Origin of the sequence: Polynucleobacter sphagniphilus, from assembly GCF_029892205.1 — a bacterium.
Classification (GTDB): Bacteria; Pseudomonadota; Gammaproteobacteria; order Burkholderiales; family Burkholderiaceae; genus Polynucleobacter; species Polynucleobacter sphagniphilus.
In genome coordinates this window covers 1-55641 of the sequence record NZ_JARXVX010000002.1, presented here as the reverse complement: position 1 = coordinate 55641, position 55641 = coordinate 1, and the positions used below count along the sequence as shown (strand labels likewise).

Here is a 55641-nt window from a genome sequence, read left to right as displayed (position 1 = left end):
GGTAGTCGTGAATAACCTAAACTGGAAAAAGACTTATGTTCCCTGAATATCGCGAATTAATTACCAAATTAAAAACATCTGATCGCCATTTTTCGCATTTGTTCGATAAGCATAATGCGCTCGATGGAAAAATTATCAAGATGGAGGATCACAAAGAACCCAGTACTCCGGAAGAAATCGAGAACCTTAAAAAAGAGAAGTTACTACTTAAAGATCGGATTTATGCAATCTTAAAAAAGGCGAGCGCTTAAGCTTTTTTTAGGAAGCAGGCTTTAAGCAGCATATTTCCAGCTTCTGTTTTGCAATCCACCTCATGATCGCCAGAAACAAGGCGAATACCTTTGATTTTTGTTCCCACCTTCAGGGTGGTCGAGGAACCCTTTACCTTCAGGTCCTTAATTAAGATAACGGTATCTCCGTCAGCTAGTAAATTGCCATTAGCATCTTTTACGATCAAACCAGTTTCCATCTCCTCAGCTTCAGTGGCAATGGGCCACTCATGGCCACACTGCGCACATACATAGTTAGGGCCATCGGGATAGCTCATGTCCTCTTGGCAAGCAGGGCATTTAGGGGGATTTGTGTTGATATTCATTTGTATAAAAAAGGGGGTGGTTTTTCTGTAATGATTCATTCTATTCTAGGCCAATCATCCTTTTTGGAGGGGCTGGGAGTTAGAATCTAATTAGTGATGAATAAAAAGGTCTCCATCCTTCTGGGCATGCTAGCCGCGGTGATATTGTTCATTGGCGCTGGAGTTTGGTACGCCAGTACTTTTGTTAATCCTGTTGCCCTGACTGCTCTGATTCAATCCTCTGTTAAAGAGGCTAGCGGCCGAGATGTCGCTATTGGTGGCCCAGTGAGTTTGTCTATTTTCCCGGTTATGGGTGTAGTGGCCGAGCAAGTCTCCATAAGTAATCCCTCTTGGGCATCTCAATCTGAGATCAAACTAAAACGGATCGATTTGGATATCAAGCTACTGCCGTTATTGAAGCGGAACATCGAGATTGGCCATATCAAATTGAGTGGTCTAGACCTTTACCTTCAAACCCAAAAAGACGGCACTGGAAATTGGTTACTGACGCCAACTTCAGTGCACTCGAATACAAATTCAGGGCTTCCTAGCGATCAAGGCGATATGGGGGTGGGCACTCTCAATTCTCCTGAAGAAATCACTGTGACGGATGCCCGCATCCACTTTCAGAATGCCGGTGAAGCTGAGCAGGTTTATGAAATCCCCAAGCTTTCCCTGGTTCGCAGTTGGGATAAAACAGATATCGATCTTGCGCTCAAGACAAGCGGCTGGACTCTCGGAGTAAAAGGAAAAGTAAGTGAACTTTATAAATTGATAAATGATTGGGATGTGAGGCCAACCACAATGGATGCCAATCTGGAGCTGAGCTTGAATGGTAAGTCACTTGTGATTGCTGGCACTGCCCAAAAAATGCCTGCACAAATTCCCACATTGAATTTTTCTTTGCGCTCTAAATCGTTTGACTTGATTCCTTTGGCTGGCGCGGCACGTACCACTTCTACTCAAGGGCTTGCGAGTACCAAGCCATCACCAAGTAGCACATCACCTTATCTGTTCAGTGCTAAGCCAATTGCATTTGATTTACTACCAAAGGTGAATGGAAAAATTACTGTAAACATTGGGGAACTGGTATTGCCTGATCGACTTCCTTTGCAAAATGTTGATGCCAGTCTGCAAATGGAGGGTGATGAAATTGATCTACAGAAATTGACATTCCAATTGGGAGCTGGTTTAGCCGAGGTGAAGGGGACTCTGTCTCAATTTAAGGGCCCCGTTCCAATCATTGCTCTTCAAGGATATGCAAAAAACTTTACCCTTGGTAATTTATTGCAAAACATGGATGTCAAATACAAGGCTACAGGCGGTCCAATCAAGATGGCATTTAATCTCAAGGGGGCTGGAGCAAGCGTTCATCAATTACTTGCTAGCTCCAGTGGCAAAATTCAATTTACTGTAGGGCAGGCCACTATGGGTACAAATTTTTTGAATGATGGCGGTGATTTTGTGGTGACTCTCTTGGATGCCGTTAACCCACTGCGCAAAAAAACGACCCAAACCACTTTAGAGTGCGCCGTCGCTTATTTACCCGTTAGCAATGGTCAGATATCCATTGCCAATAGTGTGGGAGTGCAAACAGATCGCCTCAATATTGTTCTATCGGGGGGCCTCAATTTGAAAACAGAGCAAGTAGATCTTAGTATTGCTCCCCATGAAAAATCGGGACTGACAACGGGTTTTGATTTGGGTGGGCTGGTTAAAATTCAGGGTACCCTGATGCAGCCAAAGACAGCAATTAATAAAGAGAGTGTAGTCAATAGTGCGATTTCTATTGGCTTAGGCATTCTGACTAGCGGCGCTACGATTGTTGCTGAGAATGCAAAGTCTATGGCAACTAAGGTGCAGCCATGCGCAGATGCACTGCACCCCTGGTCCGATATCTATCCAGGAATGAATTAATCCTGCCTTAAAAGACTAAGCCACCCACAAAGAGGCTAAAAATCGAAATAAAGAGGCTGGCAAAGAATGCAGTCCAGAAGCTCGAGATGGTAAAGCCGCTTACAAGCGCAGCAACCAACATTAAAACCAGGGCGTTAATGACCAATAAAAAGATACCCATCGTCAACACGGTCAGGGGCAAGGTAAACAGAATCAGAAGGGGTTTGACAATTGCGTTGGCAAAGCCCAGCACTAGGGCGGCGATGATTAAAGAATTGCCGTCAGCAAAACGTAAGCCGCTAAAAATATAGCTAGCTACCCATAGTGAAAGAGATGTTAAGCCCCACTGAATTAAAAATGGCATTAAGTTAGTCATGATGCGATCCCCTTTGATTGAAGTAAATCTAGCTAAATAGTATCAGTAGATTAATAGTGCGGGGGGATTTCATCGTGGGGGTTAGTACTAGCAGCGCCACTACCGCTGCTGCCAGCCTGCTCTTTGAGGGCCTTTAATTCTCGATAGAGGAATTCAATTTGCTGCTGTTGCTTGTAAACCGTTTGGTTGAGTTTTTCGATGAGATCTTCTGAAAAACTAATCTTAATTTCTAGATTTGTAATTCGGTCTTGGTTTTCTTGTGTCATTTTTATTCCGATATGATTTCGAAGCGACCATCTTCCATCTCAAGCTGGGGTCTAATCCAAAAATCGTGAGATTGCATGGATTCATATACATAGGCTGGCTCTAAGCTTGCCTCGATATTAGCCAACAAAACGACTTTGTAGAAGCCGCCTGTTTTTACATGTCGCAGTGTGCTTCCAGGTTTAAAGAGTCCACCATCTGGGGTTGCCATCTTATGTGTGCCCATGTCAAAACGGTACTTTCTCAGTATGATCTTAGGATGGCTCATTCCACCCCATACTCCATTCTAGATATATCTCCCATTCCACAGGGATTTACTGCAGCTGACGCCTTACGCAACACGCTCGATGTTGCGCAACACGCAGAGCGTTGGGGCTATACCCGTTATTGGTTGGCCGAGCATCATAATATGACTGGTAATGCTAGTTCAGCAACCGCAGTGGTGATTGGGCATGTTGCTGCCGGAACCAGTCACATTCGGGTGGGTTCAGGCGGCATTATGTTGCCTAACCATGCCCCTTTGGTGATTGCCGAGCAGTTCGGTACTTTGGCCTCTTTATTTCCAGGGCGGATTGATTTGGGCTTAGGTCGAGCGCCCGGTACTGACCAAATGACTGCTAGAGCTTTACGCCGTGATTTGATCGGAGGTGATGACCGCTTTCCGCAAGATGTACGGGAACTTCAACATTACTTTGGCCCCATACAAGAAGGGCAGGCGGTTAAAGCGATTCCTGGTGCTGATACGAATGTGCCAATTTGGATTTTGGGATCCAGCTTATATGGCGCTCAATTAGCCGCCCATTTTGGATTGCCATATGCTTTTGCTTCGCATTTCGCACCTAGCCAATTGCTGGAGGCAATGCATACATATCGAACTTTGTTTAAACCCTCAGCGCAATTGGCTAAACCATACGCGGCATTCTTAATGAATGTGGTGGCTGCCGATACAGATGACGAAGCTGGGCATCTCTTTACGAGCTTGCAACAGCATTTTGTGCGCATGCGTCGTAATACCCGTGGTCAGTTGCCACCCCCTATCGATGATATTGATGGCTTCTGTGAGCCACATGAAAAGGCGGGGATGATGCAGATGCTTGAATGCTCAACTGTAGGTAATATGAATACCGTACAAAAAGGCATGCAACATTGGCTTGATCGAACTGGCGCAAATGAAATCATCATTACAGGCCAACTTTTTGATCATCGCGCACGCCTGCATTCTTTTGAGCTTGCTGCACAGGCTGCTCAGGGTCTGCAATCGCAGGTGCAATCAAATTAAACTGGAAGCTGACTACAGTCTTTTGTAATCAAAATATGCTCTTGTGAGGCTTTATTCGCAAGCTCTAAGAGAGCCAAGTCTTTACTGATCAAAATTGCTGGGCGGACTGTAAAGGCGGTATCTAGAAATACTTGATCATCGGGGTCTTTGCATTTCCAAGGAGCGGGGTGCAAATCGGCTCGATCAATTGTGTAGGTCAAAGCTTGCCACTGCTCTAAGATGTCTTTTTGCTTTGCAGCTTCCAGCGAAAAGAGGGGGCGTGAAATGACATCTGCAAGTTCAAGAAGGCTCTCTTGGCTTGCAAATGCCTTGAATCGACACGCTATTAAGGCCTCTTTCAGCTGAATGACTGCAGGATCATTAAATACAAAGAGATCAAGCAGGATATTGGTATCTAAAACCAGAGATTGCATTTGCCGAGCTTATGCTGCGCTTATTGCTTGTTACGCCACATTTCTGGAGTGATGGTGACTTGACCTTTATCAGATGATACATAGGCCTCGCCATCTTGCACGTTGACGTGAATCACCATGCTGCGCTCAACTAAGCTATTTAATGCATTGGCTTGTTCGGCTGGGATGGAAATGATCTGAAGATTGCGGGCACGATTCAATTTATTGGCGATCGCATCCCACCAAATCTTGCTAGTATGGCCGCCATAGCAATACACCACTACTTGATCGGCTCTACCGCACGCTTTTAGAATGCGGCGTTCATCTGGCTGCCCAATCTCAATCCAGAGTGAGATGGCATCGGTTAAATCTTTTATCCATAGATCTGGCTCATCGGTATCGCTTAAGCCTTTGGTAAACACCAAATCTTCGTGGGCTTGCAGCGCAAAAGCGATGACTCGTACCATCATGCGCTCTTCTGTTTCAGAGGGATGTTTGGCAATGGTGAGAGAGTGACTGCCGTAATAGTGGCGATCAGAATCTGCGACATGAAGGTCGACTTTGTGGATGGTTGCGCGTAGAGCCATGAGGCATTATCGCCTTTAAAGCTAATAATCTCCCAAGAGGCAGTATTATTTTCTAAAATAGCCCCATTGCACCGTATTGTTGGAATTCATGATCCGTATTACTGAACTGCGTTTACCCATTAACCATCCCCCTGAGGCGCTAGAGGTGGCCATCCTTGAACGCCTAAAAATAGATCCCAAGGAGTTGGTTCGGTTCAATGTGTTCAAGCGCAGTTACGATGCCAGAAAAAATGTTGCATTGGCTTTCATCTACACAGTAGACGTTTCGGTAAAAGATCAGGCGAAAGTTCTAGAAAAATTTGATGGCGATATTCATGTTAGGCCATCACCTGATACTAGCTACCACTTTGTTGCTAAAGACCCAGCGCTAACAAATTTGTCAAACTTTCTGCGCCCCGTGGTAATCGGATTTGGACCTTGCGGAATCTTTGCAGCATTGTTATTGGCGCAAATGGGTTTCCGTCCTATCGTCCTGGAGCGCGGCAAGCCGGTGCGTGAGCGCACTCAGGATACCTGGGGTCTGTGGCGAAAAAATGTACTGAATCCAGAATCTAATGTGCAATTTGGTGAAGGTGGGGCGGGTACATTCTCGGATGGAAAGCTCTATAGTCAAATTAAAGACCCTAAGTTTTACGGTCGTAAAGTGCTTGATGAGTTTGTAAAAGCAGGTGCACCCGAGGAAATTCTATATGTCGCCAAGCCTCATATTGGCACCTTCCGCCTAGTGGGTGTCGTCGAGAAGATGCGACAAGAAATTATTGCATTAGGTGGAGAGATCCGTTTTCTACACAAAGTGACTGGCTTTGATATCACCAATAATCAGATCGTAGGCGTCAAAATTGAAGGTCAAGCTGACTTACCCGCCAATCATGTGGTTCTAGCTTTGGGACACAGTGCGCGTGATACTTTTGAGGCGCTTCATCATGCTGGCGTATTTATGGAAGCCAAACCCTTTTCGGTAGGCTTTCGAATTGAGCATCCACAGTCACTGATTGATAGGGCGCGCCTAGGGCCGCATGCCGGCAACCCCTTAATCGGAGCGGCCGACTATAAGTTGGTGCATCACGCTAAAAACGGCCGATCAGTGTATAGCTTTTGCATGTGTCCCGGCGGTACTGTTGTGGCTGCAACCTCTGAGCCCAATCGTGTAGTTACGAACGGCATGAGTCAATATTCACGTAATGAACGCAATGCTAATGCGGGCATAGTAGTAGGCATCACTCCAGAAGATTACCCCGGCGGTCCTTTGGCTGGTATTGAATTTCAGCGCGCCATTGAATCCAAGGCGTACAAGCTTGGTGGCTCGAACTATGAAGCCCCCGGTCAACTGGTCGGCGACTTCTTGGCGGGTAAAGCCTCTACTCAATTTGGTGCGGTCGTACCTTCATATAAACCGGGCGTACATTTAACCGACTTAGCACCCAGCTTGCCCGATTATGCGATCGAGGCAATTCGTGAGGCTATTCCGGCATTTGAGAAGCAAATCAAGGGCTTTTCGCTCAAAGATGCTGTGCTTACAGGGGTGGAGACTAGAACTTCATCACCTTTACGCATTACGAGAGGTGTTGATTTCCAAAGTCTGAATATCAAAGGCTTATATCCAGCAGGTGAGGGGGCCGGCTATGCTGGCGGCATTTTGTCTGCAGGGGTCGATGGTATTAAAGTAGCCGAAGCGGTTGCGCTTGACTATTTATCGCATTAGTAACTTCAATTTGATCTGTATCAAGTAATAGACAAAATACCGTTGTTTTTCATCCAATAAAAAAATTGCAGGGTACTTGCATTTGATTTGAATCAAATTCTCTCTTAGTGATCAATTCGAAAATCATTCCATCGACATTGATCACAAAGGGGAAACCATCATGCGTATTAAAACTCTAGTAGCAGCAATGGCAGTTTTAGCCACATTAGCTCCAATTACTTCAAAGGCTCAGTCCACTGAAAATGATAATCCATGGATGGTGCGTGTACGGGCGGTAGATCTGCTTTGGAATAACGGTCAATCCGGTGTTGCACAGACACTAAACGTGAATGCAAGGAACCAAGTCATTCCCGAGTTTGATGTCACCTACTTCTTTACTAAAAATATTGCAACCGAATTGGTGTTGTCATATCCGCAGCAAGTCAATATCACTGCAGGCGGTGGTCAGGCTGGAAAAATTAGCGCACTACCACCGTCTTTATTGCTTCAATACCATTTCACTGAGATTGGATCATTTGTGCCATACGTTGGGGCCGGTATTAATTACACCATCTTCGGTAATCGTCAAAATTTCCCAGCTTTGGAAAATAGTGTCACGGTTGATCAATCCAGCTTTGGAGTGGTGGGTCAAATTGGCGCTGACTACTTCTTTGATAAAAATTGGGGCGTAAATCTTGATGTGAAATACGCTACGATGGCTACCAATATTGATAACTTGGGTGGTGGCAATCTCGGTAAGCTCACTTTGAATCCTTGGATGCCTGCTGTTGGTGTGACATACAAGTTCTAAGAAGGGTATTCCTATTTTGAAAAATAAGGCCCCTTGCGGGCCTTATTTATTTGATCAGGAAATCAATTAAATGATGAAATTTCATCTCATCAAATTCGAGATTATTGAAACGTTGTAAAGATGGATGTGAGGGTGGTTCAATTCTGCGCTGCACATACTGATCCCAATGATTTAGTTTCCAGTCATCACGTGGATCTGCGCGTAACTCCATCCGACGCTTGGCTTCGTCTTCATTCAGATCAATCCACGCCACCTGAATGGCGACGCCCTCTGGAATGCCAAGTTCTCCAGCCTCAAACATTTTTCTGCTTTGTATCTCTTTTGAAAATGGACCCACAAGAATGACATTGACGCCAAGGGCTAAATTTTCTCGTGCAATATCAAGCAAGCCGGAATACTCCCAATCGCGCATGTTCTCGAGGTAATAGGGGCTATCGCGGTCATTTGGGTTGCCTGTAGTCAGTTTCATCATTTGGGCTGTAAATGCACCATAGGCAGTATCTTTGTCCAGGAAGAAAAAGTCTTCGCCTGTTTTATTGATGATGATGGGAAGTGCCTTCTTGGCCAGGGTTGACTTACCCGTGCCCGCATGGCCACAGAACAAGATGAGGCGCGGCTTGGAGGGGTTTAATTTACAGGTCATGATTTATTGCTTTCTTAAATTCTACCGCTCAAAGAGCGCATCTTTCTTCAAATAATTAATAATTCTGACCTTAATACACGAAGTGACGATAATGTCGCCATGGCTTTAATCGTACTTACTGATGCAAAACTGGCTTTTGGCCACGTTGACCTCCTCGCAAACACCGCTTTCTCACTGGAATCAGGGGAGCGTGTTGGCTTAATTGGCCGCAATGGCACCGGCAAATCCTCTCTATTGAAGATTTTGGCTGGTATTGAAAAAATGGATGATGGGCTTTTGCAATACCAGCAGGGCCTACGTATTGCCTATGTCCCTCAGGAGCCTATTTTTGCAGCTGAGGAAACCGTTTTTGATGCTGTCTCCAAGGGCGTATCCCAGGTAAAAGCCTTGCGTGAGGAGTATGAGGCTTTGAGTGTGGGCGATTGGGATGATGTATCTCAGCACAGAATGGACGAGGTTCAGTCTCAGTTGGAGGCGCTCAGCGGTTGGAATTGGGAGCAACGTGTTTATGAAACCCTAGACCGTCTTCATCTGGATGGTGATGTCAAAATCAGCACGCTATCGGGCGGCACCAAAAAACGGGTTGCCTTGGCGCGGGCTTTAGTAGAGATGCCTGATGTCTTGCTCTTAGATGAGCCTACCAACCATCTAGATCTGGATTCTATTTCATGGTTAGAAGCGCTTTTGCGAGAGTACAAGGGCTCAGTCATACTCATTACCCATGATCGCGCATTCTTGGATAACGTCTGCACACAGATTGTTGAATTAGATCGTGGCATTCTCCGTAGCTATCCCGGAAATTTTTCCCAATACGAAGTCTTAAAAGACCAGGAGCTGAATGCTGAGTCTTTGGCTAATGCCCGTGCCGATAAATTACTGGCACAAGAAGAGGTGTGGATTCGTAAGGGGGTAGAAGCACGCCGTACACGTAGTGTTGCGCGTATCGCCCGTTTAGAAAATTTGCGTGCCAGCCGTGCGCAGCGTCGTGATGCTGTTGGTCAAGTTAAGCTGGCTGTCTCGGCTGGTGACCGCAGTGGCAAGATCGTTGCTGACTTGCAAAATGTCAGCAAGGCTTATGACCGCCCAATCGTTACTGATTTTACGGCGACTATTTTGCGTGGTGATAAAGTCGGCCTACTTGGCCCTAATGGCGCCGGTAAAACTACTTTACTCAAGTTGATATTAGGCAGCATTACGCCAGACTCTGGTACTGCAACCATGGGTACCCGCATAGAGGTTGCCTATTTTGATCAAATGCGCGAGGGCTTGGATCTCAATGCCTCGCTTGAAGACTATATTAGTCCGGGTAGTGAATGGGTTGAAATTAATGGCAATCGTAAGCATGTCAAAAGCTATTTGAGCGATTTCTTATTTGCACCAGAGAGAACGAATTCACCGGTGAGTACATTGTCGGGCGGTGAGCGCAATCGTTTGTTGCTTGCCCGCTTATTTGCACGACCAGCCAATGTATTGGTATTGGATGAGCCAACAAATGACTTGGATATTGATACCTTGGACTTGTTGGAGCAACTGCTACAAGATTACAAGGGTACCGTCTTCTTGGTGAGTCATGATCGCTATTTCTTAGATAACGTAGTGACAAGTATCATTGCTAATGAGGGTGATGGATTCTGGCGCGAGTATGAGGGCGGGTATGAGGATTGGAAGATTCAGAAAGCCCGCTCAGACAAAATTCGCGCTAGTCATGCTGTAGCAAAGCCCCCTGAAAAGCTCGAGAAAAAGTCTGAGGCTAAACCCTTGGCGGCTAAAGCGGCAGTGTCTAAATTGAAAGGCAAAGAGCGTCAAGAGTTAGAAGCGCTGCCTTTAGAAATTGAAGGTTTGGAAGCAGAGCAGGCAGAAATTGGGATTAGCATGAGCAACCCCGATCTCTATAAGAGTGAACCTGAATTAGCTGCTAGCATGCAAGCCCGCTTAACGGAAATCACAGCAGACTTAGACCAAAAGTTGCAACGCTGGGAATGGTTATTGGCGCGTTCAGAGGCTTAGTGCCTTTTGGGGCGTAGCCTAAAGAAGGTTTCTATTCCAAAAGAACTCACTAGGGCAATAATCAGAGCAATGGCGCTTGATGGTGAGGTTTTCAGAGTATTGATAAAGAGCGCGGTAAAGAGTGTTAAGTTAATTGCAATGGCGCACCATAAAATTAGAGGTTTAGCCCCAGTCTTGAGGTGAATGCGAATATGCCCATAAGTAATTGCGGCATAGACTAGCAAGAAAGCCAAACTTGCCATTTGTCCCACCTCTTCGAGTGGGAAAATTAAAGCCAAAATAATGACACCTACAGAAGAAACAGTCAGGGCGTGCACATTATTTTTGAGAATGCGATTTCCCAGTACCGCTGACGCCTCAGTTTTATTGGCTAGGTCAGCGGCGATATTGGATGCTGCAAAAATAGTGGCATTGACAGCAGCTGCACAAGCTAACAATGCAGAAATGCTAATGATTACCAAGCCAAGCTTGCCGGCGACTATTTGAGCGGCATCAGCCAATACGTGGCCATTGTGTGATTCGATCGAACCTAGAGGCATCAGCAGGACTACTGCGCCACTCACCAAGAGGTAGGCAATGGTTACCAAAATTAATGCAGAAAACATGGCAAGCGGCAGTTCTTTTTGAGGCTTCTTCATTGCTGAGGAGGAATTCGTTACCACTCCAAAGCCTTGAAAATTAATATATAAAATTCCCGCCGCTACTGCGATTCCTTCAGCCGAACCGCCAGACATTGAAAATGTTTTCAGATCGGCTTGATGAAAGCCCATAGCAGAAAAAACTAAAAGACTGATTACTACCAAAGCAATCGCTACCGTTTCTGCTCGACCCACCAGGCTGGGCCCCAATAAATTAATAAAGCTGCAAACCAAAATAATGGCAACAGTAATGAGATTCAATGTGACCGTGGATAAATCGCCACCAAAAAGGGTGTTGGTGTACTCCACAAAGCCTGCCGCATAGAGAGCGGCTGCGATTAAATAAGCGATGTACTGAAAGAGGTTGAGTCCACCTGAAATCACTCCAGGACCAAAACTCATGACCGTAAAAGTTGCAGCGCCCCCACTGCTAGGAAATGCAGCGCCTAGTTTTGCGTAAGAGTAAACCGAAAAGGAGGCAGCAATTGCGCCGATGAAAAAAGCGAGCGGAACATGGGTGCCAGCATGGACGCTTGCCAATCCCAAAAGAGAGTAGAGACCAGCGCCCATCATGCCGCCAATGCCTAATGCTGTGGCGGAAAATAAACTGATGTCCCCAGCATTTTGGGCTGGTTTTTTAAGAAGATTGGAATCCAAGTCCGTTTAACCTAGGTTCTCACGCTGCAAACGCTTGCGCAATTGAAAGATTTCTTCGAGGAGATCTAGGGCGAGGGCTACTCCGGGTGTATTTAAATCCAGATCATGAGTGAGGTGCGCCGCTATTCTTGCGCGCTTGAGTGAGTCTCCTCCAAAGCGCCACTCTTGAGGAGATGATCCTACTGGACTCAATACACCCTCAGAAACCCAAGCCATGATGAGATCTTCAGGGGTTCTTGAGGCGTGCGCGAGCTCAACAATAGTCATGTGAATCTCCGTTTCAACAACGGCGCCTTCAATCCATGTCATATTAGTTTGTGTCATTACAGTCATCCCTTTAAGTTTGCCCTGGGGTTGAAGTCGAAAGCCTGCTCAAAGGCCTTGTAAGCATTTTTTTGAGCATCGGTTTCTGCATTGGGTAAAGAAATTGTTGGCACAACATAAAAATCACCCGGCTCTTTGCTTGGAATACCTTTTTCCTTTAAGCGCATCTTCCGACCTGCCACAGTCCCGGCAGGAATTTTCAATTCCAAGGTTGAGCCAGATGGAATTGGCACATTGACGGTTGTACCCAGCGCTGCTTCCCAGGGAGCTAAAGGCAAATCAAGATAGACATCTTTACCATCGACGCGATAAAGACGATTGGGAAGAAAATCAATTTCTAAATAGAGATCGCCTGCGCCACCTTCGCCAAAACCCGGGCCTCCTTGACCGCTTAAGCGCAGGTTTTGGCCGGCCTTAATCCCTTTTGGAATGCTGACATCTAGTTTGCGCTCTTGGGTGCTGACATGTCCACTGGCATCTAGAGTAGGCATATGCAAGGCAATCGTGCGCTTGGCGCCGTTATAGGCATCGGCTATATCAATTGAAATTTTGGCATGGTGATCTTGGCCTTTAAAGTGCATACCTTGACTGGCATTTCCCTGGCTTGCTCTCCCGCCAGCGCGATGCCTGCCTCTGCCAAATAGGGATTCAAAGAATTCGCTCTGATCGCCTTCGTGACCGCCGCCATAACCTGGGTTATAGCCACCACCTTCAGTGAATTCAAAACCATCATTCCAGTTTGGTGGCGCCTGAAAATCTTGACCGTTCTTCCAGTTGGCACCCATACGATCGTAAGCAGCGCGCTTCTCTGTATCCTTCAAGACAGCGTAGGCCTCGCCCAGTTCTTTAAATTTCTCTTCTGCGTCTGCTGCTTTATTCACGTCCGGATGATATTTACGAGCAAGCTTGCGGTAAGCCGTTTTGATTTCTGCTTCGGTGGCGCCACGTGCAACACCAAGCGTTTCGTAATAGTCCTTGAATTTCATAATTCTGACGAAGTTCCAAATGAGCCAATGATCTTAATTCTAACTCCCATTAGCCTTAGTTCGGTCGCGCTTTAATTGCTTAAGTCAAACACCAGGACTTCGGCATCTTGACCCTGACTCAAGCTGATATGGCTCTCATTTTCAATGAGGAGAGCATCACCTGCTGACAACTGCTGGCCATTGATATCTAAAGTACCTCGAATGAGGTGGGCGTAAGCCTTGTTTGCGGGATTGAGCTTCAGTTCTGCAGTTTGCGTACCGTTAAATAGGCCCGCATACATTTTGGCATCTGCATGTATTTTTACTGAGCCATCCGCACCATCTGGAGAGGCAACTAAACGCAGTTTGCCTTGCTTATCCTCAGCGGGAACGGTTTTTTGCTCATAGCTCGGCGGAATTTCAAGGGCGTTGGGTTCAATCCAGATTTGTAGAAAGTGGGTTGTTTGGTCTTTCGCATAGTTGAATTCACTATGTGTGACACCAGTACCGGCACTCATGCGCTGTACATCACCGGGAGGTATACCTTTGACATTGCCCATGCTGTCTTCGTGAGCCAACTCGCCAGAAAGAACGTAGCTAATGATTTCCATATTGCGGTGGCCGTGCTTACCAAAGCCCATGCCTGGCGCTACACGATCTTCATTAATCACTCTCAAATTACCCCAGCCCATGAATCGGGGGTCATGGTATCCGGCAAACGAGAAGGAATGGAGGCTTTTGAGCCAGCCGTGGTCTGCATAGCCGCGCTCTTGAGATTTACGGATTTGGATCATCATTTCTCCTGATCGATTAGTTCATAAGTTTATAAGCACATTATCATTGGCTTTTGACATATTTGCTGGGTGCAAAGCCATGGGAAGTTTTAAGAAAAACACCAAAGAAACCTTTTTAGGTTTACATGAGATGGTTCGGGAATATTGGTCCGATTTTCTCGTTTTTTTAAAAGAGACCTGGCCAATCCTTTTATTTATTTTGCTCGCACTGATGTTTGCCTGGTGGTACGCTGACCCTCCACCTCCTAGGCATGTTGTCATGGCAACCGGAGCACCTGGAGGCTCTTATGAAATCCTTGGAAAAAAGTATGCAGAATTTTTTGCTCAGCAGGGTGTTAAGTTAGAGCTCAAAGCAACTAAAGGTGCCCAAGAAAATATTGCGCTCTTAGTTGATCGGAAGGATCCCGTGCAGGCAGCTTTTGTCCAAGCTGGCGTCTATAACCCCAGCGGAGTAGAGGGCATCGAATCTTTGGGATCCATTACTTATGACCCGATTTGGTTTTTCTATCGCGACCCCGAAGTAAAAGATATTCATTCTCAGGCAATGAAAGCCCTAGGCGAACTTAAAAAAAATGTGGTGATTTCTGTTGGCGTTGAGGGTGGCAGTTCCCATGCGCAAGCTATGCAGGTGCTGAAGGCATCGGGTTTGGACCGGGTACCTCATTTTGTATATTTGCCTGAAGAGCAAGGGGTACAAGCAATCAAAAAAGGGGAGATAGATGCCATCTTTATTGCAGATACATTTGAGGCGCCCAATGTGCAAGCCTTGATTAATGACCCAGAACTGCACTTGTCTAATTTTTCCCGGGCAGAGGCTTATGCACGCGCATTGCCTTACTTGACCATTTTGAATGTTCCAGAAGGCGCCTTTAGTCTAAGCCGTAATTTTCCAAATAAAGATATTAAGCTGTTATCTACGACTACCAATCTATTGATTGACGATCGGATGCATCCAGCGATTCAATTCTTATTTATTGAGGCTGCAAAAAGCATCAATGGCAAAGCCACATTCTTTTCTAAGCGAGGTGAGTTTCCAGCATTTAAAAACTCCACGCTCCCCGAGAGTCCGGTAGCGGTTCACTTTGAGAAAAATGGCTCACCTTGGCTCATGAACTATCTCCCATTTTGGTTGGCAGAAATGATTAACCGCTTGCTATTTATCATGCTGCCTTTATTCGTATTTGCCTATCCAGCCCTGATGGCATTACCCAGTTTTCGCAAGAAGCGTATGCAAAATAAGCTGATTCGGATGTACGGCACCCTCAAGCAGTACGAGCAAGAGTTAACCATGGACGAGGGGCCGATTGATCGAGATGCTTATCTTAAAAAGCTCGATCTACTGGAATACCAAGTCTTGAATATAGAGTTATCCAAGAGTATGTCGAGTGATTACTACGCTTTGCGTACAAGTATTGATTACGTCCGCAGTTGCCTGAATCGAGGTGTTCACCCCTATCAGACTAAGGCATTTAATAACCCATCAGTCTAATCGCTATCCCCAGACTTACTTGGGTATTTGAATGAGGCATAGCGAACTATCGCATTTGCGAGAGCCAAAATCAGAATGGTGAGACCCATAAAAAGGATGGCCATATCCGCCTCATGCCTGGTGTTTACTAGATCGATAATTAAGCGCGTTACTGCAGTAATGGCAACGTAAATCAAAAAACGCACTGGCATGTGATTGGTCTTGAAGTAAATCCCAACCATGGCGCCGATCTCAAGATAGATAAATAAGAGCAGTAAATCTTCAATGGAGGCTGAGCCTTTATTGGCCATGCCGATAAAGGCCACTGCTGCTGACCAAACAGTTGCAGCGCCAATTCCAAACAAAGCAATGCGATGAAATAACGATACAAATAAATTACCGATGGGAACAGTCAGGCGCTCAAGCGCGTCTTCAAGTTTTGAGGCATCTTTTGGTAAGCGGGGTGTCATTTGCGCTCCTTTATATTTATATTGCTAATTTAAGCAAGGGTGTCTGCCCAGATATTATGAGCCCAACCCCAACCATACTCTCCCTCAAGAAGAGAGGGTTCCGAAGAGAGTCCCCCAGCGCCTGGAACGGGCTTAAAGGTTTGCTCTGCAGCGTTATATTGGTGCACGCTAGCCACGTGAACTGCTTGGGTTGGGCTGACAAAGCTATAACACGCATTAGTGAGAACGGGTGCGGGATTCACTTCCCAGTTATTGAGCTCGGCAACAATGGCAGCGGCGGCTACCTTAGCATGCTGGTTCGCCATATGGCCAGATTTTGGCATTGCATAGGCAACTTGGATTGCATCGCCTAATACATGGATATCTTTTTGCGCAGTGGATTCGAAGTTCAGGAAATTGACATTGACCCAGCGTCCATTGGAATTTGCTAAACCAGTTTTAACCGCAATATCGCCAGCACTCATGGCAGGTAACAGATTAAGCACATCTGCTTTGACATCTTCATCGATTTCAAGTTTGATCGTTTTTGTTTTTGCGTCTACCGCAATGACATTTTGATTGGGTCGGTATTCAATTAAACCGGGGTAATCCTGTGCCCATACTTTTCTAAAGAGGGCGCCTTTGGAGGTGATATCTTGATTAGCGTCCAAGATGAGTACTTTGGATTTGGGTTTATGTTGCTTAAGGTAGCTTGCTACTTGGCAGGCACGCTCGTATGGTGCTGGTGGGCAGCGATAGGGTGCCTCAGGAACACTGATAGCAAAGATGCCGCCATCACGCATTGCACTCAGTTGTTTGTGCAATGCGATAGTTTCGGGACCCGCCTTCCAGGCTTGCAATGTCACTCCAGCTCGATTGGCGTTGCTTAAACCCTCTATTGAATCCATTAACAGACTGACGCCTGGGGAAATTACCAACTTGTCATAGGGTACGATTTGACCCGAGAAGAGTTTGATCCGTTTTGTTTCTGGATCAATCTGCAGCGCGCTATCTTGAATCATCTTGATGCCATGGCGTTTGCTTAAATTAGCATAAGAGATGGTGAGTTCAGCCAAGTTTTTACTGCCACCTACTACCAGGTTCGAGAGGGGGCATGAGATAAAAGCTGCATTGGGTTCTATCAAAGTGACCCGTGCCGTGTTGTTTGAGAAAAGTCGTAAATATTTGGCCGCAGTAGCCCCACCATATCCTCCGCCAATGACGACAATCTCTGCGCTCTGCAAGTTGGCATGTGCCGACCCAGAAGCACCAGCCAAGAGGCCAAGCATTCCCATGCCATGACCTAGAAATTCTCGGCGCTTATTCATGACTGCCTAACTCCTGTGCAATGGCAGCAAGTTGCTCATCGGTATAACCCTTGCAAAGCTGAGGCATGATGGTGCCCGCTTTCGTTCCTGCTTTATAGGCTAATAATTGCTCGAGCATTTGCTTTTTACTGAGATGGTTAATTAAAGGCATTCCACCATTTGGCACCCCCTTGCCATCAGTGCCATGGCAATTGGCGCAGGTAGCAGCTAGACTGCGTTGGTATAGCGCTGTTGGAGTGTTTGATTGACCATAGGCGCAGGTACTTAAAGCACCAAAAATCCAAAGGATTAGCGCAACAGGCTTGATATGTTTGTGGGGTTGATGCGTTCTCATCACTCCAGAGTATCTCAAAATACCCATTTTTAAGCTATTCATTGCAAGCCCTATAAACTAGCAGGATGACACGTTCATTCACCTGCCGTAGCGCAATTCTCATTTTATTGCTCAGCATCTTTACCTATATATATGGTTTGGATAGCCGCTTTGCGCCAAAGAATGGGGATGAGTATCCCTATATGCATATTGTGCGGATGACGGCGCAAACGGGGCAATGGTTGCCATTGCAATCGGAGATGGAGGGGTTGAAAAATACCAAGCCACCTTTGCTTTTCTGGGAGGGGATTGCAAGTACCCATTGGGGTGAAAGCTGGAGCCTCTTTAACTTACGTTGGCCCAGTGTGCTTTATACCGCGCTCACCGCTTTTTTCTTGTTCTTGGCAGTGCGTCGTTTTAGTGCTCATTCTCGAACTGGGGTTTTGGCAGCCTTAGTGTGGCTCTCCTTTTTTTCAAGCTATCGCTATGGTCGACCTTTTCTAACCGATCCTGGTGAAGTTTTTTGGTTGAGTCTGCCATTTATGGCGCTGCTCTATTGGGGTAGGGCTGCATTCAATTCAAAAATGTATTTCCCCTTGTTTGCTGCCCTCTGTTTTGGCCTGGCACTGTTATCCAAATCTTTTGCATATATCGTCCCAGCATCTTTTGCCCTGGGTTTGTATTACTGGCGCTGGCGTGAATGGTCAATAGGTGATTTAGTAAAGCGCGATTTATACAAGCTGATTCTGATTGCAGTATTGGCTCTTGTGGTGTTTTCACTGTGGTTTGCGCTCGACCCTCATCCCGAGGCAATTTGGAGAGAGTTTGTGCTGGGTGAAAACGCTGGCAAGTTCGAGGCCCGTAGCTCCAATTACATACTCGATTTGTTACGTGGTGGAGATAGTATTTGGATGTTGGCGCTTACCACTCTGGCAAATGCTGGTCTGTTTATATTTGTGCTGCTTTCAACCTTAGGGCAGATGTGGCGTGAACGCCGCTTCATGCCACTGGAAGCTAGTCTATTGCTCTTGTTGATCATTGCTTTCTTCTTGGTATTTAGTTTTCCAAGCCAGCGATCAGGACGTTACCTCTTACCAGTGATGCCAGCATTTGCCGCTTTAATTGCCTTGTATTGGGAGCGACTGCCCTTATGGGGCTTCAGGTTGGCGCTCTTATTGCAGTTGCTTGTTTTAGTTGCCCTATGCTGGATCGGTGACAATCTGCAGCTGTCTCATTTTTTGGGCGATGCTGGAGCTTGGGTTTATCCGCTTGACCATTGGGCTTTGATGGCCATCAGTCTTGTACTTGCCTTGCTCGGTCTATTGAGTCAGAAGAGATGTAAGGCGCTTGCTTTGGCGAGCTGCTTTTTGGTGTACTGTGCACTCACCAGCAGTCTTGCACCGTTAGAGGCTGCACTCGGACGTTATAAGGCTGAGACGATTGAGGCGGTTGCTGGAAAAGATGTATGGATTCCATGTGATTACCGGGCAAAAGATGAGGAGTACCGCTTATTGTTGCCAGGCGCACAACTGCATGGCTACCCCTCTAAAGATGCTAGCAATGTGTCTGAACTTCTAGCTACTTATCCTTTGGTAGCGGTCCAAGTTCCATTGGGCTCAGAGCCAGTCATTTGCGAGACTTGTGCTCTAGTAGGTAAGCGAATGGAAATGCGGGCGCGTCATTCTGATTCCGAGATCAGGGCAATGATCATGGGGCAGGTTGGCGAACATCTATTTGTGGATGAGTATTTAGTTTCTTCGCCAGTCAGGGTGGGCGATCTCAGTGCTGACAAGGATGCCTGTCGATGAATCGTATTCTCGCCTTGTGCTTTTTATTGATCGCAGGGGTACTGGCTTATCTGCGTATTGATAGTCAACCCGCTTGGTCCTCATTTAAACCACCCTTCGAAGTCGCAAGGCAACCTGCAAATGAAGAGCAGACCAAAACCAAGTTACCTATTTCTGCCCCTGAAGCTGACTGGTTGCCTGATACTGGCGCTCCATCGGTGCATGCAGCCTCATTAATTGCATTAAATGATGGAACCATACGTGCATTTTGGTTTGCAGGCAGTCGAGAGGGGGCTCCCGATGTAGTGATTGCCAGCTCGGTCTTTGACTCAAAAGAGAGTGCATGGAGTGCACCTACTGTAGTGATGGATCGAGTGCGCGCTGAACGTGGGCTATCTCGTTATATTGCTAAATTGGGCAATCCTGTACCTGCTCGTATGGCTGATGGGCGATTGCAGTTATTTTTCGTCACCGTCTCTATTGGAGGCTGGGCAGGTAGCTCTATTTCTAGTGTGATATCCAATGATGAGGGCATCACTTGGAGCAAGCCTGAGCGATTAATCACCTCGCCTTTGGTGAACTTAAGCACCTTAGTGAAGTCGCCAGCTATTGCATTTGAGGATGGCCGCATTGGATTGCCGGCTTACCATGAATGGATTGGGCGATTTGGTGAATTACTGCGCATTGAAGATAACAGGGTGATTGATCTAAGACGAATGAGCTCAGGTAGGGGCGCTATTCAACCAGCTATTTTGATTGATGGTCAAGAGCAGGCAAGTGCTTATTTCCGTCAAACGCGCAGCAGTGACCAAGCAAAGGAGGTTCCGGTTAGCGTGACTAAAGACGCTGGGCGTCATTGGCAGATCGGCTCTGATCTTCCAATCGCAAATCCCAATTCAGCATTGGCTGTCATCAGCTTAGCCAATGGAACTCGCCTGATGGCCTTGAATAATTTAGAAACAGGACGCTACCGCTTAGTGTTGCTGATGAATAATGGCAGAGATAGTGATTGGTCAATCATTCAAACTGTTGAGGATGATGAAGCCTTGCCTGATTTGCAGCGTCGCGAATTTTCATATCCTTATTTGCTGACGGCAAATGGTCGAGATGCGCATTTGGTCTATACCTGGGATCGAAAAAGAATCCGACATATTTATTTTAGTGGCGCTTGGCTTGAGCATGCGCAGCATCAAACGGCTCTGCTTGAGGACAAAACCGAAGGGCTGAAGCAATGACAAATCATCTACAAACGATTGCGCTTCTAGAGATGTCCCTTACATGTGGAATCCTCATCTTGCTGCTTGCTCAAAAGGTTTTTCAAACTGAATTTCCTGTCTTTGTGCGCATCCTCCTGACTTTCTTGATTGGAAATGTATTTTTCTGGCCCTTAGGTTTATCGATGGAGTTGCCCTTAGCTGGATATGTGCGTGGTATGACGGGAGATCTGAGTGTTGTGACGATGTTGTTGCTATGGTCTAGCGTTCTACCATCCAAGCCAATTCCGCTCGGATTTAAAATCACTGCTCTCATCGCAGCATGCGCTTTCTATCCATTTGCCTTGGGGTTTGGTATGACTGACCCCTATGTATGGGGTTATAGCTCAATCGCCTTATTGGCAGGAGTACTCATTTTTGCTATTTTTTGTGGCCTTGCTGGCTGGGTAAAGGGCACATGGATCTTCGCACTAGCGCTCCTTGCTTGGTCAGTGCATTGGCATGAGTCAATGAATCTATGGGACTACGTGCTTGATCCATTTTTAGCGCTTTGGTCGATGATTTCTATATTGCTTGCCTGGAATCAGAGGCGTCGCGAAAAAGCCAGATCAGGTTTTCTGTTTAGGGCGGGGTAGAGCTTACTCAGCGTAAGCGCCGGCATTACGAATAATCGGACCCCACCTATTAATCTCGGATTCAAGGTGTTGTTTTAAGCTTGCCGGCGTGACCTTACTCATCGGAGCAATTTCAATATTGGATTCTGCTAAACGCGTTTTGACAGCGGGATTATTTAGCGCTGACCTAAGTGCCTTATTGAGTTTGGCAATCACTGCAGTAGGCGTACCCTTGGGTGCGTATAACCCAATCCATGCTTCTATTTCAAACCCCTTTAGACCTTGTTCTTGTAGGGTTGGGATGTTTGGTAGGGAGCTTAAGCGCGCTGGCGTTGTTACGCCGTAAGCCTTGACTAAATTCTTTTGAATATAGGGACCAACCTGCGTGGTTTGATCACATAGCAAGTCCACTTGGCCGCCCAATAGATCCGTCAATGCTGGGGCAGTTCCATGATAGGGGATGCTAGTTAACTCAACTCCTTCGCGAGACATAAACAAAAGCCCGCACAACTGCGAAACGGCTCCTTGACCAGCATTGGCGATAGTCACATGCGTTTTGTTGGACTTGATGTAGGACTCTAATTCTTTAAGATTATTCGGTGGTAAGTTTTTACGTCCCAGCAAGACCATCGGCACATCGACCGCTTGTCCAATGTATTCAAAGTCCTTCAGTGGATCGTAAGGGAGTTTTTTGTAAAGAGCAGGTGCAGTTGCCATGCCAATGTGGTTGATCAGAATGACATAACCGTCTGGTGCAGCGCGTGCTACCCGTAATGTGCCAATGGTGCCGCCATCTCCCGCTATATTTTCAATATGAATTTCTTGGCCCAAGTCTTTGCCCATAGGGCCTGCAATGAGGTGGGCAACAGTATCCGTTGGACCGCTTGCAGAAAAAGGAACCACTAAGGTAATGGGTTTAATGGGGTATGTTTGAGCGAATGCATTCTCCCCGAGCGGGCAGATTGTCAGCACAAGCGCTCCGAGGACCGCAAAAAAATTGCGCAATAATCCCATTCCCATCAAAAAGCCTTCATTCTTCATTAGACAGCCCAAGATATTGCTTGAGCTAAGCCTTAATTTTGCCAGCTTTAAGGATGAAAAAGATCAGTATTTACCAGCAATAGCGAGCGTTCTTTGTGCAAGCAGTACAACGGGTCGATCAATCATGCGGCCATCCAACTTCACTGCACCACCCTGAGAGACTTGATCCGCTGCGATTACTTTGCGAGCCCACTCAATTTCCTCGCTAGTGGGCATAAAAGCCGCCTTTACTGCGGGAATTTGTTTGGGATGAATGCACAGTTTGCCGCCAAAGCCCATGCGCTTAGCCCGCTGCGAATCTCCCTCAATCTGTGCAAGATCATCCGTGGAAGGCGTGACTCCATCAATTGGAGGGGTAATACGCGCAAGCCGGGAAGCTAAGACCATTTGATAGCGGGCGGTTTGTAATTCTGTTTCTTGCGCATCACACACCATGCCTAAGTCAGCCTGTAAATCTAGATTTCCAAGCGCTAGGCGCAGTACTTGATTGGAGCTCGCAATCTCTTTTAGGCGATCTAATCCAAGCGCTGTTTCAATCATTGGAATCAGTGCTGTATTGGGCAGGATTTGAGCGGCTCCATTGATTTGATCCAGTGATTCGGTTTTTGGAATGAGTAGACAAACTACTGAAAGTTCTTGCGCCAGAATGAGGTCGGCAGAATAAAACCGGGTGCCAGGAGCATTTGTGCGAATAATGAGACGTTTTTTTTCATCACCGGTAAATGTTGGCCAGGCGGTGCGAATGGCGTTGCGGGCGCTATCTTTATCTTGTGCAGCTACTGCATCTTCTAGATCAATAATGACGGCGTCAGCCCCGCTATTGAGTGCTTTAGTAAAACGCTCTGGGCGTGTGCCAGGCACAAAGAGAAAGTTGGTGCAAATACTGATGCTGGTATCAAGTGGATTCATAAAGATTGATATTTTTTTGAAGGTTTGATTAAACAGCCATTAGGCTTGATGCAAAATAACTCAGTAAACCCGCGAATGCACAAGCCAATAAAACACTCATGACATCTCTTTTGAATTTAAAGAGGGCTAATCCAGCCAAGATACAAATCGCAAGCGAGAGCCAGGAGATTGACCCCGAAATACCGTGGGGCAAAAAGACATGATAGGCAAAAAATAAACCTAGATTGAGGATGACGCCAACCACTGCAGCACTGATTGCAGTCAATGGTGCAGTAAAGCTGAGTTTGCCGTGGGTTGACTCGATGAGCGGGCCGCCAACCAGAATAAAAAAGAAGGAGGGTAAAAAGGTAAACCAAGTTGCAATGGTTGCGCCGAGCACTCCGTACCAAAATGGATTGCTGTATCCAAGCAAATGCCCAATATGTCCAGCTAAGTAGCCAACATAAGTGACCACCATGATGAGTGGCCCAGGTGTAGTTTCTCCAAGAGCTAATCCATCCATCATCTGCCCTGCACTCAACCAATGAAAGTGATCTACTGCACCTTGATAGACATAAGGCAAAACTGCATAAGCTCCACCAAAAGTGAGGAGGGCGGCTTTGGTAAAGAACCAGGCCAGTTCTGGGTAAAGGGTTTTCCAGCCAAATACTATAGTTAACCCAATGATTGGGATGAGGAAAAAGCCGGCGGCAAGCGCAGATTGAACAGCCATTTTTCTTGGGCTAAAGCGGGCATGGTCGGGAATCGGGGTGTCATCATCAATCAGCGCATCAGCAGAATCTCTAGCGTGATCTTGAGAGGGGGTGTTATTTTGAGAAAAATATTCAGGGCGATATTTACTACCCCAAATACCGGTTGCAGCGGCAATCAGCACAATCAGCGGAAAGGCCAAATTGAGGATAAAAATAGCTAAGAAGGAGGCTAGTGCAATCCACTTCAAAGCTTGGTTATAGATTGTGCGTTTGCCAATGCGTACGCCCGCATGAAGGACGATTGCAGTGACTGCCGGTTTAATTCCAAAAAAGATCGCAGCGATCCAGGGTATCTGACCAAAACTCAGGTAAATCCACGAGAGTGCAATGAGGATAAAAAAGGACGGCAGTATAAAAAGCGATCCAGCTAATACGCCGCCGATACCGCGATGCATTAACCAGCCCATATAGGTTACTAGTTGCTGTGCTTCTGGTCCTGGCAACAGCATGCAATAGTTGAGCGCATGTAAAAAGCGCCGCTCAGAAATCCAGCGACGCTTTTCGACTAGCTCTTGGTGAAGGACGGCGATTTGTCCGGCAGGCCCACCAAAGCTAATAAAACCTAGTTTAGCCCAAAATTTAAGGGCCTCACCCAATGGAACGCTCAAGCTTCTTCCATTCCGCCAACCACCTGACTAAAGCCGTTATCCACATAAATGATTTCAGCGGTAATGCCATTGGCCAGGTCTGATAACAAGAAAGAGGCGGTATTGCCAACATCATCAATGGTGACATTGCGACGTAGTGGTGCTGTTGTAGCTACTGCGTCTAAGATCTTGCCAAAACCCTTGATACCCGAAGCTGCCAGAGTTTTGATCGGACCAGCAGAGATGCCATTGACGCGAATGCCCTTTGGTCCGACTGAACCTGCTAAGTAGCGTACAGATGCCTCTAGGGATGCTTTAGCCAAGCCCATGGTGTTGTAGTTCGGGACAATACGTAGGGAACCCAAGTAAGAAAGGGTTAGCAAGGAGGATTTATCACGCAACATCGGTAGGGCTTCTTTAGCCATTGCTGGAAAGCTGTACGCTGAAATATCGTGGGCAATGCGGAAGGCTTCGCGGCTCAGGCCTTCTAAAAAGTCACCAGCTATTGCCTCCCGGGGGGCAAAGCCAATGGCATGAACAAAACCATCAAATTGTGGCCAGGTTTTGGCAAGATCTTTAAAAAGGGCGCTGATTTGCTCGTCGCTGCCCACATCGCAGTCAAAAATCAGCTCGGAATTGAATTCTTTAGCGAAATCGACAATTCTGTCTTTAAAACGCTCGCCCACGTAGGTAAAGGCCAATTCAGCGCCTTCACGGTGACATGCTTTAGCGATGCCATAGGCAATCGAGCGGTTGGAGAGGAGGCCGGTAATCAGAATTTTTTTGCCAGCGAGAAAGCCCATGATGTGTCCTTTGCTTCAAATTAGGTTTGCTATCTACAATTGTTGCATATATGTTGATATTGACCCCCATTCGCCGCGCTACCCAGATCGTACTTTTAGGCCTATTGCTTGGGCTAGGAGTACTGTCGGCTCAGGCCTCCCAAGGAATTTCCCAGTACGGTAAGCCCAAATACCCTGATGGTTTTAGTCATTTTGACTATGTCAATCCCAATGCCCCACGTGGTGGAACCCTCACCTTGCCTAATCCTGGGTCGAGAAGTAGCTTTGATAAATTCAACCCCTTTACTTTGCGTGGAGTCACCGCTCCTGGTATCGAGTTAATGTTTGAGTCCTTGGCGGAGGGCAGTGCAGACGAGGTTTCTAGTATTTATGGTTTATTGGCTGATGATATTCAAGTCGCAGCAGATCATAAGTCAGTCATTTTTCATATTCGACCTGAGGCTAAGTTCTCGGATGGTTCTCCTGTACTCGCTGCGGATGTCAAATATAGTTTTGATACCTTGATGAGCGGGCTTGCGCATCCTCGCTATAAGACTACTTTTGCTGATGTGAAGTCAGCGGTAGTGCTCTCTCCGAGAGAGGTGCGATTTGATTTTAAAAATAATAATTCTGAATTACCAATTATGGTGGGCACACTCCCCATTTTTTCACGCAACTGGGGAAAGCGTCCTGATGGTTCAATGATTCCATTTGATCAGTTGGCCTTTGAAATGCCGATTGGTAGTGGACCTTATTTAATTGAATCTTTTAAGGCCGGTAAATCGATTCTCTTCAAGCGTAATCCGAATTATTGGGTAGATCAATTGAGTAAACCCCTCAATGTGAGGGTGGGGTTTTATAACTTTGATCGAGTGCTCTATAAGTTATACAGTGATGATGCTGTGCGCCTAGAGGCTTTTAAAGCCGGGGAGTTTGATGCTTTAGTCGAGTATCGCGCCAAGATTTGGGCAAAAGGCTATGTTGGTTCCAAGTTTAATGATGGCTCATTATTAAAGAAGGCCTTCACCAATCACAATGGTGCTGGCATGCAGGGTTTTGCAATGAACCAACGCCGTCCAATTTTTCAAGACCCACGGGTGCGCGAAGCTTTGGGTTATGCCTTAGATTTTGAGTGGCTCAATCGCCAACTCTTTTTTGATCAGTACAGTCGCATCAATAGCTACTTTACGAACAGCGATTTGAGTGCGAACTTCAATGGCCCTAGTAAGCCGACTGAAGCCGAACTGAAGATATTGAAGCCGCTTAAAGAAAAGTATCCCAAGTGGGTACCTGATGCAGTGTTTGGTCCAATGCCTGCTGCGCCCTCAACCGCGCCTCCTTCTAGTCTGCGAAATAATTTACGCAAAGCAAGAGAATTATTGGCCCAGGCAGGCTGGCAATATCGTGATGGGGCCTTGCGCAATATGCAGGGCGAACCATTTCGGTTTGAAATGGTTGAGGATGGACCTTTCTTTCTGAGGGTGATTTCAGCTTATACCCGCAATCTGGAGAAGTTAGGTATCCAGGTTGATGTACGCACGAGTGACTTTGCCTTGCATCAGAAGCGGATGGATGAATATGATTTTGATATGACCACCGTGCGCTTTCCGGATTCACAAAATCCAGGAAATGAATTGTGGGATCGTTTTGGTAGTGCAGCGGCCAAAGAGAAGGGGTCTGATAATGTCATTGGAGTGCAGTCTCCGGTGGTCGATGCCTTGGTAAATGAAATTACTAAGGCGCAAAACCGTGAGGAGCTTCGTGCAGCAGCACGCTCGCTGGACCGCGTACTATGGAATAGTTATTACGTCATCCCGCAGTGGTACAACCCCACCCATCGGATCGCATTCCGTAAAGAGATGCGCTATCCAGAGCCGCCTCTCTATTACTCAGCCGAGCCATGGGTAATGCAAAATTGGTGGAAAGAGGAGTCTAAATAATGCAGGGACAAATGCGTACTTATATTCTTAAGCGCTTGCTGTTGATGATTCCAACATTGTTAGGGGTGCTCACCTTAACGTTTGCAGTGGTGCAATTTGTTCCTGGTGGACCGGTGGAGCAGATGGTGCTTGAACTCAAAGGAAAGGGTGCAGGGGCAGTTGGTGGCTCAGAGTCCTCTGGTGCTGGTGCAACGTATCGCGGTCGCCAAGGGGTTGATGCGCAGCGTTTAGAAGAGGTGAAGGCGCTTTACGGCTTTGATAAGCCGCCAGTTGAGCGTTATTTCATGATGCTTGGACGATTTGCTCGTTTTGATTTGGGGCAAAGCTATTACCAGCATGAAAGTGTGTGGCACTTAGTGATCTCCAAGCTACCCGTCTCAATCAGTATTGGCTTGTGGACTTTCTTTTTGACTTATCTCATCTCGATTCCATTAGGTATAGCCAAAGCTGTGCGCGATGGTTCACGTTTTGACGCTATTACCAGCACGATGATCCTGGTTGGCTATGCCATTCCGGGGTTTGTTTTGGGTGTCCTCTTATTGGTGATTTTCGGCGGTGGAAGCTTCTTGCAAATATTTCCTTTGCGCGGTTTAACTTCAGATAATTGGAATGATCTTAGTGTCATGGGCAAGATCATGGATTACTTATGGCATCTGGTTCTCCCAATCACAGCTTCTGCCTTAGGTAGCTTTGCAGTAGTCACGATGCTGACCAAAAACGCTTTCTTAGAAGAAATTCGTAAGCAATATGTGCTTACAGCCAGGGCTAAGGGCCTTACTGAAAACCAAGTGTTGTGGAAGCATGTCTTTCGTAATGCCTTGCTACCACTAGTGACCGGTTTCCCAGCGGCTTTTATTGGGGCATTTTTTACAGGCTCCTTATTAATTGAAACTTTATTCTCCTTAGATGGTTTGGGACTACTCTCCTTTGAATCGGTTATGCGTCGTGACTACCCGGTAGTCTTGGGCACACTGTATTTATTTACCTTGATCGGTTTGGTCACACGTTTGATTTCTGATCTTTGCTACGTCTATGTGGATCCCCGTATTCAGTTTGGTGCGGGAGGTGGTTCATGAGTCGTTGGCAGCGTTTTAAAAAAAGTCGCATAGGCTACGCGAGTCTATGGATCTTTATGATCCTTTTTGGTCTGAGCATGTGCGCTGAATTGATTGCCAATGACAAGCCTTTGATCGTGCGCTATCAGGGGCATCTCTACTTTCCGATTGTGCAAAATCAACCCGAGACTGTATTTGGTGGAGACTTTGCCACACCTACGGATTTTTTAGATCCTGATATTCGCCACAATATTACGAGCGCAGGTAATTGGGCGATTTATCCGATTATTCCGTATAGCTACGAAACCTTAAATTATTTTTCCCAGGTACCCAATCCTGCACCCCCTTCGGCAGAGAACTGGTTCGGAACAGACGATCGTGGGCGCGATGTCTTGGCGCGTTTGATTTATGGTTTCAGGCTTTCTATTTTGTTTGGGCTCGCCTTAACAATTGTGGGTGTCAGTATTGGCATTCTCACGGGCTCTTTGATGGGTTATTTTGGCGGTAAATTTGATTTGATCTCGCAGCGTTTTATTGAAATCTGGGCATCAATGCCAGAGCTATATCTGCTGATCATTTTTGCCTCAATATTTAATCCTAGTGTGTCGCTGTTAATTATTTTGCTAGCAGCTTTTGGTTGGATGGGATTGTCTGATTATGTGCGTGCAGAATTTTTTCGCAATCGCGCTTTGGAATATGTGCGTGCGGCAAAAGCCTTAGGTTTGACTAATTTCCAAATCATGCGCAGGCACATTCTTCCCAATAGTCTGACACCGGTGATCACTTTCTTGCCGTTTCGTATGAGTGCTGCCATCCTATCGTTAACCAGCTTGGATTTTTTGGGATTGGGTGTTCCTCCCGGAACGCCTAGTCTTGGTGAGTTGCTTGCTCAGGGCAAAGGCAATTTAGAGGCATGGTGGATTTCTTTATCCACCTTTGTTGTATTAGTAGCGACCTTATTGTTATTAACCTTTATGGGTGAGGCATTACGTGATGCATTTGATTCTCGTAAGGTGGGTCTGTTATCGAAAGGTCGCGGATGAGCAAGCAAAATTCTGCCTTACTGCGTTATGAGAATTTTTCAATTTCGTTTGGTTCAGGCCGTCGTGAAAAATGGGCTGTCAGTAATTTAGATCTTGAAGTGGGCATCGGGGAGCGGGTCGCGCTCGTTGGAGAATCTGGCTCTGGTAAGACGCTCACGGCACTTGCCCCTTTGAGGTTAGAACCCGAGGGCGCCAAAGTATCAGGTCGTATTTGGTGGGGTGGCAAGGAAGAGGGTGCTCAGCCGGTAGATTTGCTGGCTTTGCCGATTGAACAAATTCGGAAAATTCGTGGTCGCGAAATTGCCATGGTGTTTCAGGAGCCGATGACTGCCTTGAATCCACTCTTTACTGTGGGCAATCAAATCGTAGAGGCCGTACAGATTTACCAGCCTTTGATTTCTAAAGCAGAGTGCGTATCTGCGGCAATCAATTTGCTCAAGAAAACCGGTATTCCAGAGCCAGATAGACGCTTTCACTCCTACCCACATCAACTATCAGGCGGGCAAAGACAGCGCGCCATGATTGCCATGGCTTTGGCCTGTAAACCGCGCCTATTAATTGCTGATGAACCAACCACTGCACTGGATGTGAGCTTGCGGATGCAAATTTTAGATTTGCTTAAAGAGCTCCAGGCAGAAGCAACGGGGGATGGTGGGATGGGGATCTTATTAATTACCCATGATCTCAATTTAGTAAAGCACTTTGCCAACCGCGTTGCTGTCCTCAATCAGGGCAAGATGATGGAGGTGGGGTCCACGGATCAGATTTTTCATCATCCGGATAATTCTTATACTGAAATGCTGGTCAATAGCGAGCCCGCACGAGAGATTGCTCCTGTAATGCCTTTGGCACCAGTTCTTTTAAAAACAAATGCCCTTTCAGTAGCGTATCCGAGTTCTGAGTCAATCTCATGGTTAAAAAAAGCACCGCCTCATAAAGTGCTGCGTAAAGTCAGCTTTGAATTAAAGCAGGGGCAAACGATTGGAGTAATCGGGGAGTCTGGTTCCGGCAAGACCACTCTTGGCATGGCTGTATTGGGATTGCTGGGTGATGGTAATGCCCAGGTTTCGGGTGAGGTGGAAGTGCTGGGTGAAGATTGGCAAGATCTGAAGCCCGCGCAAAGGCGTGCAATGCGTTCGAGTTTGCAGGTGATCTTTCAGGATCCATTTGGCTCTCTATCTCCGCGAATGACAGTCAAGCAAATCATTGCAGAAGGCCTGGATGTACATTTCCCCAAACTGACTTCTGCAGAACGCGAGTCCCGCATCTTAGATATCGTACGCGAAGTGGGATTGGAGCGGGGTGTCCTGGAGCGCTATCCCCATGAGTTTTCTGGTGGTCAACGCCAACGGATTGCGATTGCCAGAGCCTTGATCTTGCGCCCGCAAATCTTGGTGCTTGATGAGCCCACTTCAGCCTTGGACGTTTCGATTCAAAAGCAAGTTTTGGCTTTACTCAGCGAATTGCAGAAAAAATACAATCTCGCGTATCTGATGATTAGTCACGATTTAGCTGTCATTCGAGCTATGTCTCATGAGTTAATGGTTCTGAAGGAGGGTAGGGTAGTTGAGTTTGGTGATACCGAGACCCTGATCAAGCATCCGCGTCAGGCATATACAAAAGAACTATTTACCGCAGCTGAGCTTACTTAATGTAATGGCTTAAGAGGGCTATTTTGGTGCATATCTACCGGCAATAAATAATTATTCCTTTTTAAACAATCACTTAAGCAATTAAAGAGATCTTGGTTAAATCATTCTTCTTTGTTAAACTGAACCGATGTCATTTAAAAACTTGCTACCAGCTACCGCTCTCAGCGCACTAAGAGCGATTCTGGCTACTTGCGTTCTTGCCCTGCTGGCCTCAAATTCTTACGCCTTAGATAATCCAAGTGATTCCGTTGCAGACGCCCCTGCGCCTAAGGAAAGTATGTTTCAAGCTGGTAAGTCTTACTTTGCACGGGTATCCGATCGCCTAATGGATTCTGTGGCGGGGAAGCCTGATGAGTTGATCAATCGCGCTATGGAGGCAATTGGCGTGCGCTATCGATGGGATGCTGAATTACCTCAGACTGGTTTAGATGGCAGCAGTTTTGTTGGTTACGTATTTAAAGATAAATTGGGTTTCTTATTGCCACGCAAGTCCACGGAGATGAGTCGGGTGGGCAAGCCAATTGGCCGAGAAGAACTGCAGCCAGGAGACTTAGTATTTTTTAACACTATGCGCCTCACTTTTTCTCATGTGGGCATTTATGTTGGCGATAACAAATTCATTCACTCACCATCCAAGGGTACGAGTGTGCGGATTGATGATTTAGGTAGTCTCTACTGGGATAAGCGATTTGACGGTGCCCGGCGTTTAGATGGTAGCGACGGCTTAGACGATGCTCGCAGGCAAGAATTACTAAACGAAGCTAAAAATATTAAACGCGGCGCTAACAATCTTTAGTCCCTGAGCTTTTCTTTAATCAGTGCCATTTGTTCTTGGGCAGCGATTTCTCCCGCTAATACAGCTGCATTCCTGGATTTGAAATCAGCGCTACTCATTTGTTTGAGTTGTGGTGTGATCACAATATCGGCGGCTTTCAATTCGTACTGATTGATACTTCTTTGCATGATTGAAATCGTTTGCTGGAGGATGCCAAGGGTGCCTGATGCATCTTGATGCACCGGTTCGGAAGAAATATTCACCGCAATCACCAGGGTTGCACCCATTTGTCTGGCATAACTGACCGGTACGGGTGCCACCAGACCGCCATCTATGTACTCTTTACCGCTGATCACTGCGGGTTGAAAAACGCCAGGTACGCTACAAGATGCACGCACTGCTAGGCCAGTATTGCCAGATCGAAATAGGATGCCTTTGCCCGACTGCAGGTCAGTTGCAACCACCCCCAGAGGGATGTTCATTTGTTCAATTGTCTTGTTGTGAACCTCGCGATTGAGCATCGCTTGTAGGGCATCGCCCTTTATCAAGCCACCAAAACGTCCGGCAAATGGCAGGCCCCAATCGGCAATCGTAGCCTCATCTAAATTGAGGGCGAGGCGGTTCAATTCGTTGCCTGAGGCGCCCGAGGCATACAGTGCGGCAATGACACTTCCTGCACTACTACCAACGACCATATCGGGTCTAATTCCTTGTGCTTCAAGCACCTTAATGACGCCAATATGAGCAAATCCTCTGGCTGCGCCGGCACCCAATACCAGTGCCACAACTGGCTTACGGGTGGGTGTGCTTGTGCAACCTGGAACTATGCCGATTGCTCCAACACCCAGGCTAATACCTAGAAAGCGACGTCGAGAATTCGGTATTGGTTCGGAAAGTGGCGTTTTGCTATCAAATGAGTTCATATAGCTATTGTATTGAGCCTTACCTTATAATGGGGGAGCGGTGGACGAATGAACTTCGTTTTAGCACCGGCAGCCCTCCAAATTGAAAATCAGAGACAAATGCTGCCAGTGGCTAGAGAGCACCCCAAACCCATTACTGAATACCTTTTTAAAGTCTACCCAGGTACTGCCTGATAGCCGAACTTTATGGACGATCACAACAAGCGCGTAATTGAAACTGCACTCCTGTGCGCACAGGAGCCACTCACTGTTGCGGATCTGACTCGATTATTTGCAGACGATGTCACGTCCAATGACATCGATGAAATGTTGCAAGTTATCCAGCACGAGTGGGATGACAAAGGCATGGAGTTAGTACATATCGCTACGGGTTGGCGTTTTCAGAGTCGTTTGTCAATGCGTGAGTATCTCGATCGCCTCACTCCAGAAAAGCCACCGCGTTATTCTCGTGCTGTCATGGAGACTTTGGCGATTATTGCTTATCGTCAACCGGTCACACGCGGTGAGATTGAAGAGATTCGCGGTGTTGCTGTAAGCAGCAATGTGATGAAGCAACTAGAAGATCGTGGTTGGGTAGAAGTTATTGGACATAAAGAAACAGTTGGACGTCCCGGGCTCTATGCGACCACCAAACAATTTTTAGATGATTTGAGTCTGACGAATTTACAAAGCCTGCCGATGTTGGAAGACGCGGCCCCAATGGCGGCTGCTGAGCAACTTGGTCAGGCAGTCATTCAATTTGACCCGGAGACGGCAACCGTTGAATCTGTAGTCACGCTGGATGAGCAGGTGCTTGTCGAAGAAACTACTGAAGAGGTTTCTATCGAATTTGCAGAAGGCGATGCGGATGAGGTAACTATTGAAGTTACCGAAGAAATAAGTGAAGCAGTAATTGAAATATCTACTCCAGAATCTGATGAGTCATCAGATAAAAAAAATTAATAATTAATGACAAGCTCTAACGAAAACGAATCATCTCCAGTAGCAAATCCATCGACCACTGAGTCTACCCCTGCAGGGGCGCAAGACCTCAAGGCGGAAGGTCGTGAAGGTGGCGAGCGTCGCCCGCGTCGCACTGGTAAGCACCCATTTAATAAGAAGCGTCCGTTTAACAAAGACAAACCACGCCGTGAAGGTGGTGAGCATGCTCCACGTGAAGGCGGAGCAAATACAGCCTCTAAATTAGCGCCTAATCCCGCTGAGAGTGAAGCCTTATTTGCTGCGGTTGTATCAGGAGAATTTGATGCAGCATTAGATGCACCTGAAGTCATTTATGCACCCAATCCCGATGGCCCTAATGAGAGTGAAATTTCTCATCAGACTGGCGCTGAGCGCCGCGCACAACGCGTGCGCCATGACGAAGATGCAGATGTGCCCAGTGAAGATGAGATGAGTAGTTTGCAGTTCGCCAATGTGGATGATTTGCCTTTAAGCTTGCGCGATGAAGTGTGGTCCGATCTCGATGGCCTGGATGATGATGCTGATGATGAGGATACCGTCAAGCTGCATAAAGTCTTGGCTGATGTCGGTATGGGTTCGCGCCGCGACATGGAGGACTTGATTATCCAAGGCCGTGTTTCAGTAAATGGCCTGCCAGCGCATATTGGCCAACGTATTGGGCCAACCGATCAAGTTCGCATCAATGGCAAACAGGTCTATCGTAAGATTCAGACAAAACCACCACGCGTTATTCTTTATCACAAGCCCTCGGGCGAGATTGTGAGTCAGTCCGATCCTGAGGGTCGTCCAACTGTTTTTGATCGCCTGCCAAAGCCGCGCCAGGGTCGTTGGATTGCTGTAGGTCGCTTGGACTTTAATACCGAAGGTCTTTTGTTGTTCACCACCTCTGGGGAATTAGCCAATCGCCTGATGCACCCTCGTTATGGTGTTGAACGCGAATACGCAGTGCGTATTTTGGGTGAGCTCAGTCAAGAAAATATCGCCCAGTTGAAGTCAGGTATTCAATTGGATGATGGACAAGCCCGGTTTTTGCGTTTGGCAATGGGTGGCGGTGACGGAGCAAACCGTTGGTACCACGTTGCTTTGACTGAAGGTCGTAACCGGGAGGTGCGCCGCATGTTTGAGGCGGTTGGTCACACGGTATCCCGTTTGTTGCGAACACGCTATGGCATGTTCTTGCTGCCGCCGCGCTTACGTCGTGGCAAGTGGGAGGAAGTTACGCCTGGTGGCGTTGCCAGTCTGATGAAACAAGCTGGACTTAAAGTTCCACAACCTCAAGATAACAAAGGGCGCGGTCCCGGCACAGGGCATCATGGTCGAGATCGTCAATCTGGAGTGGGTGGGGATGATTTCCAGCCAGACCCAATGCAAACTTCGGTTTCTTATTGGGGTTCTAAAGATGCATTAACTATGGCTAGCAGCCATCATGGGTTGACTCACCAAGGTCGTGGCGGCAAGCCTGGCCAAGGTAACGGCGGATCAGGCGAGGGTCGCGGTCCTTTCAGGGGGCGCACCCAAGGCGGTAGACCTGGTCAAGGCGGGGGGCAGGGCGCAGGTCAAGGTGCTCAAGGCAGAGGTGGTCAAAACCGCAGTAAAGGCGCCAAAGTACATCATGGGCAGTCTGCATTTGTCACAGCCAGTCCGCAAACCCCAGGAAATGGCCCCAAACGTAACGCACCAAAAGGGCGCAAACCCTTTAATAAGGGTCCACGTAAGCCGAGAAATCCGAGTGAAAGCTTCTGATTTGTATTGGTTTTCTTGTAAATCGGCTATAATTTCGGTCTTACAGCAGAATTCTGCTGTTTTTGGTTGTCACCGACTGATGTTGCGATCAACGTAAGTCGGCCTGTTCTGAATTTAAGAATATGGGCTTTGAAGCCCATTTTTTTTTGCCAATTCGGCATGAGGGAGTGTTGTGAAAGATCAGCGGGTTATTGCTGCAGAGCTGGAAAACTTAGGTTACGTACTCGTAGATATCGAGCGCGAAGCCGGTGGTTTGCTGCGCGTCACAATTGAAAATCCGGATTACGAACGATTGATTACGGTGGTTGACTGTGAAAAAGTAAGCCACCAACTAAGTTATACCTTACCGGTAGAAAACATCCCTTACGAGCGTTTGGAGATTTCATCGCCAGGCCTGGATCGTCCAGTGAAGTCGGCTGCTGATTTTGAACGTTTTGCTGGCATGGAAGTCGATATGAAATTGCGCGTTGCCGTGGGCAATCGCAAAAATTTTCGTGGTGTGTTGCAAGGTTTGCTGAGCGGTGAATTAGATTCTCCGGATGCGAAATTTGGTTTGTTGTTTGAGGGCACTGATGGTGCGCAGTCTCAATTGGAGTTTTCTTTAGCCGAGGTCGATAAGACTCGGTTGGTCCCTGTTATTGATTTCAAAGGAAGAAAGTCATGAGTCGAGAAGTTCTCATGTTGGCAGACGCCCTAGCGCGTGAAAAAAACGTTGATCAAGCAATCGTGTTTGAGGCACTAGAAATGGCCTTAGCCTCTGCGACCAAGAAGCGTTATGCAACTGAAGATGTTGACATTCGCGTGTCGATCGATCGCGATAGCGGTGAATACGAGACATTCCGTCGTTGGTTGGTTGTCCCTGACGAGGCTGGACTGCAAGAGCCTGATAAAGAGATCTTACACTTTGAGGCCATTGAGCAATTTCCGGATATGGAAGTTGGTGAGTACATCGAAGAGCAAATTGAATCTTTAGCATTTGGCCGTATTGGAGCTCAAGCAGCTAAGCAAGTGATTTTGCAGCGTATTCGCGATGCAGAACGCGAGCAAATCTTGAATGACTATCTTGAGCGTGGCGAAAAAGTCATGACTGGTACTGTCAAGCGGGCTGATAAAAATGGTTTGATCATTGAATCTGGTCGTGTAGAGGCATTGTTGCGCCGTGATCAAATGATTCCAAAAGAGAACTTACGTTCAGGCGATCGTGTACGTGCATACATTCTTAAAGTTGATCGCGAGGCACGCGGTCCACAGATTGAGTTGTCCCGCACTTGTCCAGAGTTTTTGATTAAATTATTTGAGAACGAAGTTCCTGAAATGGAGCAAGGATTATTGGAGATCAAGGGCGCCGCTCGTGATCCTGGTATCCGCGCAAAAATTGCTGTTATCACTTATGACAAGCGTATTGATCCAATCGGAACTTGCGTTGGTGTCCGTGGTACACGCGTTACTGCAGTGCGTAATGAAGTGGCTGGTGAGGCAGTTGATATTGTGTTGTGGTCAGAAGACCCAGCGCAATTTGTGATTGGTGCCTTGGCACCGGCTCAAGTTTCTTCGATTGTGGTTGATGAAGAGCGTCATGCGATGGATGTGGTGGTTGATGAAGAGAACTTGGCAATTGCTATTGGCCGCAGCGGACAAAACGTGCGCTTGGCTAGTGATTTGACGGGTTGGCAGATCAATATCATGACTCCTGAAGAGTCTGCTGAGAAAACAGAAAAAGAAGCGCAATCTGTACGTCAGCTATTTATGGATAAGTTGGACGTGGATCAGGAAGTAGCTGACATTTTGATTGAAGAGGGTTTCAATACATTGGAAGAGGTTGCCTATGTACCCTTATCGGAGATGTTGGAAATCGACTCATTCGATGAAGATACTGTCAATGAACTTCGTACACGTGCACGCGACTCATTATTAACAATGGAGTTGGCAAAAGAAGAGCGCGTTGGCGAAGTTTCGCAAGATTTGCGTTCCCTTGAAGGAATGACAACCGAATTGATTGCCAAGCTTGCTGACAATCAAGTTCACACCCGTGACGACCTGGCTGAACTGGCTGTTGATGAGCTGGTTGAGGCGACACAAATTGACGAAGAAACTGCGAAAACGCTCATCATGAAAGCGCGCGAACATTGGTTTACTTCATGAGAGGAAGTAGTGCATGGCAACAACAGTAAAAGTACTCGCTACAGAACTTAAACGAACCTCGGTTGACCTCTTGGAGCAATTAAAGGCGGCTGGGATTAATAAGGCTTCTGAAGACGAGAGCATTACCGAGAAGGACAAAACAGTCCTGCTTGAACATTTGCAAAAAGAGCATGGTAGCGCCGATACTGGTAATCGTAAAAAAATTACTCTCATCAAGCGCGAAAGCTCCGAGATTCGTCAGGCTGATTCCACTGGCCGAACTCGTACTGTTCAGGTAGAGGTGCGCAAGAAGCGCGTATTGGTTAAGGCTGGTGAAACCGCGCCTGCCCCAGTAGTTGAAGATGCACCAGCAAAAGTTGCTGCACCAGCAGCACCTGCCAAATCGATTTTGTCAGAAGAAGAGCTTGAGAAACGTGCTGCAGAAGCAACGCGTCAAGCTCAGCTATTGGCTCGTCAAGAAGCGGAAATGAAGGCAGCAGAAGAGGCTCGCGTCAAAGAAGTCGCTGCTGCGGCAGTGCCAGCCCCGGTAGAAAAAGAAGTGAAGGCTGTTGATGAGGTGCCTGCTGCTGCCGCTGCAGAAGCAGAGGCAGCCGAGAAGAAGGTAAAGGCAGATAAAGCAGCCAAAGATTTGGCTGATGCCAATAAAGCGCAATTAGCTGATATTACCAAGCGTCGCGCAGCTGCTGAGGCTGAGGCTTTAGCGATTCGCGACATGATGAGTGCGCCAGCTCGTGTTCTCAAAGCACCAAGCGAAGTTGCTGCTGAAGAAGCAAAAAAAGGAACCTTGCATAAACCTGCTAAGGCAGAGGGTGCGGACGATAAGAAGAAAGCCCCAGCTAAAGTTGGCGGTAAAACGATTAAGTCGGCTGAAACATCTTCCACTTGGCAAGAAGAAGGCGCAAAAAAACCCGGCGGTCTGAAGACACGCGGCGATAGTTCCGGTGGTGCAAGTGGATGGCGTTCTGGCGGTGGCAGAAAAAAACAACGTCAAATTGCAGAGGCAAACGTTGACACGAACTTCCAGGTTCCAACAGAGCCTGTAGTGCGTGATGTGCATGTACCTGAAACCATTACGGTTGCTGATTTAGCGCATGCAATGGCGGTCAAGAGTGCTGAAGTCATTAAGCTGCTGATGGGTATGGGGCAGATGGTTACGATTAACCAGGTGCTCGATCAAGATACTGCAATGATCATTGTTGAAGAGATGGGTCATACTGCACATGCTGCGAAGTTGGATGATCCTGATTTGGACTTAGGTACTGCTGGACATGACGCTGAGTTATTGTCACGTCCTCCGGTGGTAACAGTCATGGGTCACGTTGACCACGGTAAAACCTCTTTATTAGATAAGATTCGTACCGCCAAAGTGGCTACTTGCGAAGCCGGCGGCATCACTCAGCATATTGGTGCTTATCACGTTGAAACACCGCGTGGCATGATTACCTTCTTGGATACCCCGGGCCATGAAGCCTTTACGGCAATGCGTGCTCGTGGTGCTAAGGCGACTGATATTGTGATCTTGGTGGTTGCGGCTGATGATGGAGTGATGCCGCAAACTAAAGAGGCGATTCACCACGCATTGGCAGCTGGCGTTCCTCTGGTGGTTGCTATTAATAAGATTGATAAGCCTGATGCCAATCCAGAGCGTGTCAAAACCGAATTGGTGGCAGAGCAGGTCGTTCCAGAAGAATACGGTGGAGACGTTCCCTTCATCGAAGTTTCTGCAAAAACTGGCTTAGGTATTGATGCTTTACTTGAGAACGTTTTATTGCAAGCTGAAATTCTGGAACTGAAGGCTCCTAAAGATGCTCCAGCACAAGGTCTGGTTATCGAGGCACGTTTAGATAAAGGCCGTGGTCCTGTTGCAACTGTATTGGTTCAATCAGGCACTTTGAAGCGTGGCGATATGTTGTTGGCAGGCTCTGCCTTTGGTCGCGTGCGTGCAATGCTTGATGAGAATGGCAAGCCATGTAATGAAGCTGGTCCTTCTATTCCGGTGGAAATTCAAGGTCTATCTGAGGTTCCTGCTGCTGGTGAGGCAGTTCAAGTGGTTCCTGACGAGCGTAAAGCCCGTGAAATCGCACTCTTCCGTCAAGGTAAGTTCCGTGACGTGAAGTTGGCTAAACAACAGGCAGTCAAACTTGAAACCATGATGGAAAACATGGGCGAAGGCGCAATCGAAGCCAAGCTCTTGCCATTAATCATCAAGGCAGATGTACAGGGCTCACAAGAAGCCTTGTCACAATCCTTGCAAAAACTTTCCACACCAGAGGTTAAGGTGCAAATCGTTCACGCCGGTGTTGGTGGTATCACTGAAACTGATGTGAATTTGGCGGTTGCTTCTAAGGCGGTGATTATTGGCTTTAACTCCCGTGCCGATGCGGCAGCCCGTAAGCTTGCAGAAAATAATGGCGTTGATATTCGTTATCACAACATTATTTATGACGCGGTTGATGAAGTAAAAGCAGCGTTGAGCGGCATGTTGACACCAGATAAGAAAGAAGAAATCACCGGTATGGTGGAGATTCGTCAAGTCTTCTTGGTTTCTAAGGTTGGCGCGATTGCTGGTTGCTTGGTAACTGATGGTGTCGTGAAGAGAACTTCAAGCGTTCGACTGCTGCGTGATAACGTGGTTGTCTGGACTGGCGAGTTGGACTCTCTTAAACGCTTCAAAGATGACGCAAAAGAAGTGCGCGCCGGTGTTGAGTGCGGCCTCTCATTGAAGGGTTATAACGACATCAAAGAGGGTGATCAACTCGAAGTGTATGAAGTAACTGAAGTTGCTAGAACACTTTAAGCGATCGCAATTGCATGCATAAAACCAGCCCGCATCGTAACCAACGTCTCGCCGATCAAATTCAGCGAGACTTGGCTGAGTTGATTCCTCGTGAATTGCGCAGCCCGACATTGGGTTTGATTACATTGCAAAGTGTAGAGTTAACACCTGACTTAGCCCATGCCAAGGTGTTCTTCACCGTCTTGGGTGCAGAGCCTGAGTATGCTGCAAAGGCTCTGCAAGAGAAGGCGGGTTATTTGCATTCTTTGTTATTTAAACGTTTACATATTCATACTGTTCCTACTTTGCATTTTCACTATGACAGCTCTGTTGAGCACGGCATTGAAATGTCGCGCTTGATCGATCAGGCAGTTGATAGTGATCGTAAAGATGAGGCTCAGTAAAAGTCATGTCAGTTCGCATTGATGGCGTAATTTTGCTTGATAAACCTGCGGGTATGAGTTCGCAGGGTGCGGTTACGGCCGTTAAGCGTGCATTCAATGCTGATAAGGCAGGCCATACGGGCACCCTAGATCCGATGGCTACCGGTTTACTGCCTATCTGCTTGGGTGAGGCTACCAAGTATTCACAGGATTTATTGGACGCAGATAAAACCTATATCGCTCAAGTGAGGTTTGGTTCAAGGACCGATACGGGTGATGCTGAAGGTCTCGTTATTGAAGAATTACCATTACCCACTTTTGCTGACGAAGCTTCCTTGATGGCTGCATTGAATAGCTTGTTACCCCAATTTACTGGTGCGATCTCACAGACACCGCCGATGTATTCTGCTCTCAAGCGCGATGGCAAACCCCTTTATGAATACGCTAGAGCAGGTGTTGAGCTCGAACGAACGCCCCGCAATATTACGATTCACTCGATTCGTTGGACTGCTATCAACTGGCCTGAAGCCACATTAGAGGTTTCATGCAGCAAAGGAACCTATATTCGGGTATTGGCCGAAGATATTGGTAATGCGCTAGCTTGTGGCGCCCATTTGGTTGGTTTGCGCCGAACCGAGGTAGGGCATCTCACCTTAGAACAATCGTTTGACTTGGAGTCGATTCGCAGTGGTTTGCAAAATCACTCATCCTACATCCTTCCGGTTGATGCCTTGTTGCAAACCTTGCCGCATTTAACTGTTGATGAGCAACAAGCTAAGCGCCTAGAAATGGGGCAACGCGTGCCACTCAATATTCCTTCGATTGAGGCTCTAGTGCGTATTTATCGTGCTACAGCTGCCTCGCACAATTTTATTGGCACTGCGGATTGGCGTTCTGGAGTGCTACATCCCAAACGTTTGATTTCCACAGCCCATTAAACCGAACTGACTTATTTACTCACTAATCTTTATCTAACTTTTATTCTAACTACAGAAGCTTCACATGACTAAACGCGCACTTCGTAATATCGCTATCATCGCCCACGTTGACCACGGTAAAACTACCTTGGTTGATCAACTCTTGCGCCAATCCGGCACATTTCGTTCCAATGAAAAAATGACCGAACGCGTCATGGACTCGAACGACTTGGAAAAAGAGCGTGGCATTACTATTTTGTCCAAGAACTGTGCGGTTGAATATGACGGCACTCATATTAATATCGTTGACACACCGGGACACGCCGACTTTGGTGGCGAGGTAGAGCGTGTGCTTTCTATGGTTGATGGGGTATTGTTATTGGTGGATGCAGTTGAAGGTCCAATGCCACAAACCCGTTTCGTGACTAAGAAAGCCTTGGCGCTTGGCTTGAAGCCAATCGTAGTGATCAATAAAGTTGATCGTCCAGGTGCACGTACGGATTACGTCATTAATGCAACATTTGAGTTGTTTGATAAGCTGGGTGCCACTGAAGAACAGTTGGATTTTCCAGTGGTGTATGCCTCTGGTTTGAATGGCTATGCTGGCTTGACTGATGATGTGCGTGAAGGTGATATGCGCCCATTGTTCGACACAGTGTTAAAGCACGTGCCGGTGCGTGATGACAATCCTGATGGTCCTTTGCAGCTACAAATTACCTCGATTGAGTACAGCACCTACGTTGGCAAGATCGGTGTAGGCCGTGTTAACCGCGGAACAGTTAAGCCTTTGATGGATGTCGTATTTATGGATGGTCCTGATGGCGCTGTTCGTAAAGGCCGCATTAATCAGGTATTGAAATTCCGTGGACTTGAGCGTGAATTAGTGGATGAAGCACAAGCCGGCGACATCGTATTGGTAAATGGTATTGAAGACCTCGCGATTGGTACAACGATTTGCGCAGTTGACGTGCCAGAAGCTTTGCCTATGCTCAAGATTGATGAGCCCACCTTGACCATGAACTTTATGGTGAACACCAGCCCATTGGCTGGACGTGAAGGCAAGTTTGTGACTAGCCGTCAAATTCGTGAGCGTTTAGACCGCGAATTGAAATCCAATATGGCTCTGCGTGTTAAAGAAACTGATGACGATACTGTATTTGAAGTGTCTGGTCGTGGTGAATTGCACCTCACTATTTTGGTTGAAACAATGCGTCGTGAAGGTTATGAGTTGGCTGTTTCACGTCCTCGCGTGGTATTCCACGAAGTTGATGGCGTGAAGATGGAGCCATATGAGAACTTAACCGTGGACGTTGAAGATACAACTCAAGGCTCCGTAATGGAAGACTTGGGTAAGCGTAAAGGTGAATTGCTCGACATGGTAAGCGATGGTAAAGGCCGCACCCGTTTGGAATACCGTATTCCTGCGCGTGGCTTGATCGGTTTCCAGGGTGATTTCATGACAATGACTCGCGGTAATGGTTTAATGAGTCATACCTTTGATTCTTATGCTCCTGCTAAAGACGGTATTTTGGGTGAGCGTCATAACGGCGTACTGATTAGCCAAGACGATGGTGAAGCAGTAGCTTACGCGCTCTGGAAATTACAGGATCGCGGCCGTATGTTTGTAAGCCCTGGCGATCCTTTATATGAAGGAATGGTCATTGGTATCCATAGCCGTGATAACGACTTGGTTGTGAACCCTATTAAAGGCAAGCAATTAACTAACGTTCGTGCCTCTGGTACAGACGAAGCGGTTCGCTTGGTTACGCCTATTGCTATGAACTTGGAGTATGCGGTTGAGTTTATTGACGATGATGAATTGGTAGAAGTAACGCCTAAGAGCATTCGTATTCGTAAGCGCTATTTGAAAGAGCATGAGCGCAAGAAAGCATCGCGTGACTAAGTCATGCGTTAATAAAGAAGCCGCCCGAGATGTTGTAGGGCGGTTTTTTTATTCCGTTAAATAAAACAGAAAAGCGGCAGCTGGAAAGCCAAAGCCAATAGATGCCACTAGCGTCCAACCACCATATAGATAGGCTACACTGGCAATGCCAGAGCCGATAGCGCCACCAATAAAAAAGATGGCCATATACAAAGCATTCAAGCGACTGCGTACTTCTGCACCCAAAAGGTAGATTGTCCGCTGGCCTAAAACCACATTGCATTGCACGCCCATATCTAGCAAGATGCCAGCGAGCACTAGGCAAAATAGTGAGGCCGATGTTCCCCCAAAGAGAGACAGCAAAAATGCAAAAGCCCCAGTTGCCAAGGCAAATCCTGTGGCTGGTTTGGCATAACCTTTATCGGCAATTCGCCCAGCGATCGGTGCAGCAATGGCGCCCATAGCACCAGCTAGCGCAAACAGGGCAATACCTTGCTGAGAAAGCTTAAATAGTGGTCCAGATAGCAGTAGGGGTATCGCAGTCCAAAACAAGCTAAATGAGGCAAAAAGCGCTGCCTGATAGAGCGCTCGGCGGCGTAGGATTGGGGTATCTCTTAATAAAGACCATAGGGACTTAATCAGGCGGAAGTAATGGTGGTTTAGGGTAGGTTGGCGCTCTGGTAGCAAATTCCACAAAATAACTGCCAAGATGATTAATAGGACCGCAGACATTCCAAATACGGTGCGCCAACCAAAGTGGTGAGCAATGAAACCCGAAATCGGACGCGCTAACATCACACCCAATAGAAGGCCGCTCATGATGTTTCCTACGGTACGACCTCGACGCTCTTCAGGAGAAATGTGCGCCGCAATTGGGATTAGCATCTGTACGGCCACTGAGCCGATGCCTACTAAAAGGGAGGCAAATAAAAACCAGAGGGCATTGGGCGCTAGCATGGCCATCACCAAGGCTAGGATTGCCCCTGAGATTGTCAATAAAATCAATTTACGGTTTTCTACAAGATCACCCAGTGGCACAAGTAAGATTAGGCCGATGCAATACCCTATCTGTGTGAGGGTAACTATCAGGCTAGCAGCGGATTCTGAGAGGCCGATTTCTGGGGCAATTAAGCTAATTAAAGGCTGCGCATAGTAGAGGTTCGCAATCAAAATGCCGCAAGCCAGGGCGAAGACAAAAACAAGCCCTCGGGGCATATGAATTGAGGCTTTAGAGTTTGCTGTAAGGGTCATGTTCGATAGTTTATTCTCTATCCTTCAATCCTGTTTAGAACCTTTTTATAAGTATTTATGCTGCCTTCAATCGAACAAAGACTTGCCCTAGAACTCTCCGCTAAACCTGCTCAAGTAGCAGCAGCCATCGCACTCATGGATGAAGGTGCTACTGTGCCTTTTATTGCCCGTTACCGTAAAGAAGCTACTGGCGGATTAGATGATGCGCAACTGCGTTTGCTCGAAGAGCGCTTAAGTTATTTGAGGGAGCTGGAAGAGCGTCGTAAGGCGATCGTAGCTGCTATTGAGGAGCAGGGCAAGATGACCCCTGAGTTGCTCAAGAGCATTATGTTGGCGGAGGATAAGACTCGGCTAGAAGATTTATACCTGCCATATAAATTGAAGCGTCGTACTAAGGCACAAATTGCCTTAGAGGCAGGTTTGGAGCCGCTAGCAAACGACTTATTGCAAGATCCTAATCTCACCCTAGATGCTGAGGCAGCAAAATACATTAAAGAGGCCTTTCAATCTGACCAAGGTGATAACCTGGGTGTTCCAGATATCAAAGCAGCGCTTGAGGGTGCTCGCCAAATCTTGATGGAGCGTTTTGCTGAAGATGCTGCGCTAGTGCAGTCATTGCGTACTTACTTACAAGATCATGGTGTGGTTGAATCAAAGGTGATTGCAGGCAAAGAGCAAGAGGGTGAGAAGTTTGCGGATTACTTTGATTATTCTGAACCTATTAAAGCAATTCCATCGCATCGTGCTCTGGCTTTATTTAGAGGGCGTCGCGAACAAATACTGATGGTTAATTTGCGCCTGGATACCGAAGAAGAAAAGCCAAGATGGGATGCGCCTCACAACCCTTGCGAATCTCGTATTGCTAATCACTTTAAGATTAAAAATGAAGGGCGACCAGCTGATCAATGGTTGGCTGATACAGTGCGTTGGACGTGGCGGATTAAATGCTCCTTGCATCTTGAGTCTGAGCTGATGAGTGCTTTGCGTGAGCGCTCAGAAACTGAAGCCATTCATGTATTCGCACGTAACTTAAAAGATTTACTACTAGCAGCACCTGCTGGGCCACGAGTCACGATTGGTTTAGATCCTGGCATGCGTACCGGCGTGAAGGTGGCTGTGGTCGATGCCACTGGCAAGGTGGTCGATACAGATGTCATTTACCCACATCAACCCAAAAATGATTGGGCGGGTTCCCTGCACACACTGGCAAAATTGGCGGAGAAGCACCAAGCCACCTTAATCTCGATTGGTAACGGCACTGCATCGCGTGAGACCGATAAGTTGGCGCAAGACTTAATCAAGGCCAAGCCTGAATTAAGGCTCACCAAAATTGTTGTATCGGAAGCGGGGGCATCGGTGTATTCGGCTTCTGAATATGCCTCTAAAGAGTTACCCGGAATGGATGTTTCTCTACGTGGCGCAGTATCCATTGCCCGTCGTTTGCAAGATCCCTTGGCTGAACTTGTGAAGATTGATCCTAAATCAATTGGCGTAGGCCAATATCAGCACGATGTGATGCAAACTCAATTAGCGAAATCATTGGTAGCGGTAGTGGAGGATTGTGTAAACGCAGTGGGTGTGGACGTGAATACTGCTTCCGCACCTTTGCTCGCAAGAGTCTCGGGATTGAGCGCCACAGTGGCCGAGGGTATTGTGGCCTACAGAGACAGCAATGGGGCGTTTCAGAGTAGGGCTGATTTACGCAGTGTTCCACGCTTAGGCGATAAAACCTTCGAGCAAGCTGCAGGGTTTCTGCGCATTATGAATGGTAGCAATCCATTGGATGCCTCCGCTGTTCACCCTGAGTCTTATCCTTTAGTTGAAAAAATTCTGAGTGATATTAAAAAAGGTGTCAAAGAGGTGATTGGGGATGCTTCGATCCTCAAAAACTTAGCCCCTGAAAAATACGCTGATGAGAAATTCGGCATTCCAACGGTAAGCGATATCCTCAAAGAATTGGAAAAGCCAGGAAGAGATCCGCGTCCAGAATTTACTACCGCCACTTTCAAGGACGGTATCGAGAAAGTGAGTGACCTCAAGCCAGAGATGATTTTGGAAGGTGTGGTTACGAACGTAGCTGCTTTTGGTGCCTTTGTTGATATTGGCGTGCATCAAGATGGATTGGTGCATATTTCTGCATTAGCCAATACTTTTGTGAAAGATCCTCACTCGGTAGTTAAGGCGGGGCAGGTTGTGAAAGTAAAGGTGCTTGAGGTTGATGAGAAACGCAAGCGTATTGCATTAACTATGCGCTTAAGCGATGAGGCACCCAAAGCTGGCACACCGAAGCTACCACAAAAAAACTTTGATAGGTCTACCCCAAGGAATAATGAGCAAGGACAGTCGAATGCCGATAGACGTAGTTTGCCGCCAATAAATAATGCGATGGCCGCTGCTTTTGGAAAGCTCAAGAAATAGTCTGATTAGGGTCGATAGCGCCTGAGTAATTCCTCCAGCCCAAACGCATCATTCTGCTTGTGGAGCTGGCTAATGGATGCTCTTAGAGCGCGAATATCTTGTTTGCTTAGGGATTCTAATTTTTTGGAGTCCAATCCATAACTATCGATAAGATAGCGCTGGCCAGACTTGCTCAGCAAATGCTTGATGATCGTATAGATCAACACCAGGAAGATAGTTGCAATTGAAATAAGCATGACTTATTGGATATAGGCGTCGTAAAAAGTTTTTAGTATCAAGGCGCTCACAGTAATAAAAAAGGCTTTACGAATAAATACATTACCGTGTTTTATGGCCATTTTGCTTCCAATTTGGCCGCCAATTAAATTGGCAATCGCCATTAAAAAAGCGAGTTTTAAATTCATATAGCCCAGTGATAAAAAAACGCATAGCGCTCCAAGATTCGAGGCAACGTTTAGAAATTTAGATGGGGCGGCAGAGCGTAAAAAATCAAAACCCAGAACGCGGGCATACCAAAGCTTATAGAAGGCTCCAGCACCAGGCCCTAGAAAGCCATCATAAAAGCCAATTAACGCACCCCCCAAGGATGCAAGGCCAGTTTGCTTGTGATGTTGGTGACGAGGAGCATGCACTAAACCGGCGGTTGAGCGAATATTAAAAATTAATAAGGCCAGCAGGAAAAATGGTAAAGCCCCCCTTAACCATTGATTAGGAACTTGAGTTAGTAAATAAGCGCCTCCAACAGAGGCTAAAAATGCTGCTGAGCAGGAAATGAGCACCAGCTTCCAAGGGGTTTTATTAGCTTTGGCGTATTGAAACGCTGATCCACTAGTGCCCACCAAAGAGGCAATTTTATTTACTGACATCAGCGTCGCTGGTGGATATCCGGGAAGAAAAGAGAATAGTGCAGGCACTTGAATCATGCCGCCCCCGCCCATAATGGAATCAATTAGCCCAGCCATCAAGGCACATAAAAGCAGCAAGCAAATATCAAGCAAAGAAAGATCAAACATGGTCTTTTAAAATCATAGGGTAAATGCGAATTACGCTCATTATTGGGGTTCTTTATTCAGCAAAGATAAGTATAGTGACCTTATCCTGATCTGGAATATAGGTATGATTTACTGATGAAGAGGTTCAACAAGTCTATTTGTATGGGGTTAATATGGGTTGCGAGCATCCAAATGCCCCTTTTGGCCTTCGCCGATGAGGGGTCGCCACCGATTGATACTGCCAGACTATTCCAACCCCAGCGTAATCCTTATGCGCCGCGCCCCAAAGCACCGGTGTCGACTGATGAAGAGGGCGTCCAGGCTGGCAGCAACCCTAGCAAACCAACCCCAAAAGATACGAACATTACGGTGAATGGCCATGGCAATAGCAGCAATGGAACTTCTGGCGGAAATAACGCCACTATGCGCCATCGCTTCACCTTTGATTGATCTAAATCAAAAGAAATGTTCAAAATCTTTATTTGTCACTAATTATTCATCTGAATGCAGGCATACTAAAGCTGTTATTGAATTTAATTAATAAGGAATCACATGTCATTTAATCATTCGGTAGTTTGGATTGACCATAAAGAAGCGCATGTCATGTTTCTAAGCGAAACCGCTGATGAAGCCGAGGTAATTAAAACCAAATCAACTCATCCACATTTGCACCATAAGGGTGGTGAGATTGGTAGCGGTAGAGTTGCCTTGGATGATAAGTACCTGCATTCTGTTCTGCAGGCTGTTAAAGAATCAAAAGAGATTTTGATTATTGGCCCAGGTTCTGCAAAGTTAGAATTAATTAAGCATGCGCATCAACACGACCAAGATATTGCGAATCGCATTGTTGGTGTAGAAACAGTCGATCATCCAACGGATAGAGAAATTTTTGCTTACGCCAATAAGTTCTTTTATAAAGCGGATCAACTTCGATGAAAATTCACTTCATAGGCCCCGTTAGCTTTGGTAAAGACAAGTCCATTCACTTTCCGGCATCATTGGACGGTCATCCCTTGGATTGCGTTTTTAGTTATGAGGCCCTAGAGGATATTGATCCAGATAGTGTGTTAGGCGACCCTCTAGAGCATTTTGCAAAGCATCAGCTCAAGCTACTCTCAATAGCAGAGCAGAAGATTTTGAATGGGCACGCGCATAACGGTAAGATTGAAATCTACAGCAGCGATTTGGCAGCCGATTAGTTTGCTTGCTGAAGCATATTAGCCATTAGGAGGTAGCACATGGGTACTCAGCCATTAGGTCCGGATGGACTTCCGGGACATGATTATTTCTTAGATGCGGTAAATCATATCGACGCTGCGTTAGAGCAGAATTCGATTGCAGCAGGCGCAGCCAAGGGTCTGGTGTACAGCTTAGTTGAAACCTTGGGCGCAATGATTGGAGATCCCGATCTACCTGCTCATCTCCGCTCGGGTTATCAGGGCGCCCTGGATCTAGCCAAGGAGCTTCAAGTAAAAATTGATGGCTCTCTATAGATATTAGATGAGCATTCAAATATGAAAGGGTGACAAAGTCATCCTTTTTTATTCACGAGCCTTGGCAAACATAAACTCAGGGTTTCCCCGATTTTCTTCAACCGCTAAGCGTAAAGCTTCATTTTCAAATGCTTCGATCTCAAGTGGCACAAGACCATCCCCTAATTCAATTACATAAGTCCAAACAATCTCATGTGACCAATCTTTAGTAAATACATCGACAATGCGTTTCATATTGCTGCCTTCTTTTAATTCATACAGTACAAGCGATAAGACACCTTCTATGTATACGCTTAAAGATAAATCATTGCAAGAATCTAGGCAAATTTGAGGCGCAGGTATAAGATGAAAGCAAGATTCTCGCGATTAAAGGCATAGACTAGTTTGATCAATTCCGTGAAGTACCCATTTCGTACTCGTGAAATTAGCAATCATATCGAAGTGCTCTCACGTATCGCTGAGGGCGTGATGCTTGTGCGGGGCTTAGAACCCGAATTCTCTCCCGCGGTGCATGAACAGTTAGAGAAAATTCAGAATCCCGCTAGAGAAAATGATTCTTCGATAGTGGATTTGAGGAATTTGCCTTGGTGCTCGATAGACAACGATGACTCAAGAGATTTAGATCAGCTCACTGTAATGCGTAAAGATAGTGGTCATGACTATCACTTACTGGTTGCCATTGCTGATGTGGATGCACTTATTAAAAAAGGAACACCGATTGATGAGCATGCCTTTATTAATACGCGTTCTGTCTACACTTCTGCACGCATCTTTCCGATGCTACCCTTAAAGCTATCGACCAATCTGAGCTCTTTAAATCCTGGTGAGGATCGTTTAGCCATCGTTTGTGAAATGCATTTTTCTAAAGAGGCTGATCTCAAAAAATCCACTATTTACAGGGCTTTGGTACGTAACCAGATTCAGTTGGCCTATGATGCCAGCTCAGAATGGCTGGAGGGACGCGGGCAGTTACCTGAAAAAGCAGCAGCAGTTCCAGATTTGGAATGGCAATTAAAGATTCAAGATGAGTTAGCTCAAAAACTGCGGGTCAAGCGCCATGAAAATGGCTCATTAGAGTTTGATATTTTTCAGCCAAGAGCGAACTTTGTTGGCAACACCATTACTGAGATTAAGCAGCAAGATCATAATCGCGCTCGTCAGCTTATTGAAGAGTTCATGATTGCCACCAATGGATGTACCTCGCGCTTTTTAGGTCGCGCCGGAATTTACTCTATGAGAAGAGTAGTACGCTCACCGGAGCGCTGGTTGCGGATCGTCAAAGTAGCATTGGAACATGGATATACATTGCCTAATGATCCGGATGCACAAGCACTAGAAGCATTTTTGGCAAAGCAGCATAGAGAGGATCCAATACGCTTTCCAGATCTATCGCTGCTGATTGTCAAGTTGATGGGCTCTGGCGAATATATTGTTGAGAAGCCCACCAATCATCCAATTGGTCACTTTGGTTTAGCCGTTAGTGACTATATGCACTCGACTGCCCCAAATCGCCGTTACCCAGACATCGTTACCTTGCGCCTGATTAAGTCTGTTCTAGCAGGGCAGGAGCCGCCGTACTCTGTCGGAGAACTCAAGGCCATGGCTCTGCATTGCACTATTCAGGAAGATGTTACCAAGAAGGTAGAGCGCCAATTACGTAAATCCGAGGCTGCCCTTCTATTACATGACCGCATAGGCCAATATTTCAATGGCATTGTGTCTGGTGTAAACGAGAAAGGTACCTGGGTGCGAATCTTTAATCCACCTGTAGAAGGGCGCTTAATCAACGCTAAGGATGATTTTCTGGTTGGACGCCTGCTCAGGGTTAAGCTAATTTCAACCCATGTAGAGCGTGGTTTTATTGACTTTGTTACAGGCGTAGAGAATTAGCGATTGATTAGTGAGGAGAGTAAAAATGGCGTTAAGTACATTAAAAAGAATGGAATAAGATTGCCAAACCCAAAACCACTCCAATGTGAGCTCAGCCGATTGGTTATACCTAGGATAGTAGTGATCGGCGCCTCTACTGGTGGGCCTCAAGCTTTGGAGGCATTATTTTTTAAATTTAAATGCCGACTTCTCTATTCCAATTATTTGTGTCCAGCATATCAGCAATGGTTTTTTAGTCAGGATGCTTGACTGGCTGCAAAGTATGACGAATTTAAAAGTAGAAATCGCTCAAGAAAAGGGAGTTCCAATGGCGGGACATTTGTATTTCCCGCCCGAAGGAAAGCATCTTGAGATAGGTGTTGATGGTGGATTTAGAATCAGTTCGCATTCCCCAGGTGAAATTTATTGCCCAAGTATCGACAAGCTCTTTGCATCCGTTGCCGAGTCTTGCCCTTCAAGTTCGGTCGGAGTAATTTTGAGTGGTATGGGTAGGGATGGGGCCATTGGTTTGAAAAAGATCTTTGATTCAGGTGGGGATACGATTGCGCAGGATGAAACTAGCAGCATCATTTTTGGTATGCCCGCTGCAGCGATTGAGCTGGGAGGGGTATGGCATGTTATGTCTGTAGTACAAATTGCGGGCTATCTGAATGGACTCCAACCCTATTCCCAAGCTAAATATAATACAAATTCATTGCAGCCCTATTGATGAACATATAGGTGGTTTCGGGTAGATTCGATCCTAACATTAAGAGTAAATCACACCTTGCATGAAAATTAATTCCGAAGGGGTTTCGTCCTCAAGGGTATATTTACCTGTTACCTCAATTTACTCAGTTCTGATTGATTTTTTCGTTAATACTTTTTCCCATATTGATCAAGCGGAGTGGGTGGCTAGATTTAACGAAGGTTTAGTAATGACTATGGATGGTCATCCGGTTGCGGCAAATGACCCCTACATTCCCAATACCCACTTAATGTATTTCCGACGCTTGGATAGGGAACCTCAAATCCCCTTCGAGGAGGCGATTCTCTATCAAGATGAACATATTGTGGTGGCTGATAAACCCCATTTTTTACCTGTCACGCCAAGTGGCTTGTATCTTCATCAAACCTTGCTCAATCGTTTGAAAAAAAGAACTGGTATCCAGGCATTAAGTCCAATTCATCGGATAGATCGGGATACTGCAGGTTTAGTCATTTTTTCAATCAAACCCAATAATAGAGCGCAATATCAAAATCTATTTAGGGATAGGGCTGTAAAAAAGATCTATGAAGCGATTGCCCCTTACTCAGATGAGCTAGATCTGAAATTGCCTCTAACGTATCGTAGCCGCATAGAGGAGTCAGACCATTTTTTACAAATGAGAGAGGTGGACGGCCCCACAAATACCGATACGCATATCGAATTAATAGAACGTAATGGCGCATGGGCTCGCTATAGATTAAGTCCGGGTAGCGGAAAGAAGCATCAATTACGCTGTCATTTGAACGCCTTGGGAATCCCTATCAAAAATGATCAGATTTACCCTATTCTGACGCCATATCAAAAATTCGATCTGGACTTTACGCGGCCTCTGAAATTATTGGCTAAAGAAATTTGGTTTAGAGATCCAATTACCCATCAAGAGCGATCATTTATCAGTAATAGAGAGCTCGATTAATAGATCAAAAAATTTAAATAAATTGCACATGACGCTCATTAGGGCTAAAGCCGCTTGATCTTTTCCGATTACTTGATTAAAAATTGCTTTTGAATTGATTGATATATCCGTCATAAGGCGGGATTACCCAGGGAGGGTTTTGATGGCACCAGATTTAAGGGTTCGCTTCTTTTCTTGTCGCCGCTCTTGGCCGTGCTTTACCAGGCCCCTTGCAGTTAAGCTATCTATTCGCTTTTTACCTAGCCCGGACTGGGATATGAGTTTTAGGGTTCCCAACTTTGACCTAGCAATTTCTTCGCCCATGTCCTTTACGCCCTCTATATATAGAGAGATAAGTTCGGAGAGGGATATATCGCCATTTGTATTGGTTTTGGCAGTTCCCTGTAAAATTTTGGCAAGTTCAATAGTTTTGTATATTTTTGCTTCTTTAAGAGTTTTAAATGACTCTGAAGCTTCTACCGGTAATTTGGTAACAGGGCAACGTTGACGTATCCGTACTTTGTAAGTAGTCCCTTTTAAACCGACATATGACCTGATGAATTTTTCTATTTTTTCCATGATTAATCGTAGCAATTTGTGTCAAATTTGTGGCAGATTGATTGCGTTTTAGGGCAAGTTACTACGATTTATTGCGATTATCATATTCAAATACCTATATAGATAAAGGCTTACAGGTCGATTTATGAAAAAGAGATTAGCTGTAGCTCCGATGATGGAGTGGACTGACCGTCACTGCCGGTCATTTCATCGCACTCTCACAAAAGAGGCAATCTTATATACCGAAATGGTTACCACTGGTGCGCTGATTCATGGTGATGTACCGCGTCATTTGGATTATTCGCAAGATCAGCATCCAGTTGTTTTGCAATTAGGGGGTAGTGAGCCATCTGATTTAGCAAGAGCCGCTCAATTAGCGCAGCAGTGGGGCTACGACGAAATTGATCTGAATTGCGGTTGTCCATCTGAGCGTGTTCAACGTGGCGCCTTCGGGGCTTGCCTGATGTCTGAACCACAGATTGTTGCGGATTGCGTGCGAGCCATGAAGTCTGCTGTAGATATTCCAATTACTGTAAAGCATCGTTTAGGTCTAGACAGCATGGATGCTGCTAATTCAGAGGAGGATTACCAGTTTGCTTTGAACTTTATCCTCGCGGTAGCTGATGCTGGCGCAAGCCAAGTCACTATTCATGCTCGTAATGCAGTGCTTAAAGGTTTGTCACCAAAAGAGAATCGTAGCAAGCCGCCATTGCGCTACGAAGTTGCTGCAAGCTTGCGTCTGGATGCTAAAAAGGAATTCCCGAATTTGCGGGTACTGCTAAATGGGGGCTTAGAGGGCAATGAACAAATTGCAGGCCATTGGGATGATTTCGACGGCTTCATGGTGGGTAGGGCGGCATATCATTTTCCCGCCATGCTTCTAGGTTGGGATGACCTAATTCATAGCAACGGGGAAGCTGCTGGTTATCTCTTTAGCGAAACCGAGTGGCACCGCATTCAAATTGCTTTAATTAAACAGGTCCAAGCGTGGTTTGATGAATGTAACGCCAAAGGCAAGCCTTTCTATATTGGTGCATTTTCAAGACATATTCTAGGTTTGGCTCATGGCAGGGCGGGATCCCGCTACTGGCGTCAACGCCTCTCAGACCACCATGCCCTAGCTAAAGTGCAGAGCAAAGCGGCTATTGCCGATTTTTTCCTTGATGCCAGCTTATGCCTAGGTGATTGGGCTGCTTTTGAGTTTGAGTCGGCCTAGATAGGTCTTTTTGACAGGTTTTTGCGACAAAAGCTATAATCTTGGATCTTCAGTGGCGGACGTAGCTCAGTTGGTAGAGTCCCAGATTGTGATTCTGGTTGTCGCGGGTTCGAGCCCCGTCGTTCGCCCCATTGAATATTAAAAGGCTCCTATTAAGGGGCCTTTTTCTATTTCTGGTGATTATCTTGCGTGGTTTTATTGAAAATTGACGCCACGAGTCAATTGGCTCTGATAGCATGGCTTTGATGAGCCAACTTGATCTGATACCCCGTTAATAGCCTCAATATGTCCTATCTTTCAATCTGGCAGATGAAGAGGTATTGCCTAGGATTTACTTTGGCAGGAACTCTTTTAGTGTTAAGCGCCTGCGACTCCGCTGATTTGCCTAGTTATTGGCTTTGTGATGGGTTTGCCATACAGGAGCTTGTTGCTGACAATGGCATTGTCAAAGAATCTTATATCGATCACCATCAACTTGTCTTGGATATTTGGGGTAAATCCATTTACCAGTTCTATCAACCCACCTTAAGCAGTAGTTACCAGGTATGCGATGGTACTGATAAGGTAGGAGAATTTGATGGACTGATGCATTTTGCTTATCCGAATTGCAACTTAGATCCACATCCAACATTGGGCTTGATTTATGCGGATGGTGTTCTGAGCCCAGCGTCTGGCTTGCTGGTCATTCATGAGAGGAAACGCATGAATGAGCACTTGATTCGAAATGAAGGTCGCTATCAGTGTCAGAACTTAGGTCATCGCTGCGTATTTCAGCGATCGTGACCGCCTGTTTCAGATTCAGCGTGACCGTCAAGGCTCTAGTATTTGAAGGCTCAGTTATTGTAGTTTAGCGGTCA

The 55641-nt window shown here is 46.5% G+C and carries 58 protein-coding genes and 1 tRNA gene; 35 read left to right on the top strand and 24 right to left on the bottom strand.

Going from position 1 to position 55641, the window contains the following annotated elements; all coding sequences use genetic code 11:
• Positions 1-35: 35 nt before the first annotated feature.
• On the top strand, positions 36-251 hold the full coding sequence (locus tag M2125_RS04635) for an HP1242/YdcH family protein (protein WP_076023619.1): 216 nt from the start codon (positions 36-38) through the stop codon (positions 249-251).
• On the opposite strand, the gene M2125_RS04630 is transcribed toward M2125_RS04635, so the two are convergent.
• On the bottom strand, positions 248-595 hold the full coding sequence (locus M2125_RS04630) for a zinc ribbon domain-containing protein YjdM (RefSeq protein WP_280742565.1): 348 nt from the start codon (positions 593-595) through the stop codon (positions 248-250). The genes M2125_RS04635 and M2125_RS04630 overlap by 4 nt on opposite strands.
• A gap of 96 nt (positions 596-691) precedes the next feature.
• Between M2125_RS04630 and M2125_RS04625 the strand changes: the two genes are divergently transcribed.
• Complete coding sequence (locus M2125_RS04625; protein WP_280742564.1) at positions 692-2491, top strand: AsmA family protein; 1800 nt, start codon at positions 692-694, stop codon at positions 2489-2491.
• A gap of 7 nt (positions 2492-2498) precedes the next feature.
• On the opposite strand, the gene M2125_RS04620 is transcribed toward M2125_RS04625, so the two are convergent.
• Genes M2125_RS04620 through M2125_RS04610 form a run of 3 tightly spaced genes read right to left on the bottom strand, consistent with a single transcriptional unit; the run spans position 2499 to position 3378 of the window.
• The gene (locus M2125_RS04620; RefSeq protein WP_076024246.1) at positions 2499-2849 is read right to left on the bottom strand and encodes a phage holin family protein; all 351 of its coding nucleotides are present in this window, start codon (positions 2847-2849) and stop codon (positions 2499-2501) included.
• 47 nt (positions 2850-2896) lie between these two features.
• Positions 2897-3112 (bottom strand): SlyX family protein, encoded by a 216-nt coding sequence (locus tag M2125_RS04615; protein WP_076024245.1) that lies wholly within the window; start codon positions 3110-3112, stop codon positions 2897-2899.
• Positions 3113-3114: 2 nt separating this feature from the next.
• Complete coding sequence (locus M2125_RS04610; protein WP_233126732.1) at positions 3115-3378, bottom strand: hypothetical protein; 264 nt, start codon at positions 3376-3378, stop codon at positions 3115-3117.
• On the opposite strand from M2125_RS04610, the gene M2125_RS04605 reads away from it, so the two are divergent.
• Complete coding sequence (locus tag M2125_RS04605; protein ID WP_076024244.1) at positions 3370-4389, top strand: LLM class flavin-dependent oxidoreductase; 1020 nt, start codon at positions 3370-3372, stop codon at positions 4387-4389. The genes M2125_RS04610 and M2125_RS04605 overlap by 9 nt on opposite strands.
• On the opposite strand, the gene M2125_RS04600 is transcribed toward M2125_RS04605, so the two are convergent.
• Entirely contained in the window at positions 4386-4802 is a 417-nt protein-coding gene (locus M2125_RS04600) for a putative toxin-antitoxin system toxin component, PIN family (protein WP_076024243.1), read from the bottom strand. The genes M2125_RS04605 and M2125_RS04600 overlap by 4 nt on opposite strands.
• A gap of 20 nt (positions 4803-4822) precedes the next feature.
• Positions 4823-5368, bottom strand: coding sequence for a YaeQ family protein (locus M2125_RS04595; protein ID WP_076024242.1), 546 nt, complete (start codon positions 5366-5368; stop codon positions 4823-4825).
• 88 nt (positions 5369-5456) lie between these two features.
• On the opposite strand from M2125_RS04595, the gene M2125_RS04590 reads away from it, so the two are divergent.
• Positions 5457-7070: an NAD(P)/FAD-dependent oxidoreductase gene (locus M2125_RS04590; protein ID WP_280741955.1), complete on the top strand. Its 1614-nt coding sequence runs from the start codon at positions 5457-5459 to the stop codon at positions 7068-7070.
• 160 nt (positions 7071-7230) lie between these two features.
• Entirely contained in the window at positions 7231-7860 is a 630-nt protein-coding gene (locus tag M2125_RS04585; protein ID WP_280742563.1) for an OmpW/AlkL family protein, read from the top strand.
• Between the two features lie 46 nt (positions 7861-7906).
• Here the strand turns inward: M2125_RS04585 and M2125_RS04580 are convergent, their stop codons facing one another.
• Positions 7907-8503 carry a P-loop nucleotide/nucleoside kinase family protein gene (locus tag M2125_RS04580; protein ID WP_076024240.1) on the bottom strand — a complete coding sequence of 199 codons (597 nt, stop codon included), beginning with the start codon at positions 8501-8503 and terminating at the stop codon, positions 7907-7909.
• Positions 8504-8602: 99 nt separating this feature from the next.
• On the opposite strand from M2125_RS04580, the gene M2125_RS04575 reads away from it, so the two are divergent.
• Positions 8603-10510: an ATP-binding cassette domain-containing protein gene (locus M2125_RS04575; protein ID WP_280742562.1), complete on the top strand. Its 1908-nt coding sequence runs from the start codon at positions 8603-8605 to the stop codon at positions 10508-10510.
• On the opposite strand, the gene M2125_RS04570 is transcribed toward M2125_RS04575, so the two are convergent.
• From M2125_RS04570 to M2125_RS04555, 4 genes are all read right to left on the bottom strand, one after another.
• On the bottom strand, positions 10507-11805 hold the full coding sequence (locus M2125_RS04570; protein WP_076024238.1) for an APC family permease: 1299 nt from the start codon (positions 11803-11805) through the stop codon (positions 10507-10509). The two genes, M2125_RS04575 and M2125_RS04570, sit on opposite strands and share 4 nt — an antisense overlap.
• A gap of 6 nt (positions 11806-11811) precedes the next feature.
• Positions 11812-12129 (bottom strand): chaperone modulator CbpM, encoded by a 318-nt coding sequence (locus tag M2125_RS04565; RefSeq protein WP_280741958.1) that lies wholly within the window; start codon positions 12127-12129, stop codon positions 11812-11814.
• 5 nt (positions 12130-12134) lie between these two features.
• Positions 12135-13115: a DnaJ C-terminal domain-containing protein gene (locus M2125_RS04560; protein ID WP_280741959.1), complete on the bottom strand. Its 981-nt coding sequence runs from the start codon at positions 13113-13115 to the stop codon at positions 12135-12137.
• Positions 13116-13186: 71 nt separating this feature from the next.
• Positions 13187-13888, bottom strand: coding sequence for a pirin family protein (locus M2125_RS04555; RefSeq protein WP_277541552.1), 702 nt, complete (start codon positions 13886-13888; stop codon positions 13187-13189).
• Between the two features lie 79 nt (positions 13889-13967).
• Here M2125_RS04555 and M2125_RS04550 point away from each other — a divergent pair, with 79 nt between their 5' ends.
• Positions 13968-15377, top strand: coding sequence for a TAXI family TRAP transporter solute-binding subunit (locus M2125_RS04550; protein ID WP_280742561.1), 1410 nt, complete (start codon positions 13968-13970; stop codon positions 15375-15377).
• Here M2125_RS04550 and M2125_RS04545 read toward each other — a convergent pair.
• The 3 genes from M2125_RS04545 to M2125_RS04535 are packed head-to-tail and all read right to left on the bottom strand — an operon-like array spanning position 15374 to position 17509.
• Entirely contained in the window at positions 15374-15826 is a 453-nt protein-coding gene (locus tag M2125_RS04545; RefSeq protein WP_076024234.1) for a phosphate-starvation-inducible protein PsiE, read from the bottom strand. The two genes, M2125_RS04550 and M2125_RS04545, sit on opposite strands and share 4 nt — an antisense overlap.
• A gap of 29 nt (positions 15827-15855) precedes the next feature.
• Positions 15856-17133 carry an FCSD flavin-binding domain-containing protein gene (locus tag M2125_RS04540; RefSeq protein ID WP_280742560.1) on the bottom strand — a complete coding sequence of 426 codons (1278 nt, stop codon included), beginning with the start codon at positions 17131-17133 and terminating at the stop codon, positions 15856-15858.
• Positions 17126-17509, bottom strand: coding sequence for a c-type cytochrome (locus M2125_RS04535; protein WP_280741963.1), 384 nt, complete (start codon positions 17507-17509; stop codon positions 17126-17128). Before M2125_RS04535 ends, M2125_RS04540 begins: the two co-directional genes overlap by 8 nt.
• Before the next feature lie 23 nt (positions 17510-17532).
• On the opposite strand from M2125_RS04535, the gene M2125_RS04530 reads away from it, so the two are divergent.
• From M2125_RS04530 to M2125_RS04520, 3 genes are read left to right on the top strand one after another with little or no spacing between them, the layout of a single operon-like run.
• Positions 17533-19254, top strand: a complete 1722-nt coding sequence (locus tag M2125_RS04530; RefSeq protein WP_280742559.1) for an ArnT family glycosyltransferase — start codon at positions 17533-17535, stop codon at positions 19252-19254.
• Entirely contained in the window at positions 19251-20468 is a 1218-nt protein-coding gene (locus tag M2125_RS04525; RefSeq protein WP_076024231.1) for a sialidase family protein, read from the top strand. Before M2125_RS04530 ends, M2125_RS04525 begins: the two co-directional genes overlap by 4 nt.
• On the top strand, positions 20465-21082 hold the full coding sequence (locus tag M2125_RS04520) for a hypothetical protein (RefSeq protein WP_076024230.1): 618 nt from the start codon (positions 20465-20467) through the stop codon (positions 21080-21082). Before M2125_RS04525 ends, M2125_RS04520 begins: the two co-directional genes overlap by 4 nt.
• 3 nt (positions 21083-21085) lie before the next feature.
• On the opposite strand, the gene M2125_RS04515 is transcribed toward M2125_RS04520, so the two are convergent.
• The 4 genes from M2125_RS04515 to fabI all read right to left on the bottom strand — a co-directional run bounded on the left by M2125_RS04515 (position 21086) and on the right by fabI (position 25153).
• The gene (locus tag M2125_RS04515; protein WP_233126728.1) at positions 21086-22102 is read right to left on the bottom strand and encodes a tripartite tricarboxylate transporter substrate-binding protein; all 1017 of its coding nucleotides are present in this window, start codon (positions 22100-22102) and stop codon (positions 21086-21088) included.
• A 63-nt stretch (positions 22103-22165) separates the two neighbouring features.
• On the bottom strand, positions 22166-23011 hold the full coding sequence (locus M2125_RS04510) for an HpcH/HpaI aldolase/citrate lyase family protein (RefSeq protein ID WP_076024229.1): 846 nt from the start codon (positions 23009-23011) through the stop codon (positions 22166-22168).
• Positions 23012-23039: 28 nt separating this feature from the next.
• A complete protein-coding gene (gene chrA, locus M2125_RS04505) occupies positions 23040-24371 on the bottom strand; it encodes a chromate efflux transporter (RefSeq protein ID WP_076024228.1) in 1332 nt (443 codons plus the stop codon).
• Positions 24368-25153 (bottom strand): enoyl-ACP reductase FabI, encoded by a 786-nt coding sequence (gene fabI, locus M2125_RS04500; protein WP_280742558.1) that lies wholly within the window; start codon positions 25151-25153, stop codon positions 24368-24370. The genes chrA and fabI overlap by 4 nt, the downstream gene beginning before the upstream one ends.
• Positions 25154-25203: 50 nt before the next feature.
• On the opposite strand from fabI, the gene M2125_RS04495 reads away from it, so the two are divergent.
• The 5 genes from M2125_RS04495 to M2125_RS04475 all read left to right on the top strand — a co-directional run bounded on the left by M2125_RS04495 (position 25204) and on the right by M2125_RS04475 (position 31618).
• Positions 25204-27072 carry an extracellular solute-binding protein gene (locus M2125_RS04495; RefSeq protein WP_076024226.1) on the top strand — a complete coding sequence of 623 codons (1869 nt, stop codon included), beginning with the start codon at positions 25204-25206 and terminating at the stop codon, positions 27070-27072.
• Between the two features lie 11 nt (positions 27073-27083).
• On the top strand, positions 27084-28148 hold the full coding sequence (locus M2125_RS04490; protein ID WP_198929312.1) for a microcin C ABC transporter permease YejB: 1065 nt from the start codon (positions 27084-27086) through the stop codon (positions 28146-28148).
• A complete protein-coding gene (locus tag M2125_RS04485; protein WP_076024224.1) occupies positions 28145-29170 on the top strand; it encodes an ABC transporter permease in 1026 nt (341 codons plus the stop codon). Before M2125_RS04490 ends, M2125_RS04485 begins: the two co-directional genes overlap by 4 nt.
• On the top strand, positions 29167-30822 hold the full coding sequence (locus M2125_RS04480) for an ABC transporter ATP-binding protein (RefSeq protein WP_280742557.1): 1656 nt from the start codon (positions 29167-29169) through the stop codon (positions 30820-30822). Before M2125_RS04485 ends, M2125_RS04480 begins: the two co-directional genes overlap by 4 nt.
• A 127-nt stretch (positions 30823-30949) precedes the next feature.
• Positions 30950-31618, top strand: a complete 669-nt coding sequence (locus M2125_RS04475; protein ID WP_280742556.1) for a C40 family peptidase — start codon at positions 30950-30952, stop codon at positions 31616-31618.
• Here M2125_RS04475 and M2125_RS04470 read toward each other — a convergent pair.
• Positions 31615-32520 carry a patatin-like phospholipase family protein gene (locus tag M2125_RS04470; RefSeq protein ID WP_076024221.1) on the bottom strand — a complete coding sequence of 302 codons (906 nt, stop codon included), beginning with the start codon at positions 32518-32520 and terminating at the stop codon, positions 31615-31617. The genes M2125_RS04475 and M2125_RS04470 overlap by 4 nt on opposite strands.
• Before the next feature lie 48 nt (positions 32521-32568).
• On the opposite strand from M2125_RS04470, the gene M2125_RS04465 reads away from it, so the two are divergent.
• The 9 genes from M2125_RS04465 (at position 32569) to typA (ending at position 43344) form a co-directional block, all read left to right on the top strand.
• Positions 32569-32694: a hypothetical protein gene (locus M2125_RS04465; RefSeq protein ID WP_269844392.1), complete on the top strand. Its 126-nt coding sequence runs from the start codon at positions 32569-32571 to the stop codon at positions 32692-32694.
• A 12-nt stretch (positions 32695-32706) separates the two neighbouring features.
• Entirely contained in the window at positions 32707-33462 is a 756-nt protein-coding gene (scpB, locus tag M2125_RS04460) for an SMC-Scp complex subunit ScpB (protein WP_280742555.1), read from the top strand.
• Between the two features lie 6 nt (positions 33463-33468).
• Positions 33469-35223: a 23S rRNA pseudouridine(2605) synthase RluB gene (gene rluB, locus M2125_RS04455; RefSeq protein WP_280742554.1), complete on the top strand. Its 1755-nt coding sequence runs from the start codon at positions 33469-33471 to the stop codon at positions 35221-35223.
• 172 nt (positions 35224-35395) lie between these two features.
• Entirely contained in the window at positions 35396-35887 is a 492-nt protein-coding gene (gene rimP, locus M2125_RS04450; RefSeq protein WP_076024218.1) for a ribosome maturation factor RimP, read from the top strand.
• Positions 35884-37365 (top strand): transcription termination factor NusA, encoded by a 1482-nt coding sequence (gene nusA, locus M2125_RS04445; RefSeq protein ID WP_076024217.1) that lies wholly within the window; start codon positions 35884-35886, stop codon positions 37363-37365. The genes rimP and nusA overlap by 4 nt, the downstream gene beginning before the upstream one ends.
• 13 nt (positions 37366-37378) lie before the next feature.
• The gene (infB, locus tag M2125_RS04440; protein WP_076024216.1) at positions 37379-40162 is read left to right on the top strand and encodes a translation initiation factor IF-2; all 2784 of its coding nucleotides are present in this window, start codon (positions 37379-37381) and stop codon (positions 40160-40162) included.
• 14 nt (positions 40163-40176) lie between these two features.
• Positions 40177-40545, top strand: coding sequence for a 30S ribosome-binding factor RbfA (gene rbfA, locus M2125_RS04435; RefSeq protein ID WP_280741973.1), 369 nt, complete (start codon positions 40177-40179; stop codon positions 40543-40545).
• Between the two features lie 5 nt (positions 40546-40550).
• Positions 40551-41462 (top strand): tRNA pseudouridine(55) synthase TruB, encoded by a 912-nt coding sequence (truB, locus tag M2125_RS04430; RefSeq protein WP_280741974.1) that lies wholly within the window; start codon positions 40551-40553, stop codon positions 41460-41462.
• Between the two features lie 64 nt (positions 41463-41526).
• The gene (typA, locus tag M2125_RS04425; RefSeq protein ID WP_076024213.1) at positions 41527-43344 is read left to right on the top strand and encodes a translational GTPase TypA; all 1818 of its coding nucleotides are present in this window, start codon (positions 41527-41529) and stop codon (positions 43342-43344) included.
• 48 nt (positions 43345-43392) lie between these two features.
• Here typA and M2125_RS04420 read toward each other — a convergent pair whose 3' ends face one another.
• Positions 43393-44574: an MFS transporter gene (locus tag M2125_RS04420; RefSeq protein WP_076024212.1), complete on the bottom strand. Its 1182-nt coding sequence runs from the start codon at positions 44572-44574 to the stop codon at positions 43393-43395.
• Positions 44575-44631: 57 nt separating this feature from the next.
• Between M2125_RS04420 and M2125_RS04415 the strand changes: the two genes are divergently transcribed.
• Positions 44632-46992 carry a Tex family protein gene (locus M2125_RS04415; protein ID WP_280742553.1) on the top strand — a complete coding sequence of 787 codons (2361 nt, stop codon included), beginning with the start codon at positions 44632-44634 and terminating at the stop codon, positions 46990-46992.
• 5 nt (positions 46993-46997) lie between these two features.
• On the opposite strand, the gene M2125_RS04410 is transcribed toward M2125_RS04415, so the two are convergent.
• Both M2125_RS04410 and M2125_RS04405 read right to left on the bottom strand, forming a co-directional pair.
• A complete protein-coding gene (locus M2125_RS04410; RefSeq protein ID WP_076024210.1) occupies positions 46998-47228 on the bottom strand; it encodes a hypothetical protein in 231 nt (76 codons plus the stop codon).
• 3 nt (positions 47229-47231) lie between these two features.
• A complete protein-coding gene (locus tag M2125_RS04405; RefSeq protein WP_076024209.1) occupies positions 47232-48005 on the bottom strand; it encodes a sulfite exporter TauE/SafE family protein in 774 nt (257 codons plus the stop codon).
• A gap of 171 nt (positions 48006-48176) precedes the next feature.
• Here M2125_RS04405 and M2125_RS04400 point away from each other — a divergent pair, with 171 nt between their 5' ends.
• From M2125_RS04400 to M2125_RS04385, 4 genes are all read left to right on the top strand, one after another.
• Positions 48177-48434, top strand: coding sequence for a hypothetical protein (locus tag M2125_RS04400; RefSeq protein WP_076024208.1), 258 nt, complete (start codon positions 48177-48179; stop codon positions 48432-48434).
• Positions 48435-48536: 102 nt separating this feature from the next.
• Entirely contained in the window at positions 48537-48920 is a 384-nt protein-coding gene (locus M2125_RS04395) for a translational machinery protein (protein WP_076024207.1), read from the top strand.
• Positions 48917-49183, top strand: a complete 267-nt coding sequence (locus M2125_RS04390; protein WP_076024206.1) for a DUF1488 family protein — start codon at positions 48917-48919, stop codon at positions 49181-49183. The genes M2125_RS04395 and M2125_RS04390 overlap by 4 nt, the downstream gene beginning before the upstream one ends.
• Before the next feature lie 39 nt (positions 49184-49222).
• Entirely contained in the window at positions 49223-49477 is a 255-nt protein-coding gene (locus M2125_RS04385; RefSeq protein WP_076024205.1) for a hypothetical protein, read from the top strand.
• Positions 49478-49525: 48 nt separating this feature from the next.
• Here the strand turns inward: M2125_RS04385 and M2125_RS04380 are convergent, their stop codons facing one another.
• Positions 49526-49711, bottom strand: a complete 186-nt coding sequence (locus M2125_RS04380; protein ID WP_076024204.1) for a hypothetical protein — start codon at positions 49709-49711, stop codon at positions 49526-49528.
• 162 nt (positions 49712-49873) lie between these two features.
• On the opposite strand from M2125_RS04380, the gene M2125_RS04375 reads away from it, so the two are divergent.
• The 3 genes from M2125_RS04375 to M2125_RS04365 all read left to right on the top strand — a co-directional run bounded on the left by M2125_RS04375 (position 49874) and on the right by M2125_RS04365 (position 53031).
• Entirely contained in the window at positions 49874-51367 is a 1494-nt protein-coding gene (locus M2125_RS04375; protein ID WP_280742552.1) for an RNB domain-containing ribonuclease, read from the top strand.
• 139 nt (positions 51368-51506) lie between these two features.
• Entirely contained in the window at positions 51507-52076 is a 570-nt protein-coding gene (locus M2125_RS04370; RefSeq protein ID WP_280742551.1) for a CheB methylesterase domain-containing protein, read from the top strand.
• A gap of 61 nt (positions 52077-52137) precedes the next feature.
• Entirely contained in the window at positions 52138-53031 is an 894-nt protein-coding gene (locus M2125_RS04365) for a pseudouridine synthase (protein ID WP_280742549.1), read from the top strand.
• Between the two features lie 123 nt (positions 53032-53154).
• On the opposite strand, the gene M2125_RS04360 is transcribed toward M2125_RS04365, so the two are convergent.
• Positions 53155-53589 carry a hypothetical protein gene (locus M2125_RS04360; RefSeq protein ID WP_280741980.1) on the bottom strand — a complete coding sequence of 145 codons (435 nt, stop codon included), beginning with the start codon at positions 53587-53589 and terminating at the stop codon, positions 53155-53157.
• A 124-nt stretch (positions 53590-53713) separates the two neighbouring features.
• On the opposite strand from M2125_RS04360, the gene dusA reads away from it, so the two are divergent.
• The 3 genes from dusA (at position 53714) to M2125_RS04345 (ending at position 55567) form a co-directional block, all read left to right on the top strand.
• Positions 53714-54784 (top strand): tRNA dihydrouridine(20/20a) synthase DusA, encoded by a 1071-nt coding sequence (gene dusA / locus M2125_RS04355; protein WP_280742548.1) that lies wholly within the window; start codon positions 53714-53716, stop codon positions 54782-54784.
• 55 nt (positions 54785-54839) lie between these two features.
• A tRNA-His gene (locus M2125_RS04350) sits at positions 54840-54915 on the top strand.
• Between the two features lie 154 nt (positions 54916-55069).
• Positions 55070-55567 (top strand): hypothetical protein, encoded by a 498-nt coding sequence (locus M2125_RS04345; protein WP_280742547.1) that lies wholly within the window; start codon positions 55070-55072, stop codon positions 55565-55567.
• Positions 55568-55641 lie beyond the last annotated feature (74 nt).

What these genes read in the sequence shown, in the direction of transcription:
- M2125_RS04635 (WP_076023619.1), top strand. Translation starts at nt 36, where the DNA reads ATGTTCCCTGAATATCGCGAATTAATTACCAAATTAAAAACATCTGAT.
- M2125_RS04630 (WP_280742565.1), bottom strand. Translation starts at nt 595, where the DNA reads ATGAATATCAACACAAATCCCCCTAAATGCCCTGCTTGCCAAGAGGAC.
- M2125_RS04625 (WP_280742564.1), top strand. Translation starts at nt 692, where the DNA reads ATGAATAAAAAGGTCTCCATCCTTCTGGGCATGCTAGCCGCGGTGATA.
- M2125_RS04615 (WP_076024245.1), bottom strand. Translation starts at nt 3,112, where the DNA reads ATGACACAAGAAAACCAAGACCGAATTACAAATCTAGAAATTAAGATT.
- M2125_RS04605 (WP_076024244.1), top strand. Translation starts at nt 3,370, where the DNA reads ATGGCTCATTCCACCCCATACTCCATTCTAGATATATCTCCCATTCCA.
- M2125_RS04610 (WP_233126732.1), bottom strand. Translation starts at nt 3,378, where the DNA reads ATGAGCCATCCTAAGATCATACTGAGAAAGTACCGTTTTGACATGGGC.
- M2125_RS04600 (WP_076024243.1), bottom strand. Translation starts at nt 4,802, where the DNA reads ATGCAATCTCTGGTTTTAGATACCAATATCCTGCTTGATCTCTTTGTA.
- M2125_RS04595 (WP_076024242.1), bottom strand. Translation starts at nt 5,368, where the DNA reads ATGGCTCTACGCGCAACCATCCACAAAGTCGACCTTCATGTCGCAGAT.
- M2125_RS04590 (WP_280741955.1), top strand. Translation starts at nt 5,457, where the DNA reads ATGATCCGTATTACTGAACTGCGTTTACCCATTAACCATCCCCCTGAG.
- M2125_RS04585 (WP_280742563.1), top strand. Translation starts at nt 7,231, where the DNA reads ATGCGTATTAAAACTCTAGTAGCAGCAATGGCAGTTTTAGCCACATTA.
- M2125_RS04580 (WP_076024240.1), bottom strand. Translation starts at nt 8,503, where the DNA reads ATGACCTGTAAATTAAACCCCTCCAAGCCGCGCCTCATCTTGTTCTGT.
- M2125_RS04575 (WP_280742562.1), top strand. Translation starts at nt 8,603, where the DNA reads ATGGCTTTAATCGTACTTACTGATGCAAAACTGGCTTTTGGCCACGTT.
- M2125_RS04565 (WP_280741958.1), bottom strand. Translation starts at nt 12,129, where the DNA reads ATGACACAAACTAATATGACATGGATTGAAGGCGCCGTTGTTGAAACG.
- M2125_RS04560 (WP_280741959.1), bottom strand. Translation starts at nt 13,115, where the DNA reads ATGAAATTCAAGGACTATTACGAAACGCTTGGTGTTGCACGTGGCGCC.
- M2125_RS04555 (WP_277541552.1), bottom strand. Translation starts at nt 13,888, where the DNA reads ATGATCCAAATCCGTAAATCTCAAGAGCGCGGCTATGCAGACCACGGC.
- M2125_RS04550 (WP_280742561.1), top strand. Translation starts at nt 13,968, where the DNA reads ATGGGAAGTTTTAAGAAAAACACCAAAGAAACCTTTTTAGGTTTACAT.
- M2125_RS04545 (WP_076024234.1), bottom strand. Translation starts at nt 15,826, where the DNA reads ATGACACCCCGCTTACCAAAAGATGCCTCAAAACTTGAAGACGCGCTT.
- M2125_RS04540 (WP_280742560.1), bottom strand. Translation starts at nt 17,133, where the DNA reads ATGAATAAGCGCCGAGAATTTCTAGGTCATGGCATGGGAATGCTTGGC.
- M2125_RS04535 (WP_280741963.1), bottom strand. Translation starts at nt 17,509, where the DNA reads ATGAATAGCTTAAAAATGGGTATTTTGAGATACTCTGGAGTGATGAGA.
- M2125_RS04530 (WP_280742559.1), top strand. Translation starts at nt 17,533, where the DNA reads ATGACACGTTCATTCACCTGCCGTAGCGCAATTCTCATTTTATTGCTC.
- M2125_RS04525 (WP_076024231.1), top strand. Translation starts at nt 19,251, where the DNA reads ATGAATCGTATTCTCGCCTTGTGCTTTTTATTGATCGCAGGGGTACTG.
- M2125_RS04520 (WP_076024230.1), top strand. Translation starts at nt 20,465, where the DNA reads ATGACAAATCATCTACAAACGATTGCGCTTCTAGAGATGTCCCTTACA.
- M2125_RS04515 (WP_233126728.1), bottom strand. Translation starts at nt 22,102, where the DNA reads ATGAAGAATGAAGGCTTTTTGATGGGAATGGGATTATTGCGCAATTTT.
- M2125_RS04510 (WP_076024229.1), bottom strand. Translation starts at nt 23,011, where the DNA reads ATGAATCCACTTGATACCAGCATCAGTATTTGCACCAACTTTCTCTTT.
- fabI (WP_280742558.1), bottom strand. Translation starts at nt 25,153, where the DNA reads ATGGGCTTTCTCGCTGGCAAAAAAATTCTGATTACCGGCCTCCTCTCC.
- M2125_RS04495 (WP_076024226.1), top strand. Translation starts at nt 25,204, where the DNA reads ATGTTGATATTGACCCCCATTCGCCGCGCTACCCAGATCGTACTTTTA.
- M2125_RS04490 (WP_198929312.1), top strand. Translation starts at nt 27,084, where the DNA reads ATGCGTACTTATATTCTTAAGCGCTTGCTGTTGATGATTCCAACATTG.
- M2125_RS04485 (WP_076024224.1), top strand. Translation starts at nt 28,145, where the DNA reads ATGAGTCGTTGGCAGCGTTTTAAAAAAAGTCGCATAGGCTACGCGAGT.
- M2125_RS04480 (WP_280742557.1), top strand. Translation starts at nt 29,167, where the DNA reads ATGAGCAAGCAAAATTCTGCCTTACTGCGTTATGAGAATTTTTCAATT.
- M2125_RS04475 (WP_280742556.1), top strand. Translation starts at nt 30,950, where the DNA reads ATGTCATTTAAAAACTTGCTACCAGCTACCGCTCTCAGCGCACTAAGA.
- M2125_RS04470 (WP_076024221.1), bottom strand. Translation starts at nt 32,520, where the DNA reads ATGAACTCATTTGATAGCAAAACGCCACTTTCCGAACCAATACCGAAT.
- M2125_RS04465 (WP_269844392.1), top strand. Translation starts at nt 32,569, where the DNA reads ATGAACTTCGTTTTAGCACCGGCAGCCCTCCAAATTGAAAATCAGAGA.
- scpB (WP_280742555.1), top strand. Translation starts at nt 32,707, where the DNA reads ATGGACGATCACAACAAGCGCGTAATTGAAACTGCACTCCTGTGCGCA.
- rluB (WP_280742554.1), top strand. Translation starts at nt 33,469, where the DNA reads ATGACAAGCTCTAACGAAAACGAATCATCTCCAGTAGCAAATCCATCG.
- nusA (WP_076024217.1), top strand. Translation starts at nt 35,884, where the DNA reads ATGAGTCGAGAAGTTCTCATGTTGGCAGACGCCCTAGCGCGTGAAAAA.
- infB (WP_076024216.1), top strand. Translation starts at nt 37,379, where the DNA reads ATGGCAACAACAGTAAAAGTACTCGCTACAGAACTTAAACGAACCTCG.
- rbfA (WP_280741973.1), top strand. Translation starts at nt 40,177, where the DNA reads ATGCATAAAACCAGCCCGCATCGTAACCAACGTCTCGCCGATCAAATT.
- truB (WP_280741974.1), top strand. Translation starts at nt 40,551, where the DNA reads ATGTCAGTTCGCATTGATGGCGTAATTTTGCTTGATAAACCTGCGGGT.
- typA (WP_076024213.1), top strand. Translation starts at nt 41,527, where the DNA reads ATGACTAAACGCGCACTTCGTAATATCGCTATCATCGCCCACGTTGAC.
- M2125_RS04420 (WP_076024212.1), bottom strand. Translation starts at nt 44,574, where the DNA reads ATGACCCTTACAGCAAACTCTAAAGCCTCAATTCATATGCCCCGAGGG.
- M2125_RS04415 (WP_280742553.1), top strand. Translation starts at nt 44,632, where the DNA reads ATGCTGCCTTCAATCGAACAAAGACTTGCCCTAGAACTCTCCGCTAAA.
- M2125_RS04410 (WP_076024210.1), bottom strand. Translation starts at nt 47,228, where the DNA reads ATGCTTATTTCAATTGCAACTATCTTCCTGGTGTTGATCTATACGATC.
- M2125_RS04405 (WP_076024209.1), bottom strand. Translation starts at nt 48,005, where the DNA reads ATGTTTGATCTTTCTTTGCTTGATATTTGCTTGCTGCTTTTATGTGCC.
- M2125_RS04400 (WP_076024208.1), top strand. Translation starts at nt 48,177, where the DNA reads ATGCCCCTTTTGGCCTTCGCCGATGAGGGGTCGCCACCGATTGATACT.
- M2125_RS04395 (WP_076024207.1), top strand. Translation starts at nt 48,537, where the DNA reads ATGTCATTTAATCATTCGGTAGTTTGGATTGACCATAAAGAAGCGCAT.
- M2125_RS04390 (WP_076024206.1), top strand. Translation starts at nt 48,917, where the DNA reads ATGAAAATTCACTTCATAGGCCCCGTTAGCTTTGGTAAAGACAAGTCC.
- M2125_RS04385 (WP_076024205.1), top strand. Translation starts at nt 49,223, where the DNA reads ATGGGTACTCAGCCATTAGGTCCGGATGGACTTCCGGGACATGATTAT.
- M2125_RS04380 (WP_076024204.1), bottom strand. Translation starts at nt 49,711, where the DNA reads ATGAAACGCATTGTCGATGTATTTACTAAAGATTGGTCACATGAGATT.
- M2125_RS04365 (WP_280742549.1), top strand. Translation starts at nt 52,138, where the DNA reads ATGAAAATTAATTCCGAAGGGGTTTCGTCCTCAAGGGTATATTTACCT.
- M2125_RS04360 (WP_280741980.1), bottom strand. Translation starts at nt 53,589, where the DNA reads ATGGAAAAAATAGAAAAATTCATCAGGTCATATGTCGGTTTAAAAGGG.
- dusA (WP_280742548.1), top strand. Translation starts at nt 53,714, where the DNA reads ATGAAAAAGAGATTAGCTGTAGCTCCGATGATGGAGTGGACTGACCGT.
- M2125_RS04345 (WP_280742547.1), top strand. Translation starts at nt 55,070, where the DNA reads ATGTCCTATCTTTCAATCTGGCAGATGAAGAGGTATTGCCTAGGATTT.